The 41,305-nt window shown below is 72.3% G+C and carries 34 protein-coding genes and 1 pseudogene (1 of these 35 only partly in view); 9 read left to right on the top strand and 26 right to left on the bottom strand.

Annotation, left to right across the window (positions count from 1 at the left end):
- The 7 genes and pseudogenes from A6A08_RS27140 to A6A08_RS19170 form a co-directional block, all read right to left on the bottom strand.
- A pseudogene (locus A6A08_RS27140) lies at window positions 1–277 on the bottom strand (hypothetical protein); the annotation flags it as partial.
- Window positions 274–762 (bottom strand): Holliday junction resolvase RuvX, encoded by a 489-nt coding sequence (ruvX, locus tag A6A08_RS19195; RefSeq protein WP_073703982.1) that lies wholly within the window; start codon window positions 760–762, stop codon window positions 274–276. The pseudogene A6A08_RS27140 and the gene ruvX, both read right to left, overlap by 4 nt.
- A 634-nt stretch (window positions 763–1,396) precedes the next feature.
- Window positions 1,397–4,063: an alanine--tRNA ligase gene (gene alaS / locus A6A08_RS19190; RefSeq protein WP_073703981.1), complete on the bottom strand. Its 2,667-nt coding sequence runs from the start codon at window positions 4,061–4,063 to the stop codon at window positions 1,397–1,399.
- A gap of 224 nt (window positions 4,064–4,287) precedes the next feature.
- On the bottom strand, window positions 4,288–4,506 hold the full coding sequence (locus tag A6A08_RS19185; RefSeq protein WP_073703980.1) for a hypothetical protein: 219 nt from the start codon (window positions 4,504–4,506) through the stop codon (window positions 4,288–4,290).
- Between the two features lie 414 nt (window positions 4,507–4,920).
- Window positions 4,921–5,526 (bottom strand): hypothetical protein, encoded by a 606-nt coding sequence (locus A6A08_RS19180; RefSeq protein WP_073703979.1) that lies wholly within the window; start codon window positions 5,524–5,526, stop codon window positions 4,921–4,923.
- A gap of 165 nt (window positions 5,527–5,691) precedes the next feature.
- The gene (locus A6A08_RS19175) at window positions 5,692–5,970 is read right to left on the bottom strand and encodes a hypothetical protein (RefSeq protein ID WP_073703978.1); all 279 of its coding nucleotides are present in this window, start codon (window positions 5,968–5,970) and stop codon (window positions 5,692–5,694) included.
- A complete protein-coding gene (locus tag A6A08_RS19170) occupies window positions 5,967–6,359 on the bottom strand; it encodes a DUF948 domain-containing protein (RefSeq protein ID WP_073703977.1) in 393 nt (130 codons plus the stop codon). Before A6A08_RS19170 ends, A6A08_RS19175 begins: the two co-directional genes overlap by 4 nt.
- Window positions 6,360–6,700: 341 nt before the next feature.
- Between A6A08_RS19170 and A6A08_RS19165 the strand changes: the two genes are divergently transcribed.
- Entirely contained in the window at window positions 6,701–8,290 is a 1,590-nt protein-coding gene (locus A6A08_RS19165; RefSeq protein ID WP_073703976.1) for a serine/threonine-protein kinase, read from the top strand.
- Window positions 8,291–8,417: 127 nt separating this feature from the next.
- On the opposite strand, the gene A6A08_RS19160 is transcribed toward A6A08_RS19165, so the two are convergent.
- The 4 genes from A6A08_RS19160 to A6A08_RS19145 form a co-directional block, all read right to left on the bottom strand.
- Window positions 8,418–9,761: a replication-associated recombination protein A gene (locus tag A6A08_RS19160; protein WP_073703975.1), complete on the bottom strand. Its 1,344-nt coding sequence runs from the start codon at window positions 9,759–9,761 to the stop codon at window positions 8,418–8,420.
- A gap of 22 nt (window positions 9,762–9,783) precedes the next feature.
- Window positions 9,784–11,808, bottom strand: a complete 2,025-nt coding sequence (locus A6A08_RS19155) for a SpoIIE family protein phosphatase (RefSeq protein WP_073703974.1) — start codon at window positions 11,806–11,808, stop codon at window positions 9,784–9,786.
- Window positions 11,809–12,490: 682 nt separating this feature from the next.
- Window positions 12,491–14,239 (bottom strand): aspartate--tRNA ligase, encoded by a 1,749-nt coding sequence (aspS, locus tag A6A08_RS19150; protein ID WP_073703973.1) that lies wholly within the window; start codon window positions 14,237–14,239, stop codon window positions 12,491–12,493.
- Window positions 14,240–14,505: 266 nt separating this feature from the next.
- Window positions 14,506–15,183, bottom strand: a complete 678-nt coding sequence (locus A6A08_RS19145; RefSeq protein WP_073704014.1) for an MBL fold metallo-hydrolase — start codon at window positions 15,181–15,183, stop codon at window positions 14,506–14,508.
- Between the two features lie 452 nt (window positions 15,184–15,635).
- Between A6A08_RS19145 and A6A08_RS19140 the strand changes: the two genes are divergently transcribed.
- On the top strand, window positions 15,636–16,868 hold the full coding sequence (locus A6A08_RS19140; protein WP_073703972.1) for a DUF349 domain-containing protein: 1,233 nt from the start codon (window positions 15,636–15,638) through the stop codon (window positions 16,866–16,868).
- A 141-nt stretch (window positions 16,869–17,009) separates the two neighbouring features.
- Here the strand turns inward: A6A08_RS19140 and A6A08_RS19135 are convergent, their stop codons facing one another.
- From A6A08_RS19135 to pyrR, 14 genes are all read right to left on the bottom strand, one after another.
- Entirely contained in the window at window positions 17,010–17,810 is an 801-nt protein-coding gene (locus tag A6A08_RS19135) for a DUF11 domain-containing protein (protein WP_083609187.1), read from the bottom strand.
- A 180-nt stretch (window positions 17,811–17,990) separates the two neighbouring features.
- Window positions 17,991–19,184: a methionine adenosyltransferase gene (metK, locus tag A6A08_RS19130; RefSeq protein ID WP_073703971.1), complete on the bottom strand. Its 1,194-nt coding sequence runs from the start codon at window positions 19,182–19,184 to the stop codon at window positions 17,991–17,993.
- A 247-nt stretch (window positions 19,185–19,431) separates the two neighbouring features.
- Window positions 19,432–20,622 carry a bifunctional phosphopantothenoylcysteine decarboxylase/phosphopantothenate--cysteine ligase CoaBC gene (gene coaBC / locus A6A08_RS19125; protein WP_073703970.1) on the bottom strand — a complete coding sequence of 397 codons (1,191 nt, stop codon included), beginning with the start codon at window positions 20,620–20,622 and terminating at the stop codon, window positions 19,432–19,434.
- A 225-nt stretch (window positions 20,623–20,847) separates the two neighbouring features.
- Entirely contained in the window at window positions 20,848–21,114 is a 267-nt protein-coding gene (gene rpoZ, locus A6A08_RS19120; protein WP_073703969.1) for a DNA-directed RNA polymerase subunit omega, read from the bottom strand.
- A 138-nt stretch (window positions 21,115–21,252) separates the two neighbouring features.
- Entirely contained in the window at window positions 21,253–21,840 is a 588-nt protein-coding gene (gmk, locus tag A6A08_RS19115; RefSeq protein WP_073703968.1) for a guanylate kinase, read from the bottom strand.
- A gap of 355 nt (window positions 21,841–22,195) precedes the next feature.
- Window positions 22,196–22,519: an integration host factor, actinobacterial type gene (gene mihF / locus A6A08_RS19110; RefSeq protein ID WP_073703967.1), complete on the bottom strand. Its 324-nt coding sequence runs from the start codon at window positions 22,517–22,519 to the stop codon at window positions 22,196–22,198.
- A 409-nt stretch (window positions 22,520–22,928) separates the two neighbouring features.
- Window positions 22,929–23,636 (bottom strand): orotidine-5'-phosphate decarboxylase, encoded by a 708-nt coding sequence (gene pyrF / locus A6A08_RS19105; protein ID WP_073703966.1) that lies wholly within the window; start codon window positions 23,634–23,636, stop codon window positions 22,929–22,931.
- A gap of 317 nt (window positions 23,637–23,953) precedes the next feature.
- Window positions 23,954–24,895: a dihydroorotate dehydrogenase gene (locus A6A08_RS19100; RefSeq protein WP_073703965.1), complete on the bottom strand. Its 942-nt coding sequence runs from the start codon at window positions 24,893–24,895 to the stop codon at window positions 23,954–23,956.
- Between the two features lie 109 nt (window positions 24,896–25,004).
- Entirely contained in the window at window positions 25,005–25,904 is a 900-nt protein-coding gene (locus A6A08_RS19095) for a dihydroorotate dehydrogenase electron transfer subunit (protein WP_073703964.1), read from the bottom strand.
- Window positions 25,905–26,111: 207 nt separating this feature from the next.
- Window positions 26,112–29,414, bottom strand: coding sequence for a carbamoyl-phosphate synthase large subunit (gene carB, locus A6A08_RS19090; protein WP_073703963.1), 3,303 nt, complete (start codon window positions 29,412–29,414; stop codon window positions 26,112–26,114).
- A 16-nt stretch (window positions 29,415–29,430) separates the two neighbouring features.
- Complete coding sequence (gene carA, locus A6A08_RS19085; RefSeq protein ID WP_073703962.1) at window positions 29,431–30,573, bottom strand: glutamine-hydrolyzing carbamoyl-phosphate synthase small subunit; 1,143 nt, start codon at window positions 30,571–30,573, stop codon at window positions 29,431–29,433.
- 50 nt (window positions 30,574–30,623) lie between these two features.
- Window positions 30,624–31,925 carry a dihydroorotase gene (locus tag A6A08_RS19080; protein ID WP_073703961.1) on the bottom strand — a complete coding sequence of 434 codons (1,302 nt, stop codon included), beginning with the start codon at window positions 31,923–31,925 and terminating at the stop codon, window positions 30,624–30,626.
- Window positions 31,926–32,051: 126 nt separating this feature from the next.
- On the bottom strand, window positions 32,052–32,960 hold the full coding sequence (locus A6A08_RS19075; protein WP_073703960.1) for an aspartate carbamoyltransferase catalytic subunit: 909 nt from the start codon (window positions 32,958–32,960) through the stop codon (window positions 32,052–32,054).
- Complete coding sequence (gene pyrR / locus A6A08_RS19070) at window positions 32,960–33,625, bottom strand: bifunctional pyr operon transcriptional regulator/uracil phosphoribosyltransferase PyrR (RefSeq protein WP_073703959.1); 666 nt, start codon at window positions 33,623–33,625, stop codon at window positions 32,960–32,962. Before pyrR ends, A6A08_RS19075 begins: the two co-directional genes overlap by 1 nt.
- 500 nt (window positions 33,626–34,125) lie before the next feature.
- Between pyrR and A6A08_RS19065 the strand changes: the two genes are divergently transcribed.
- Both A6A08_RS19065 and A6A08_RS19060 read left to right on the top strand, forming a co-directional pair.
- Window positions 34,126–34,620 (top strand): transcriptional regulator, encoded by a 495-nt coding sequence (locus A6A08_RS19065; RefSeq protein ID WP_013154123.1) that lies wholly within the window; start codon window positions 34,126–34,128, stop codon window positions 34,618–34,620.
- Window positions 34,621–34,928: 308 nt separating this feature from the next.
- On the top strand, window positions 34,929–35,543 hold the full coding sequence (locus tag A6A08_RS19060; RefSeq protein ID WP_073703958.1) for a GNAT family N-acetyltransferase: 615 nt from the start codon (window positions 34,929–34,931) through the stop codon (window positions 35,541–35,543).
- Here the strand turns inward: A6A08_RS19060 and metF are convergent.
- Entirely contained in the window at window positions 35,455–36,384 is a 930-nt protein-coding gene (metF, locus tag A6A08_RS19055; RefSeq protein WP_073703957.1) for a methylenetetrahydrofolate reductase [NAD(P)H], read from the bottom strand. The genes A6A08_RS19060 and metF overlap by 89 nt on opposite strands.
- Window positions 36,385–36,527: 143 nt before the next feature.
- On the opposite strand from metF, the gene A6A08_RS19050 reads away from it, so the two are divergent.
- From A6A08_RS19050 to A6A08_RS19030, 5 genes are all read left to right on the top strand, one after another.
- On the top strand, window positions 36,528–37,367 hold the full coding sequence (locus A6A08_RS19050; protein ID WP_083609186.1) for a DUF817 domain-containing protein: 840 nt from the start codon (window positions 36,528–36,530) through the stop codon (window positions 37,365–37,367).
- A 10-nt stretch (window positions 37,368–37,377) separates the two neighbouring features.
- On the top strand, window positions 37,378–38,460 hold the full coding sequence (locus A6A08_RS19045) for a polyprenyl synthetase family protein (RefSeq protein WP_073704012.1): 1,083 nt from the start codon (window positions 37,378–37,380) through the stop codon (window positions 38,458–38,460).
- Window positions 38,461–38,600: 140 nt separating this feature from the next.
- Window positions 38,601–39,869, top strand: coding sequence for a DUF418 domain-containing protein (locus A6A08_RS19040; protein WP_073703956.1), 1,269 nt, complete (start codon window positions 38,601–38,603; stop codon window positions 39,867–39,869).
- A gap of 69 nt (window positions 39,870–39,938) precedes the next feature.
- Window positions 39,939–40,829 (top strand): SDR family oxidoreductase, encoded by an 891-nt coding sequence (locus A6A08_RS19035; RefSeq protein WP_073703955.1) that lies wholly within the window; start codon window positions 39,939–39,941, stop codon window positions 40,827–40,829.
- 178 nt (window positions 40,830–41,007) lie between these two features.
- Window positions 41,008–41,305, top strand: partial view of a zinc-binding dehydrogenase gene (locus tag A6A08_RS19030; RefSeq protein WP_073703954.1) — the 5' end (the start) only. It continues 710 nt past the right edge of the window; the window shows 298 of its 1,008 coding nt (coding positions 1–298); it begins with the start codon at window positions 41,008–41,010; its stop codon lies beyond the right edge, outside the window.

The raw sequence follows: 41,305 nt of genomic DNA, 5'->3' as shown, positions 1-41,305 counted from the left end.
GGCGTCCGGGCGGCGGAGCGGCGGAGCCCAGGGGGTCGTACTCCTCCCCGGCTCCGGGCGCGTGGCGAGGAGAACGGGACCCGCCGGAGTCCGGGGCGCCGCGGCGGAACTCGCCCGCGCCGGGGGCGTCGCTCCAGGCCCCCGGTTCGGGGCGCGCCCTGCGGCCGCGCGGAGGCGGCGGGGGCGAGGGGTCACTGAGCGGGTCGTAGTCGTAACCGCGCTCGTGGCCGGAGCGCCCACGATAGGGATTGTCGGGGTAGTCATCCCTGTCGTTCATTCTTCTCCCTGGCTGGAGTGGACGATCTCGCCCGGGGGGTGGCCTGTCGACCGTTCCTGGTCCAAGGCGCTCTGGAGGAGCACGGTGGCCGCGGCCTGGTCGATGACCGACCTGCGGGCCCTGCCGCCCCTGGCTCCCTTCTTGGCGAAGGAGGCTCCCGAGAGCAGCTGGCTCTGGGCGGTCACCGTGGTGAGGCGTTCGTCGACCAGACGTACGGGAACGGGATGCAGGAGTGCGGCGAGCGCGTTCGCGAACTCCCTGGCGGAGCGGGCCGCCGGTCCCTCCTGGCCTGACAGTGAGGCAGGGTAGCCCACAACGACCTCCCGCGCCTCCCGTTCCAGGACCAGCAGAGCGATCCGCTGCAGGTCGCCCCTGCCGCGCGGGATGGTCTCGACCGGGCTCGCGATCATACCGCCGGGGTCGCTGGCGGCGACCCCGATGCGGGCGTTGCCCGGATCGACGGCCAAGCGCACACCGTGTCTCAAGAGGACCTCTCCCGTGAACCGGGGATGGTACGGGGGCGGGCCGTACCGTTGCCGGTACAGCACCGCGGCTGGAGAATCCTCAACACGGTGGTCCTGTTCGTCAGCTGGATCGCGGGAGAGTCCGCGCAGACAGCCGTGTGATCGGCTGTGACGCGCCACAGTATGCCCGATTCGATGGCGGTGCGCAGCTTCGCCGACGACGGTCGCGGTACGGGGCCGCGCCCCGCGTCGGCCGCTTCCTCCGGGGCCGCCCCGGTGGGGGCCGGGTCGAACGCGTTCCGTCCGAGTGTAAGTCACTTCGACGCCGTTCCGACGCGAACGGGGATCCCCGCGGCCATGACGTACCGGTCGCCCGGCGCCACCGCCCCTGGTGGCGGCGGGTCCCGGTCCGGCGGGAGGCCCCGTACCCGGGCATGTCGGAATTCTCCACATCGTCACAGAGGGCGACACTACAGACTCCCCCTACGCCCGTGCGTCATTTCGCCGCCGTGTTCCGAACGCGGCCGGACCCGCGGACGCCGGCGCGAAGGAACCGAGCACGGCGAACGAGAGGAGCGCCACAGGGGCGGCGCACACGTCGGGCGTGCGCGAAACGCCGGAGCGGTTCCGCGCACGCCCGAGGGAGCGGGATGGCCTAGTCCCTGGCCACGCGCTCCTCGACGGCGCGCAGGGCCTCGTCGACCTTGCCGGCGTCGCTGCCGCCGCCCTGGGCGATGTCGGGCTTGCCGCCGCCACCGCCGCCGAGCGCGCGGGCCGCGATGCCCACCAGCTCACCCGCCTTGATCCCGCTCTTCTGCGCCGCCTTGTTCACCGCGATCACCACGACCGGGCGGTCCTTGGGCACGGCGGTCATCGCCACGACCACGGGCTCGTCCTCGCCGAGGCGGCCGCGCACGTCCAGCACCAGCTTGCGCAGGTCGTCGGCGCCGGCGCCCTCCGGCGCCGGAGCGGCCACGACCAGCGCGGAACCGTGGCGGCGGGCGCCCTCGGCGATCGGTCCGGCCGCCTGGAGCACCTGCGCGGCGCGCAGCTTCTCGATCTCCTTCTCCGCGGCGCGCAGCCGGGAGACCATGGTGTCGATCCGCTCGGGCAGCTCCTCGCGCGGGGTCTTGAGCTGCTCGGAGAGCTGACCGACCAGCGCCGACTCCTTGGAGAGCCGCTTGAACGCGTCCACGCCCACGGCCGCCTCCACGCGCCGCACGCCCGAGCCGATGGAGGACTCGCCGAGGAGCTTGACGATGCCCAGCCTGGCGGTGGAGGGCACGTGGGTGCCTCCGCACAGCTCGACTGAGTAGTCGCTCATCTCCACCACGCGAACGCGGTCGCCGTACTTCTCGCCGAACATGGCGAGGGCGCCCATCTTCAGCGCCTCGTCCAGGCTCTTCTCCTCGGTCTGGACCGGGATGTCACCCGCCAGGACGGTGTTGACCTCCTCCTCGACCTCGGCCAGGCGCTCGCCGCCCAGCGCGTTGTCGGCGGTGAAGTCGAACCGCAGCTGGCCGGGGCGGTTCTCCGAGCCGGCCTGGCCCGCCGACGGGCCCAGGGAGTTGCGCAGCGCCGAGTGGATGAGGTGGGTGGCCGAGTGCGAGCGCTCGATGGCGTTGCGGCGCCCGGTGTCGATGGTGGCGTGCACGGTGTCGTCCAGGACCACCTCGCCCGAGCGGACGGTGCCCCGGTGCACGAACAGTCCGGGCAGCGGCTTCTGCACGTCCTCCACGTCCACGACGCCGCGGCCGTCCACGGCCAGCGTGCCGGTGTCGGCGAGCTGGCCGCCGCTCTCCGCGTAGAACGGGGTGCGGTCCAGGACGATCTCGACCTTCTCCCCCGCGCGGGCCGCGGGCGCCGAGACACCGTCGACGACGATGCCCTTGACGTGCGACTCGCTCTCGGCGTCGGTGTAGCCGAGGAAGTCGGTCGCCCCGGCGCCCTCCAGCATCTGCGCGTACAGGGAGATGTCGGCGTTGCCGAGCTTCTTGGCCTTGGCGTCGGCCTTGGCGGTGTCCTTCTGGCGCTGCATGAGCTCGCGGAAGGCGCCCTCGTCCACGGACAGGCCCTGTTCGGCCGCCATCTCCAGGGTCAGGTCGATGGGGAAGCCGTAGGTGTCGTGCAGCTGGAAGGCGTCCGAGCCGGAGAAGACGGTGCCGCCCGCGGCACGGGTGCGCTCGGCCGCGCGGCCGAACAGCGTGGTGCCCGCGCGCAGGGTCTCGGCGAAGTTCCTCTCCTCGGTGTCGATCACACCGTGGACGACGTCGGCCTTGTCGAGCAGGTCGGGGTAGATGTCCTTCATCGCGTCGATGCTGACCTCGGTCAGCTCGTGCAGGAAGGCGGTGTCGGTGCCCGACAGCAGGCGCAGATTGCGGATGGAGCGGCGCAGGATGCGGCGCAGGACGTATCCGGCCTTCTCGTTGCCGGGCTTGACGCCGTCGCCGACGAGCATGACGGCGCTGCGCACGTGGTCGGCGACCACGCGGAGCATGACGTCCTGCTCGTCGCTGTCGCCGTAGCGGGTGCCGGTCAGCTCGGCGGCGCGGTGCAGGACGCGGCCGATGATGTCGGTCTCGTAGATGTTGTCGACGCCCTGCAGGACCGCCGCGAGGCGCTCCAGGCCCAGACCGGTGTCGATGTTCTTCTTGGGCAGGTCGCCGAGGATCGGGTAGTCCTTGCCGCTGCCCTCACCCCGTTCGTACTGCATGAAGACGAGGTTCCAGATCTCGATGTAGCGGTTCTCGTCCGCCTCGGGGCCGCCCTCGGCGCCGTACTCGGGGCCGCGGTCGTAGAAGATCTCCGAGCAGGGGCCGCAGGGACCGGGCACGCCCATGTCCCAGTAGTTCTCCTCCATGCCCATGCGCTGGATGCGCTCGGGCCGCACGCCCACCTTGTCGCGCCAGATCGTCTCGGCCTCGTCGTCGTCGAGGTAGACGGTCACCCACAGCCGGTCGGGGTCGATGCCGAAGCCGCCCTCCTCCACCGGTGTGGTGACCAGCTCCCACGCCAGCGGGATCGCCTGCTCCTTGAAGTAGGCGCCGAAGGAGAAGTTGCCGAGCATCTGGAAGAAGGTCGCGTGCCGGGAGGTCTTGCCGACCTCCTCGATGTCCTTGGTGCGGATGCACTTCTGGACGCTGGTCGCGGTGTCGTAGGAAGGCGTGCGCTGGCCCAGGAAGTACGGCTTGAACGGAACCATGCCCGCGGGCACCAGCAGCAGCGTGGGGTCCTCGGCGATGAGGCTTGCCGAGGGCACCACGGTGTGTCCGTTCTTCTCGAAGAAACTGAGGAAGCGGCGCGCGATCTCTGCCGTCTCCATTGATGCCCTCCTGTGCTTGCTCCGCCGCCCGGGGCGACGTGTCTGTCCCTGCGTGGGACCGTTGTCACGCGTGGTCGGTAGGGGCCCATCGTAGAGGGAGCCGCCACGTCGGCGCGCGTGGTTTGCGGGTGGCCGCCGGGGACCCGTCCTTGGGACAACGCCGGCGGCCCGGTTGTTCCAAGGCTATCGCCGCTGACCACCGCCGGGCCCCGGGCCGGGCGGGATCAGGACAGGTAGAACCCCCGGACCCTGGGTGTGCACATCAGACCGATCATCAGCGCGGCGAAGGCCAGCGGGACCAGGGCGAGGTAGTCGCCGAGAACGATCCAGACGAGCAGGAGCAGAGACGCGACACCGTGGAAGGCGGCGACGCCCCAGGACAGTCCCCGCCCGCCGCGGCCCATGAGCGCGGCCAGGGTCGTGGAGACGATGCCGCAGGCCAAGGGGACCAGGGCGACGGCTCCGGTGAGGGCCGCCAGGAGGCTGGAGGATCCCTCGTCGGCCCCGGGGCTGTGCTACCGCTGCCGGGGCGGGGCGGGCGGCTGCCGCGTGTACCGCCAGGGCGCTGCCGGGTGTTCGGGGCGGACCTGTCCCTGTGGGTAGCCGTGTGCCTGGGGCCGCGGCTGACCACCGTGCTGGTGGGGCGGCCCCTGCGGTTCCCCCGGATGGCCGTGGGGCTGCTGGGGGCGGGGGCTGGGGTTCACGTTTCGGCCTTTCCGTAACCCGGTGTGTCAGCGCCACGACACTACAGAGGGTTGACGGCAGGGCACGAAACGAGCAGGTGGGACACCGTCCCGACAGCGGCGCGGGGGACCGGTCGGCGCCGGTCCCCCGCGGTGTCGGCGGGTCGGGACGTGTCAGTGGGCGGCGGCCGGGCGCGAGTAGTAGTCGCGCGTGACCCCCAGCAGCATGAGCACGATCATGGCGATCGTGAAGAGCAGCGGGATCACCGCCGCGAAGCCGCCGCTGAACAGGTTGAACACCAGGATCAGCGCGGCCAGGCCCTGGAAGGCCACGACCGACCACAGGATGACCGGGCTGCGGCGTCCCATGAGCGAGGCCAGCACGATGGACACCACCCCGTAGACGAACGGGATCGCACCCATCAGCCCGAAGAACGTCACGGCCTCCGAGCCGGACAGCGACAGGCCCGTGTCCTGCAGTGCGCGCCGCATCTCCTCGCCGACCTGGCCACCGCTGGCCGCCAGCACGGCGGCGATCCACATCAGCCCGCCGAGCAGCAGGCCGCAGGCGCCGCCGACGAACATCAGCACCCGCACGGTGATCGCCGTGCCGGGCATCCTGGTCCCGTCGCCGGGGCCGGGCGGGGCCCCGGGGTGGCCTCCCTGGTGGGCCGCCGGGTCCTGCGGGTACCGGCCGGGAGGGTACTGGTCCCCGGGATACTGGCCGCCCTGGTACTGACCGCCCTGGTTCGGGTCGTTCGAGGGTTGCTGCGGGTACATGGGGGCCTCCCTGACACCTGGACGACGTTCCTACGACCGCCCCCTACCCAGGTGGGGCGAGAAGCACCGTCATGGAGCGGGAAGCACCCGACCCTCCGGGGGACCGCGGCGGCGCACGCCGCGGGCCGTTCGGGACGGCTCCGGCCACGGGGCCGGGTATCCGCGCTATCCGGAGCCGGGCAGTCCACGACGGTCGTCCCCGGGCAGGGGCCGGCGCCCCTTCCGCGGGGCGTACCGGCGCAGGAGTTCCTCCTCCTGCTCGCGCACGGCCTGTACCAGGTCCTCGTTGAGCTCGCGCAGGGCGCCCCGGTACTCGGTGACCTGGCCCTCCACGCGTTCGGCGATGCCTCCCGGGGACAGGGCGCGCCTGGCGCGGTTGACCCGGTGGACCGCGTAGCCGCCGAGGGCCGCACCCGCGGCGAGGTAGAACAGTCTGCCGATCACCGGTTCGCCTTCCTCCTGCGGGTGCGCACCAGGGCCAGGGCCCTGCGCTGGCCGAGCACGCGGCGCACGCCGTAGGACAGCGACGCCACCTTCACCAGCGGCCCGGTGAGCACCGACCGGGTCAGCGCGGTCACCGTGGAGACGTCCTCGGAGCTGGCCTGGACGTTGGCGGTGATCTCCTCGACGCGTTCGAGCGAGGTGTTGGTGCGCTCCACCGTGGACGCGACCTCGTCCAGGAGCGGCGGGGTGCGGTCCCCCAGTTCCGACACGACCTTGGTCGCCTCGTTGATGAGCTTGATCAGTTTGACGAGCGCCACGCACATGAACGTGGCCAGCACCGCCCAGACCACCGCGGCGACGAGCGCGGCGACCTCTCCTCCGGTCAGCATGCGGGCTCCGTTGGACAGATAGAGGGTTACTTCGAGGGTGTGGACGGCCCCCTCGCGCACGCGCCGGGCCTGGGGGACGACCGGGCTCCCCGTGGTACGCGGGTCGGGCCGGTTTCGGCTGACCCTATCGTGTCCCGGTGCCGGTGGGGCGGACACGCCACGGCGGAGGCGGAAGTGGCTCCGGTCACGGACGGCCGACCGCCCGCGCCCGGTGGCCGGTGGAGGACGCGGGGATCGACGGACGTCCCCTTCTGAAGGAGAATCACTACCTATCGGGATCTTCACTACGATGTCCGGACACTCAGCCGCCCACCGGCCCCTGAAGCACCGACAGGACACCCATGAGCCCTCGTTCTCCCCGAGAGATCTCCGTACTGGTACCGCCGGACCTGGCCCCCCTCTATCCGGACGACCCCTCACGGATCGGCCCCTACCTCGTCCTCGGACGCCTGGGGCAGGGAGCCGCCGGCACCGTCTACGCCGCCGTGGACGCCGCGTCCAGCAGCCCCGGCGACCGCCTGGTCGCCGTCAAGGTGCTCACCTCCCCCGAACTGGAGTCCCCCGACGTCTACCCCGCCCTGGAACAGCGTCTGCGGGCCCTGTCCAACGTCGACCCCCGGCGCGTGGTCGTCCCCCTGGCCTTCGACAGCGACGCCAACCCGCCCTGGCTGTCCATGCCCTACCTGGCGGGCGAGCGGTTGTCGCACTACGTCACCAAGCGCGGCGGACTGGGCAGCGGCAAGCTCATCGCCCTGGCCACCGGCCTGGCCGAGGGCCTGTCCGCGCTGCACGCGCGCGGGGTGGCGCACGGTTCGCTGCGCCCCAGCGAGATCCTGCTGGAGTCGCACGGTCCGCACATCATGGAGTGCGCGGTCGCGGCCTCGGCCGAGCGGATGCGCGGGTCGGGCGCCACCTGGCTGAGCCCCGAGCGCTTCCGGGGCGGCGTCCCCACACCCGCCGCCGACGTGTTCGCCTGGGGCGCCGTCGTCGCCTTCGCCGGGACCGGGCGCCTGCCCTTCGGCCCCGGCGAGCCCGAGGAGATCGCGGAGCGCGCGGCACAGGGGTCCTTCGACCTGGACGGGCTGGCCCGGGGGCTGCGGCCCGTGGTCGGGCGCGCCCTGGACCCCGACCCCGACCGCCGTCCCAGCCTGCGCGAGGTGATCGGCGCGGTCATCGCGATGTGGCAGGCCGAGAACGCGGAGAACCTCCGGGACGGCGCGGGCCCCGCCGCCGGGGACGGTTCCCCCGACCGCGACGACCTGGCGCTCATCCTGGAGCGCGAGTGGCACGCCGTGGAGCCGCCCGCGCGGGTGCCCCAGGTCGTCCGCCTGGAGGGGCGCATGTCCAACCGGCGCCCCACCCGTGTCATGTTCATGGCCGGGAGCGCGGCGCTCGCCCTCGGGTTCGTCGGCACCGGGATATGGGGGCTCTCACAGGTGTTGGGATCGGATGAGGACGACACCCTGGTCTCCGACACCGCGGGAGGCCCGGTCGAGGGGGAGCCCGTCGACGAGAGCCCCTCCGACGAGGACCCGCTGACCCTGGTGGTGCGGTTCGACCCCGCCGAGCAGGAGTCCCCCGTGTCGGGCCCGTGGGTGTACACCCCCGTCGACCGCGACGACGAGCCGGTCCGCGGCCGGGGGGTTCCCAGCCACAGCGCCTGGGCCGAGCAGTGGGAGGAGGTCGGCGAGCCCGCCGAGGCGGTCATCTCCCCCGACGCCGAGGTGCTCTGCGCGAAGTTCTGCGCCGCACCCGACCACGTCTTCCTCGACGAGGAGGGCCGCGGGACCTGGGAGCTGACCGGCAGCGACTTCATCGACTACCTGTCGTGGGGCCCGGTGATGATCGTGGAGGTGACCTTCGCCGAGGAGCCCGGAGAGGACGGGGAGCCCCGCGAGATCGTCGAGATCACCGAACTGTTCACCGACTAGGGCCTGTCCTTCGCTCCGGGTCCTCCGCCCATGGGGGTTGTCCGGGCGCCCGCGGGAACCTCCGGGCGCCCGGGCACGGACCGAGGCCAGCCCCCGGGGGACACCGGCCAGGGGAGTCCTTCGGGGCTCAGCCGCGCTGGTCGCCGCCCCGGAGGACGCCCTTGATGCGCTGGAGGACCTCGCTGAAGCGCCGCTCGGCGCCGTGCTGGGTGGGACGGTAGTACTCGCGGTCGGCGAGGCCCTCGGGGGCGTGCTGCTGGGGGGCGACCCCGCCGGGGAAGTCGTGGGCGTAGCGGTAGCCCTTCCCGTGGCCGAGGTCGGCGGCGCCCTTGTAGTGGCCGTCGCGCAGGTGGGCGGGGACGGGCCCGGCCCGCCCCGCGCGCACGTCCGCCATCGCGGCGTCGATGGCGCTGATCACGGCGTTGGACTTGGGGGCCAGGCTGATGTGGATGACGGCCTGGGCGAGGTTGATGCGGGCCTCGGGCATACCGATGAGCTCGACGGCCTGGGCGGCGGCCACGGCGGTCTGCAGTGCGGTGGGGTCGGCCATGCCCACGTCCTCGCTCGCGTGCACGACGACACGGCGGGCGATGAAGCGGGGGTCCTCCCCCGCCTCGATCATGCGGGCGAGGTAGTGCAGGGCGGCGTCGGGGTCGGACCCGCGCATGCTCTTGATGAAGGCGCTGACGACGTCGTAGTGCTGGTCCCCGGAGCGGTCGTAGCGGACGGCGTGCCTGTCGACGGCGCGCTCGACGTGCTCGGCGGTGATGGTGACCGGCTCCTCGGCCGGAGCGCCCGCGACGAGGGCGGCGGCCTCCAGGTAGGTCAGGGAGCGGCGGCCGTCGCCGCCCGCCAGGCGCACGAGGTGGTCGGCGCCCTCCTCCGAGAGCGTGTAGCGGCCGTCCAGCCCGCGCTCGTCGGTCAGGGCCCGGTCCACCAGGGCGCGGACGTCGTCCTCGTCCAGGGACTCCAGGGACAGCAGCAGCGAGCGGGACAGCAGCGGGCTGACCACGGAGAAGAAGGGGTTCTCGGTGGTGGCGCCGATGAAGCTGACCCAGCGGTTCTCCACCGCGGGCAGCAGAGCGTCCTGCTGGGTCTTGTTGAAGCGGTGCACCTCGTCGACGAAGAGCAGGGTGCGGGTGCCGTGCATGCCCATGCGCCGCCGGGCCTCGTCGACGACGGCGCGTACGTCCTTGACCCCGGCGTTGACCGCCGACAGCTCCACGAAGCGGCGCTGGGTGACGCGGCTGACCACCGTGGCCAGGGTGGTCTTGCCGGTGCCGGGCGGCCCCCACAGGAAGACGGACATGGGCGCGTCGTCCTCGACCAGGCGCCGCAGCGGACTGCCCTGGCCCAGGAGGTGGCGCTGGCCCATGACCTCGTCCAGGGTCCTGGGGCGCATGCGCACGGCGAGCGGTTCCTGCCCTCGGGCGGCCTCGGCTCCGGCGTCGTCGAACAGCGTTTCGGGCACGCCCCCAGGGTAACCGCAGCGGTCAGGTCCCCGACGCCACCGCGGGCCGGCTGCGCGCGGGCTCGGCGGAGGAGGCCATGCGGGTGACCAGCAGGGCGATGTCGTCACCGCGTCCTGCCGGGGCCATCTCGGCCAGGACGTGCGCGGCGTCCTCGGGCGACTCGTGGTGCTCGGCCAGGGCCGCGCCGACCTGGGCGAGCCCCTCGCCCATGGGCAGCTCGGAGCTCTCCACGAGCCCGTCGGAGCACAGCAGCAGGGAGGTCCCGGGCGAGAGCATGCGGGTGGTGACGGGGTACTCGGCGTCGGGGAGCACCCCCAGCGGCGGGCCGGTCTCGGGCTCCCAGACCTCGTAGCCGCCCTTGGAGGCCAGCACGGCCGGCGGCTGCCCGGCCCAGGCCGCCTGCATGACGCCGCTCTCACGGTCCACGACGAGGTAGCCGCAGGTGGCGAAGACGATCTCACCGGTCTCGGTGAGCAGGCGGTTGGTCTCGCCCAGGACCACGCCGGGGTCGGACTGGTTGGAGGCGTAGGCGCGGAAGGCCACACGGATCTGGCCCATCGCGGCGGCGGCCTCCACGCCGTGCCCCTGCACGTCGCCGACCAGGAGGCCGACCTTGTTCTCGGGCAGTTCGATGACGTCGTAGAAGTCGCCGCAGATACGCCAGTCCGCGCGGGAGGGCAGGTACTTGGTGGCGATGTCCATGTCGGGGAAGCTGGCCACCTGGCGGGGCAGCATGCGGCGCTGCACGGCGTCGGCCAGCTCCAGCTCGGCCTGCTGGGCCTTGATGCGCTGCAGGGCCTGCCCGGCGAGCCCGGCGAAGGTGAGCATCAGGGCGCGCTCGTCGCGGCTGGCGTGGTGGGGGCGGTCCCACACCATCTGCCAGACGCCGAGGGCGACCTTGCCGTCACCGAAGATCGGCACGGTGGCCCAGGCCTGGCCGCGCACCTGGCGCATGAGCTCGACGGCGGCGGGGAAGCGGCTGATGATCTCGGCCCGGCTCTCGAAGAAGCGCGGCTGGCGGTCCTGGATGACGGCGCCCATGGGGAAGTCGGTGTCGTCGGCGCGTCGGCCGTCGATGCTGCCGATGTTGCCGCCCCGGCCGTGGGCGTTGGGCGAGCTGCGCAGCACCCCGTCCTCCACGTAGAGGGCGGCGGCCTGCACGCCGCCGAAGATCGGCAGGAACTCCTCGCTGAGCAGGTCCATGACCTTGTCGACGGTGGTGGCCGAGACGAGTTTGGAGGACAGCTCGGTGACCAGGCGGCCGTGTTCGGCCTCGGTGCGGCGGCGGTCGGCGAGGCGCCGGACGAGCTGGACGTGCTCGGTGACGTCGTCGACGATGCCGACGAGGCGGTCGGGGTCACCTGGTACGTAGCGGGCGCGTACGTGCAGGGAGCGCTCGTCGCCGAGGCGGTCGAAGACGCGGAAGCGCTGCTCGTAGTCGCGTCCGGCGAAGGAGGCGGACATGGCGTCGCGCACGCGCGCGATGTCGTCGGGGTGGACCCGCTCCAGGATGCGTTCGAGCTCGCGGTCGTTCCCGGCCAGCAGGGCGCCGAGCGGTGTGGGGCCGAAGAGCTCGTGCAGGCGGCCGGTGGCCAGGTCCAGGCTCCACAGGACGGAGTCGGAGTTGTCGGTGCGCAGCTCGCCGACCACCCGCAGGTCGGTCTCCTCGGTGGAGAGGACGTGCAGCAGCGCGACCACGCGCGCGCCGTCGGCCTCATCCCCCGGGAGGACACGCAGTTCGGCCTCCACCAGGTGTGCGACCTTGTCGGCCACGTTCAGGCGCAGGCGCGCGCGGCGCCCCCAGCGCCCGGCGAGGGCCTCGTCGTGGGCGCGGGCGCCGCGCAGGGCGTCGTCACCGTCGAGGAGGTCGTACCAGGCCCGGCCGGCGAGGTCGGCCCCGTCCAGGCCGAAGAGCTCGGTGAAGGCCAGGTTGGCGTGCAGGATCGCGCCGTCGGCCAGGGCGAGCGCCATGGGCTCGGGGGCGTGGGAGAACGCCTCCGCGAGGGCGCTCTCGGAACCATCGCCTGCAGCGCGTTTTCCGTTCACGTATGACTCATCCTCATGTCGTCTCGGACGTCACACCCGCGCCCAGGCGCGGCCACCCCTGAAACGTTCCGACCGGATCATTCTAGTGTCCGGGATTGGGCCGGTTCCGGCATGCGGACCGGGAGGGGCACCGGCGTCCGTACCGCCCGACCACCGCGCGGCCCGGCCGGACACGGGGCCTGACGGTTCACCGGTGGGATGGGCTGGCGCCGAGTTCCACGCCTTCCGGCCGTATCCGGCCGGGCACGGGGTGTGAATCGTTACGCTCGTGTGACTCAATGGCGCAGAAGAACTCCGCCACCACTTCCGACCGCGCACGGGAAATCCCGTGAATGCAACGTGTTCACTCCAGGCACGTGCTCGTCGCGGTTCGAGAGGGGTGATTCGCCCTCAACGGTAGGGGATGACGGCTCTCCGCGCATCCGTACCGGGGCGGCGCGGCCGTGTTCGGCCATGTTCACCACTCCCACCGCCGCCCGATAACCGACAGTTTTCTCCGTGTGACCGAATACGGCAAGTCCAAAGCGGGACGAATCCCGGCACGCATCATTCGGCGCGAAATTCCTCCGTTTCCCGGGGACACGGCGGACGTCCGGCGCTCCCCCGCCTCACCTCCCCGGACACGCGGCGGGGGCGGTGCGCGGATCCGCGCACCGCCCCCGGGGAGGGCTCCCTCAGCGTCCTACTTGGACCGCTCCTCGGCCTCGGGGTCGACGTCCACCCCGGCCTCGGACCGCTGGGCCGCGGTGATCGGCGTGGGCGCCCCGGTCAGCGGGTCGCCGCCCGACGCGGTCTTGGGGAAGGCGATGACCTCGCGGATGGTCGGCTGTCCGGCCAGCAGCATGATGATCCGGTCCCAGCCCACGGCCAGGCCGCCGTGCGGCGGCGGGCCGAACTTGAACGCCTCCAGCAGGAAACCGAACTTGGACTCGGCCTCGGCCTTGCTGAGGCCGATGACGTCGAAGATCCGCTGCTGCATCTCGGCGCGGTGGATACGGATGGAGCCCGACACCAGCTCGTAGCCGTTGAGCACCAGGTCGAAGGCCCGGGAGTTGGTGGTGCCCGGGTGGTCCTGGAAGTCGGCCTCGTCCTCCACGGCCGGAGCGGTGAAGGGGTGGTGCACCGGCTTCCAGGTACCCTCCTCGTCGCCCTCCTCGAACAGGGGCATGTCGGTGATCCACAGGATCTCCCAGCGGGAGGTGTCGATCAGGTCGCAGCGCCTGCCGATCTCCAGGCGGGCCGCGCCCAGCAGCTCCTGGCTCTCGAAGCGCCTGCCCGCGGCGAAGAAGACCGCGTCGCCCGGCGCGGCGCCGACCTTGGCGGCCAGCCCCTCGCGCTCGGTGTCGGACAGGTTCTTGGCCACCGGGCCGCCCAGGGTGCCGTCCTCCTGGACGAGCACGTAGGCCAGGCCCTTGGCGCCGCGCGAGCGCGCCCACTCCTGCCAGGCGTCCAGCTCCTTGCGGGTCTGGGAGGCGCCGCCGGGCATGACCACCGCGCCCACGTAGGGAGCCCTGAAGACCCGGAAGGGGGTGTCGGCGAAGTAGTCGGTGACCTCGACCAGCTCCTGGCCGAAGCGCAGGTCCGGCTTGTCGGAGCCGAAGCGGTCCATGGCCTCGGCGAAGCGCATCCGCGGGAACTGCTCCGGCAGCTCGACGCCGCGCACCTCGCGCAGCAGGCGGGTGAACAGCTTCTCGCCGACGGCGAAGATGTCCTCCTCGTCGACGAAGCTCATCTCCAGGTCGATCTGGGTGAACTCCGGCTGGCGGTCGGCGCGCAGGTCCTCGTCACGGAAGCAGCGGGTGAGCTGGTAGTAGCGCTCCATTCCGCCGACCATGAGGAGCTGCTTGAACAGCTGCGGCGACTGCGGCAGGGCGTACCAGTGCCCAGGCTGGAGGCGGACCGGGACCAGGAAGTCGCGGGCGCCCTCCGGGGTGGACCGCGTCATGTACGGGGTCTCGACGTAGGTGAACCCCAGGTCGCGCATGACCTCGTGGGCGACGTAGGTCGCCTTGGAGCGCAGGCGCAGGTTCTCGGCCATCTCCTGGCGGCGGATGTCCAGGTAGCGGTAGCGCAGCCGGGTCTCCTCGGCCACGTCCGCGGCGCTGTCCAGCTGGAAGGGCAGCGGCGCGGCCTCGCTGAGCACCTCGATCTCGTCGGCGACGACCTCGACGGCGCCGGTGGGGATCTCGGGGTTCTCGTTGCCCTCGGGGCGGACCCGGACGGAGCCGGTGACCTTGATGCAGTACTCGGCGCGGAGGTCGTGGGCGAGGTCGTCCTCGCGGACGACGACCTGGGCCACTCCGGAGGCCTCGCGCAGGTCGAGGAAGACCACGCCGCCGTGGTCACGGCGGCGGGCCACCCATCCGGCGAGGACAACGGTGGCGCCGGCGTGCTCGGCGCGCAACGCACCTGCCTCATGCGTGCGTATCAACGGACTTCTCCTTCAGCGTCTTGTTCATGTCAAGTGTGCCCGACCTGCGCTTCGGTACGGGCCTGTTCTGCGCACACGGCCCGCGGACCCCCGGGAGAGGGGCCCGGGAGGGGGGCGGTGTGAAACCACCGGAACCCGCCCTCAGGCGGGGCCGGTGCGGATATCTCGTCCGTCGCGCGGTCGGAGGTCCGGGTGGTGGACGCCTCGGTGGTGCTGGGTGGTCATACGTCGTTCCTGCGGGACGGGAGGGCGGCCGGGTCTCTCGATCAGCCGGCGGTATCGCGCAGGTAGGGGTTGGTGGCGCGCTCGCGCCCGACTGTGGTGGCCGGGCCGTGGCCCGGCAGGACCTGGGTGTCGTCGCGGCGGTCCAGCACGGCGCTGGCGAGGCTGCGCAGCATGGCGGCGTGGTCGCCGCCGGGGAAGTCGGTGCGGCCGATGGACCCGGCGAAGACCAGGTCTCCGGCGAACATCACGGGGACGCCGTCCTCGGTGGCCACCGTGTAGACGACCGAGCCGGGCGTGTGTCCGGGGGTGTGCTCGACCTCGAACTCCAGCCCCGCCAGGGCGAGGGTGTCGCCGCCGGAGACCTCCACCAGGTCCTCGGGCTCGGTGTGCGGGCCCGGGCCCAGCAGGGCGGACAGCTGGGCGGCGAAGCCGGGATCGACGCCCGCGGCGGGCTCGGTGAGCAGGCCGCGGTCGGCGGGGTGCAGGTGGACGGGGACCCTGTGGCGCGCGCAGATCTCGGCGGCCGACCACACGTGGTCGAAGTGGCCGTGGGTGAGCAGTACCGCGACGGGGGTCAGGGAGTGCTCGGCCAGGGCCTTGTCGACCTGCTCGGTGGCCTCCTGGCCCGGGTCGACGATGACGCAGTCGCCGCCCGGGGCCGGTGCGAGCACGTAGCAGTTCGCGGCGAGGGGCCCGGTGGGAAGTGCGGCGATGAGCACGGCGGGTGTCGTCCTGTCCTCGGTCGGGTGCGCGGTCACGGGGCGGCGGGTCCGCGGGCCAAGCAGGCGAACCCCCGTCAGCAGAGCCTACCGAGACGCGGAAGGGGTGGCGACCCGGCGGCCGGACACCGGAAAGCGTTTGATCACCATTCGATCACCGCGCGCGGCCGGGCTCTTTGCCAAACCGCGTGGTAATGCCATATTGGTCACCGTCCTTGGTGTACACCGAGGCCCCGACCTGCGCCTCTGCTGGGCGGGAGGGCTACCGGTCGAACTCCCGAGGGCGCGCGGACACCCATGATCTGCGCAGACGTGAACCACGGCGCGGCGCCTACCGTCGAATCGTATGGATATCGTGCTGAGCACGGTGGTTCCCATCACGAACCGGCGAGGACACGACGCGACGACCCGAACCCGTCCCACGGCCGGGCTCATGACAGCAGGAGGACACGGTGACCACGGACCCTTGGGGCCGCGTAGACGACGACGGCACGGTCTACGTGCGCACGAGCGAAGGCGAGCGGGTCGTCGGATCGTGGCAGGCCGGGGCGCCGGAGGAGGCTCTGGCCTTCTTCCACCGCAAGTACGACGCCCTGCTCACCGAGGTGGAGCTGCTGGAGAAGCGGCTCCGCAGCACGGACCTGTCCGCCTCCGCCGCGATGTCGAGCATCGACAAGCTGCGCGACTCCGTCAGGGGAGCGAGCGCGGTCGGTGACCTGGACGCGCTGATGAAGCGGCTGGACGCCCTGGCGGACCGCGCCGAGGAGCGCAAGGTCGAGCAGAAGCAGGCCCAGGAGCAGGCGCGCGGCCAGGCCCGGGAGATCAAGGAGCGCATCGTCGCCGAGGCCGAGCGGGTCGCGGTGGAGACGACGCACTGGAAGTCCGGCGGCGAGCGGATGCTGCAGCTCATCGAGGAGTGGAAGAAGGCCCCGCGGGCCGACCGCCCCACCGAGCAGGCCCTGTGGAAGCGCATGTCGGCGGCGCGCAACTCCTTCTCCAAGCGGCGCAAGGCCTACTTCGCCAACCTGGACCAGGAGCGCGAGGCGGTGCGCGTGGAGAAGGAGCGCATCGTGGAGGAGGCCGAGTCCCTGGCCCACTCCACCGACTGGGGCCCCACGGCCCGCGCCTACCGCGACCTGATGCAGCGGTGGAAGAGGAGCGGCCGGGCGGACAGAGCCAGCGAGGACAAGCTGTGGGCGCGCTTCAAGGCCGCGCAGGACACCTTCTTCGACGCGCGCAACGCCACCTTCGCCGAGCGCGACGCCGAGCTGCGTGTCAACGCCGACGCCAAGGAGCGCATCCTGGCCGAGGCCAGGGCGGAGATCCCGGGCATCACCGACCCGCGCCGGGCGCGTGCCCGGCTGCGCGACTTCCAGGAGGCCTGGGAGGAGGCCGGTGAGCTGCCGCGCGACGTGCGCGACCAGTTGGAGGGCGCCTTCCGGCAGATCGAGGACGGCGTGCGCCGGGCCGAGGCGGCCGAGTGGGAGCGCACCAGCCCCGAGGCGCGGGCCCGCGCCGAGGACACGGTCGCCCAGCTGGCGTCGGCCATCAGCGACCTGGAGGCCAAGCTGGACAAGGCCCGGGCCAACGGTGACAGCCGCCGCGTCAAGGAGCACGAGGACGCACTGGAGGCCCGCCGCTCGTGGCTGGCCGAGGCGGAGAAGGCGCTCGACGAGCTGAGCTGAGCCGGGCAGCGGACGGGCCGCCTCCCCCGCGAGGGGAGGCGGCCCGTCCGCGTGTGCGCCCGCCTCAGGGCGTGTGTGGCGAACACCCACCCTGCCGCGCGGCGCCCTCCAAGGGACGGGGCGGCATCCACCGCACACGTCCTAGGGTCGGCCGTCGAGCTCGACCACCCTCTCGGGGGGCGCGTCCACGCGTGCCCCGGGCACCGGTCCGGTTCCGGGCAGCGGTTCGGGCACCGGTTCGCGGACACGCCCGGGCTCCGGCGCGGGCCGCGGCCCCGGCTTCGGTGCCGCTCCCGTCCCGGACTCCGCCTCGGGCGCGGGTCCGCTCCCGCGCGCGGCCACCGCCTCGGGAGCACCGGCCACCGGGCCCTGTGCGCTGCGGTGGCGCACCAGGCCGCCGACGCACAGTGCCACGGAGGCGGCGAACGCCAGGGCCGTGACCACCCACACCAGCGGCAGTGCCGCGTGGACCCGGTGCAGGGCGGCGTCGCAGGAGACCAGTACCGCCCCCGGCTCGGGGCGCGCGCACACCGTGGTGACCGGGTGCGCGCCCCCGTCGCGGACCCCGGTGATCTCGCCGGTGACCCTCATGCTGGTCCGCTCGCCCGGTTCCAGGGACCGCGACCACGTCACCCGCCCCTCCTCCGCACGGGCCCCGCCCGTTCCCGAGACGTAGCGCATCGTCGGCGGCAGGAACTGTACGACCTGGGCTTCGGACAGGGCTCTGCTCCCGGAGTTGCGCACACTGACCGTGTACCGGACCCGGTCTCCCGGGCCCAGCCGCTCCTCGTCGGTACGGGCCTCCAGGTCCACCTGCAGGCTGCCCTCGCCGGGCACGGCCTCCTCGACCGCCCTCCCCGGCTGGCCGGATGCGGGGTGAGCCCCGGGCAGGGCGATCAGGGCCGCCAGCCCCAGTGCCGACACCGCCGTTGCTGCGGCCATGGTCTCCTCCGCGTACGCGCGCCGAAAATTACCTTGCGTATGTACGGGATAACACGCTGTGGCCATTTTGTTCGTGTGCCATGCGGAGGGGTCCCGGAACACGGCTCGGGGGCGGGCGGCCGATCGGCCGCCCGCCCCCGGGGGTTCGCGTCGGAGACGGACGCGGGAGAGGATGCGGGCTCAGGCGCCCACGAAGGACCGCAGCGCGGCGGCCCGCTCGGTGCTCTCCCAGGTGAACTCCGGCAGCTCGCGGCCGAAGTGACCGTAGGCGGCCGTCTTGGAGTAGATCGGGCGCAGCAGGTCCAGGTCGCGCACGATCGCGGCCGGACGCAGGTCGAAGACCTCCTTGACGGCCTTCTCGATCAGCTCCGGGGCGACCTTCTCGGTGCCGAAGGTTTCGATGAACACACCGACCGGGTGGGCCTTGCCGATGGCGTAGGCGACCTGCACCTCGGCGCGCTCGGCGAGCTCGGCGGCGACGATGTTCTTGGCGACCCAGCGGGTGGCGTAGGCGGCCGAGCGGTCCACCTTCGACGGGTCCTTGCCGGAGAAGGCGCCGCCGCCGTGGCGGGCGTAGCCGCCGTAGGTGTCCACGATGATCTTGCGGCCGGTCAGGCCGGCGTCGCCCATGGGGCCGCCGATCTCGAAGCGGCCGGTCGGGTTGACCAGGAGCCGGTAGTTGTCGGCCTCCAGGCCGTAGGCGGCCACGACCGGCTCGATGACGTGCTCGCGGATGTCGGGGGCGAGCATCTCGTCGAGGTTGATGTCGGCCGAGTGCTGGCTGGAGACCACGACGGTGTCCAGGCGGACCGGGGTGTGGCCGTCGTACTCGACGGTGACCTGGGTCTTGCCGTCCGGGCGCAGGTAGGGCACCGTGCCGTTGCGGCGGACCCCGGCGAGGCGCTCGGAGAGGGAGTGCGCCAGCTTGATCGGCAGCGGCATCAACTCGGGGGTCTCGCGGTTGGCGTAGCCGAACATCAGGCCCTGGTCGCCGGCGCCCTGCTTGTTGAGGTCGTCGTCCTCGTTGCCCACACGCGCCTCGTAGGCGGTGTCGACGCCCTGGGCGATGTCCGGGGACTGGGCGTCGATGGAGACGTTGACCCCGCAGGAGTCACCGTCGAACCCCTTGGCGGAGGAGTCGTAGCCGATCTCGAGGATCTTCTCGCGCACGATGGCGGGGATGTCGACGTAGGTCTGGGTGGTGACCTCACCCGCGATGTGGACCTGACCGGTGGTGATCAGCGTCTCGACCGCGACGCGGCTGCGCGGGTCCTGGGTGAGCATCGCATCGAGGATCGCGTCACTGATCTGGTCGGCCATCTTGTCGGGATGGCCTTCGGTGACCGACTCGGAGGTGAAAAGGCGGCGGGACACGTTGCGTGACTCCTTGCAGCGGCTGCTGGCTGACATGTGTCGGCGGCGGTCCCCGGCTGCGTGCCGGGGCGAATACCGACCGACGGGGTTGGTTATTGGTCCACTGTAACGGGACTGGTGGAGGCGGGCACCCGCGGCTGACCGCGCCGGTCGCCGTGGGCACCGTTCGCAGTGTGGCGTACTCGGCGGTAGGAATCCAGTCCCGGGGCGCGGGTCCCCGGACGCGGGCCCGCTCCGGGCGGGCCGCTCAGTCCAGGCGCCGGCGGACCAGGTCCCAGATCCGGTCGGCGAGGTCCTCCTTGGGTCCGGTGGGCACGTCCACCGCGGTGCCGTCCGCGCCGAGGATGACGGCCTGGTTGTCCTCGGTGCCGAACGCGCGCCCGCCGCCGACCTGGTTGACCACGAGCAGGTCGCAGCCCTTGCGCGCCAGCTTGGCGCGGCCGTTGGCGACCACGTCGTCGGTCTCGGCGGCGAACCCCACGATGGTCTGCTCCAGCCGCTCGGCCTCGCGCGAGGCGACCAACCCGGCGAGGATGTCGGGGTTCTCCACGAGTTCGATGGGCGCGGGCGCCGCACCGGACTTCTTGATCTTGGAGGCGGCGCTGGTGACCGGCCGGAAGTCCGCGACGGCGGCGCTCATCACGACCGCGTCGGCTCCGGCGCGCTCGGCCTCCATCGCCTCGGACAGTTCCACGGCCGAGCCCACGCGCACGATGCGCGCACCGGCCGGGTCGGGCAGGGAGACGTTGGCGGAGACCAGGGTCACGTCCGCGCCGCGCGCGGCGGCGGTGCGCGCCAGGGCGTACCCCTGCTTGCCGGAGGAGTGGTTGCCCAGGAAGCGGACCGGGTCGATGGCCTCGCGGGTGCCGCCCGCGGAGATCACCACGCGCCGGCCGGCCAGGTCGGGGGCGGCGGTGCCGCGGCGCAGCGCCAGGCGGGCGGCCTCGAACAGCTCCGAGGGCTCGGGCAGGCGCCCGCGCCCGGTGTCGGCCCCGGTCAGGCGACCCACGGCCGGGTCGAGGACGACGGCCCCGCGTGCACGGAGGGTGGCCACGTTGTCCTGGGTGGCGGGGTGCTCCCACATCTCGGTGTGCATCGCGGGCGCGAACACCACCGGACAGCGCGCGGTGAGCAGGGTGTTGGTGAGCAGGTCGTCGGCCAGGCCCGCGGCCGCCCGGGCCAGGATGTTGGCGGTGGCCGGGGCCACGAGGACCAGGTCGGCCTCCTGGCCGATACGCACGTGTGGGACCTCGTGCACGTGGTCCCACACACCGGTGGCGACGGGCTGGCCGGACAGGGCGGCCCAGGTGGGCTCACCGACGAAGCGCAGGGCCTCGGCGGTGGGCACGACCCGGACCCGGTGGCCGGACTCGGTCAGTCGGCGCAGCAGCTCGCACGCCTTGTAGGCGGCGATGCCCCCGCCGACGCCGAGGACCACCTGGGGAACAGTTCGTGTGTCACTCACAGACAGGGTTCTACCAGGCCCCGGACGCCTCGCCTGCGCGAGCCCCTGCGGAGCACACGACACGCGAGGGGCGTACCGGGTTCTGCAAGACGAGCCAAGCCGCCAGCGGGGAACGAGCCGGGCGTGGGCGAGGATGAAGAACTCGGTTCCCCGGGCCCCGAGCCCCGTGCGAGCTTGCGAGCACGCGAAGAGCAGGACTCAGGAGCCCTCGTAGGGCTCGGCGCTGAGCAGGCCCGACTTGACCTCGCGCAGGGCGATGGACAGGGACTTCTCCTGGACCTGGGTCTCCACCAGCGGACCGACGTACTCCAGCAGGCCCTCGCCGAGCTGGGCGTAGTAGGCGTTGATCTGACGGGCCCGCTTGGAGGCCATGGTGACCAGGCTGTACTTGCTGTCCACCAGCTCCAGCAGATCGTCGATCGGCGGGTTGGTGATGCCTTCGGCGACGGGCTCGGTACCAGCCACTTCGAATTACCCCCAGGGATGGTCCGCGGCTCGACACGGGAGCCGCGGCGTGATGGTCGGGTCTGTGGCGCCGCCGGGACGGTTCCCGGTGCGGGCGCGGGCGGCGCGGGCGGCGCGGGCCGCGGGGCCCGGCCGCTATCACACCTCGGGCGCGGTGATCAACGCTAGCAGCTCCTCGCACACTTCCTGTACGGACGTGTTGACGAGCGTGGTGTCGAACTCCTTCTCGGCGGCCAGTTCGACCCTGGCCACCTCCAGGCGCCGCTGGATGACCTCCTCGGACTCGGTGCCGCGCCCGGTGAGGCGGCGCACCAGCTCCTCCCAGGAGGGCGGGGCGAGGAAGACGTGCAGGGCGTCGGGCATCGACTCGCGGACCTGGCGGGCGCCCTGGAGCTCGATCTCCAGCAGGACCGGGAGTCCGGCACGGAGGCGCTCCTCGACGGGGCCGCGGGGGGTGCCGTAGCGGTTGCCCGCGAACTGGGCCCACTCCAGGAGCTGGTCGTCGGCGACGAGGCGGTCGAACTCCTCGTCGGTGACGAAGTGGTACTGAACGCCGTCCTGCTCGCCCGGTCGGGGCCTGCGGGTGGTGACCGAGACCGAGAGCCACACCTCGGGGTTCTCACGGCGCAGGTGGGCGACCACCGTGCTCTTTCCCACACCCGACGGTCCGGAGAGGACGGTCAGCCGCTTCCGGGCCGGGCGGGACTGGGATCCGGGATCGGGCATGTGTGTTCCAGGCTTCCCTTCGGGCCTGTCCGCCACGGGGCGGGGCCTGGGCCCTCGCGTCGCGCACCGGGGCCGGATCGGCCCGGGCGCCGTCGCCGTGCGGGCGGCTGGTGTACGGGGTGTCCGCGTACGGTCGCGGGAAGTTCCCTTTATACCACCGGGCCGCGGCGCGGCGGACGGTCGTGACCTGGGGCCACCCGTCCGCCGGCCGCGGGCCGGTCGAAGCTCACCGGGGTCGGCCGCCGATGCGGCTCGGTATCCGCCGCGACTGTGGGGGACGCGACAGACCGGTGTACTGCGTCCAGGCGCTCCTGGTGCCGCCTGGTACCGCGGTACTGCGTGGTGCTACCTGGTGCTACTTGGTGAGGTCGCCGAACTCGGCCTCGAGGGCGGCGCGCTGGTTGGTGCCCAGGCCGCGGACACGGCGCGACTCAGCGATGTTGAGCCGCTCCATGATCTGCTTGGCACGGACCTTGCCAACGCCGGGAAGGGATTCGAGCAGAGCCGAAACCTTCATCTTTCCGATGACGTCGTCCTTGAGGCCCTCGGAGAGGACCTCGGACAGCGAGACGCCGCCGTTCTTCAGCTTGTTCTTGACCTCCGCGCGCTCTTTTCTGGCCTTAGCGGCCTTCTCCAGAGCCGCAGTGCGCTGTTCAGGTGTCAGGGGAGGAAGGGCCACGCCGGGTCACCTCGGATTTCTACTCGTTTGTAGAGGGCGGACGCCTGCGCAAGTTAGTAGGTCTGACCCCTGTTAGGCAACGTAAAGTGCCCTTTCAGCGGCTATTTCATCGAAGTAACTACCCTGCGTGATTATCCAATTGCTATCAGACACGAAAATCAGGACCTTGGTCCCGATTGGGGAGAGTGTTAGGCGTGCCACCAGCACAGGTCACACAGGGGTGACCCGGGTCACTCTCGGCAGTGTGTTCCGGATTTCGGACATGCCTAATTAGTGACCGCTTGTGACCCATAACAGGGCGTGTCGGGTCCGGTGCGATGGTTCGTCTCCCGGATCCGTCGATCCCCTCGCACAGAGCCCGCCGGCGCCGTCGAAGGGTGCTCCCAAGCCCCTCTCCCCCTTCGCTTGTCTAGACGCGGGCCCCGGCCCGGCGCACGGCCGCCGCGAGGGAGGCCGCCGCCGAACCGGGGTCCGGCGCCCGGGTGATGGGGCGGCCGATGACCAGCAGGTCCGCCCCCGCCTCGATGGCCTCCTCCGGGGTCGCCACCCGCGACTGGTCACCCCTGTCCGCCCCGGCCGGGCGCACGCCCGGCGTGATGAGGGTGACGTCCGGGCCCACCTCGGAACGCAGCAGGGCCACCTCGTGCGGCGAGCACACCAGGGCACGGGCCCCGGCCTCCACCGCCAGCACCGCCAGGCGCCGCGCCGCGTCGCGGGCCGGACCGAGCAGCCCCACCTGCTCCAGGTCCGCCTCGCTCAGCGAGGTGAGCACCGTCACGGCGGCGATCCTGGTGTCCGGGGCGGCCTCCACCGCCGCACGGACCATGTCCGCCCCTCCCCCGGCGTGCACGGTGAGGATCGAGGGCCTCAGGCCCGCGACGCTGCGCGTGGCACCGGCCACCGTGGCCGGGATGTCGTGCAGCTTCAGGTCGAGGAAGACCCCCACCCGGCTGGCGCCGCGCACCGCGCTGACCACGTCGGGCCCGTAGCGCAGGTACAGCTCCAGCCCCACCTTGACCGTGCTCACGTGCGGTGCGACCGCCGAGGCCCAGGTGGCCGCGGTTTCGAGGTCCTTGGCGTCGAGAGCGACGGCGATGGGCGCGGAAGGCGCGGTCATGTCGGTATCTCCAATCGTGTGCGGCCGAGCGGATCGGCGCATGCAACGCACGGATGTACTTACGGACGTGCTTACCGAAGCACCGGACGATGCACGTTCACTGTCATGTGCACACCATCAGGGTGTGCGGTTCCCCGGATGAGCCGCTTCATGCGCCTCATCCGTGTCACTTCCCCGTAACGGCGCCCAGGCGGCCGTGTGCGCGAGGCCCCCGCCCGGACACTGGGGAAGGACCACATGCACGCGTTTGGTCGCACAGCGCCATTTCAGGGCCGTTCAGGCCGGTCAGAGACCATGTGCACCATGTGCCCGGACTGTCACGCCCCCGGTCCCGTCCGGTGGGCCGCGCCCACGACGTCGGCGGCCCTGGCCACGCCCCGCGCGTCCAGCAGCTCGGTGAGCTCACGGAGCACGCGCGCGCACGCCGAGGGGTCGGAGAAGTTGGTCGTGCCGACCGCCACCGCGCGGGCCCCCGCCGCCATGAACTCCAGCGCGTCGGCGCCCGTGCGGACACCGCCCATCCCGATGAGGGGCACGTCCGGCAGCGCCTCGTGCACGCGGTAGACGCACCCCACCGCGAGCGGGCGGATGGCCGGGCCGGACAGCCCGCCCATGCCGCCGGCCACCGCCGGGCGCAGGGTGCGGGTGTCCACGGCCATGCCGCGCACCGTGTTGACCATGGACAGCCCGTCCGCGCGCGCCTCCACGCACGCGGCCGCCAGCTCCACCACGTCGGGGACGTCGGCGGCCAGCTTGGCCAGTACCGGCAGTCCGGAGCGGGTGTGGGAGCGCACCGTGCGCACCACGGCCGCGGCCCGGACGGGATCGTCGGCGAAGCGGCGCCCCGCGGGGTCGGAGGGGTCCGGACAGGAGAGGTTGACCTCGACCGCGCTGACCCCGTCCGCGGCCGAGACGCGCCTGGCCAGCTCACCGAACTCGCCCGCCCCCGTGCCGGCGATGGACACGATGGCGCGGCCGCCCCGGGAGAGCAGCCAGGGCAGGTCCCGCTGGAGGAACACGTCCACCCCCGGGCCCTGCATGCCCGTCGTACTGAGCATCCCGCTGGGCGTCTCGGCCATGCGCGGGGCGGGCCGCCCCGCGTGGGGTTCCAGCATCACCGACTTGGTGGTGACGGCGCCGATCGAGGCGATGTCGAGGAACTGGGCCAGCTCGCGGCCCGCGCCGGCGCAGCCGGCCGCGGTCACCACCGGGTTGGGCAGTTCACAGCCGCCCAGCCGGGTCCTGAGGTCTGCGTTCACTTTTCCTACTGCTCTCGGGTGCTGACGGTGTCCGGGCGGCGGGGCGCGGCCGGGCCGGGCCCCGGCACACCCCCCGGCCGCGCGTCCGGGCCCGCGGGGCCCGGCCTCCTCAGGCGATGTCGCGTGCCGACTCGGCGGCGCGGACCGCGCTGGAGCCCTTCCATCCGGGGGCGCCCAGGGCGTCGAAGGGGATGGTGCCCACGTCGTCGAAGCGCACCTGCTCCCCCCGGAAGACCGGGCCGTCCACGCACGAGCGCACCATGCGGGTGATCCCGTCCTCCCCCACCACCGGGATGACGCAGGTCATGCAGATCCCGGTGCCGCAGGCCATGGTCTCCTCCACCGCCACCTGGACGGGTACGCCGTGGGCGTCCGCCACGGCGGTGACCGTGCGCAGCATGGGCATGGGACCGCACGCGTAGACGGCGTCGGAGCGGCAGTCCTCGATCACCCGGCCCAGGACGTCGGTGACCCGGCCGCGGGTGCCGAAGGAGCCGTCGTCGGTGGTGAAGACGGCCGTCTCGGCGATACGGCGGGCGGTGATGGCGCTGAACACCCGGTCGGCGGAGGCCGCACCCAGTACGAAGTCCACCCGGCAGCCGCGCCTGCGCAGCGACTGGGCGAGCGGGAACAGCGGGGCGCTGCCCGATCCGCCGCCCACCAGCACGCAGTTGACCGGGTCCCGCGGCAGCGGGAAGGGGCGGCCCAGGGGGCCGACCACGTCCAGCAGGTCGCGTGACCTTCGCTCCGACAGCCAGGCGGTGCCGGTGCCGCGCACCGAGAACAGGAACTCGACGGTGCCGCCGTAGTCGGGTTTGACGTCGTGGATGGCGAAGGGGCGGCGCAGCAGGGTGCTGGAGTGGTCGCCGCCGACCGCCACCGACACGAACTGCCCGGAGCGGAAGCGTTCCGCTATGCCCGGGGCGACCACGGTGATGGCGTAGTAGGCGTCCACCCTGCGCACGTTCAGCACGGGGCACCTGGCCTGCACCGGTCCGTTGTCGCTCATCAGGTCGTGGCGTCCCCGCCCCGGTGCCCTCGGACCGGGGCGTCGGCGGGACGCCGCCCTCCCCCCTTTTGGATTCCTGAGTTGCCCTGTGCGCCAACCGTATCGGCGGGGGCGCCGTGGAACACACCGTTCACGACGCCCCCGCCCACGGTCTCGGGCCCCGCTCGGCCCCGGCCGGCGGGCGAAACGGTCCCGGGAGGGCCCTTCTCAGCTCCGGTTGGCGGTGAGGGTCCGCGCGTGCTCCTGGAGGGAGCGCACGCCGACGTCGCCGCGCACCCGCGCCTCGATCGCCTGCACCGCGGCGGCCAGGCCCTGCACGGTGGTCACGCTGGGCACGCCGCGCACCACGGCCGCGGTGCGGATCTCGTACCCGTCCAGGCGCGGACCGGCCTGCCCGGCGCTGCCGAAGGGCGTGTTGACGATGAGGTCGACGCCCCCGGAGTGGATGAGCTGCACGATGGTCGGCTCACCGGCGGGACCGCTGCCCTCGCTGTGCTTGCGCACCACGGTGGCGTGCACGCCGTTGCGGCGCAGCACCACCGCGGTGCCCTCGGTGGCCAGGATCTCGAAGCCCAGGTCGGCCAGGCGCTTGACCGGGAAGATCATCGAGCGCTTGTCGCGGTTGGCCACCGAGACGAACACCCGGCCCCGGGCGGGCAGGGAGCCGTTGACGGCCAGCTGCGACTTGGCGTAGGCGGAGCCGAACTCGGTGTCCAGGCCCATGACCTCGCCGGTGGAGCGCATCTCGGGGCCCAGGATGGTGTCGACTCCCTCACCCTCCTTGTTGATGAACCGGTTGAAGGGCAGCACGGCCTCCTTGACCGACACCGGGGCGTCGACGGGCAGGTCGCCGCCGTCGCCGTGGGCGGGCAGCATGCCCTCCTCCCGCAGTTCGGCGATGGTGGACCCGGCCATGACGCGGGCGGCGGCCTTGGCCAGCGGCACCGCGGTGGCCTTGGACACGAACGGCACGGTGCGCGAGGCGCGCGGGTTGGCCTCCAGCACGTTGAGCACGCCGGAGGCGAGCGCGTACTGGACGTTGATCAGTCCGCGCACCCCGGTGCCCCGGGCGATGGCCTCGGTGGAGTAGCGGATGCGCTCGATGTCCTCGCGGCCCAGGGTGATGGAGGGCAGGGTGCACGCCGAGTCGCCGGAGTGGATCCCGGCCTCCTCGATGTGCTCCATGACGCCGCCCAGGTACAGGTCGCGGCCGTCGTAGATGGCGTCGACGTCGATCTCGATGGCGTCGTCGAGGAAGCGGTCGATCAGCACCGGGTGCTCGGGGCTGACCTCGGCGTTGCGCTCGATGTAGTCGGCGAGCATCGTCTCGCTGTAGACGATCTCCATGCCCCGGCCGCCCAGCACGTAGGAGGGGCGGACCATGACGGGGTAGCCGATCTCGTCGGCGACGACCCTGGCCTCGGCGAAGGAGTGGGCGGTGCCGTACTTGGGCGCGGGCAGTCCGGCGTCGTCCAGGACCTTGCCGAACGCGCCGCGGTCCTCGGCCAGGTCGATGGCCTCGGGGCTGGTGCCGATGATGGGCACCCCGGCCTCCTTGAGGCGGCGGGCCAGGCCCAGCGGGGTCTGGCCGCCCAGCTGGACGATGACCCCGGCGACCGGTCCGGCGGCCTGCTCGGCCCGCACGACCTCCAGCACGTCCTCCAGGGTGAGCGGCTCGAAGTAGAGCCGGTCGCTGGTGTCGTAGTCGGTGGAGACGGTCTCGGGGTTGCAGTTGACCATCACGGTCTCGTACCCGGCGTCGGAGAGCGCGAAGGAGGCGTGGACGCAGGAGTAGTCGAACTCCACGCCTTGGCCGATGCGGTTGGGCCCCGACCCCAGGATGATGATCTTGGTCCGGTCCCCCTCGGGGACCTCGGTCTCCTCGTCGTAGCTGGAGTACAGGTAGGGCGTGCGCGCCTCGAACTCGGCGGCGCAGGTGTCCACGGTCAGGTAGACGGGGTGGATGCCCAGGGCGTGGCGCAGCTCGCGGACCACGTCCTCGCTCTTGCCGGTGATCTGGCCGATCTGGACGTCGGAGAAGCCCAGTCCCTTGGCCTCGCGCAGCAGGTCGGCGCCGAGTTTGGGCGCGTCGGCCAGGACGCGGGCCATCTCCTCCAGGCGCAGCATCTGGTCCAGGAACCAGGGGTCGATCCGGGTGGCCTCGTGGATCTCCCCGACGGTGGCCCCGGCGCGCAGGGCCTGCTGGACCTGGCGCAGGCGGCGCTCGGTGGGGACGGCGGCCCGGCGCAGCAGCTCGTCCTTGTCGCCGGGCTCGCCCTCCCAGGTCAGGCCGACGCCCGCCTTCTCCAGGGAGCGCATGGCCTTCTGGAGGGCCTCGGGGAAGGAGCGGCCGATGGCCATGGCCTCGCCCACCGACTTCATGGTGGTGGTCAGGGCGGGGTCGGCGCCGGGGAACTTCTCGAAGGCGAAGCGGGGCACCTTGACGACCACGTAGTCGAGCGTGGGCTCGAAGCTGGCCGGGGTCTCCCTGGTGATGTCGTTGGGGATCTCGTCCAGGGTGTAGCCGACGGCGAGCTTGGCGGCGATCTTGGCGATCGGGAACCCGGTGGCCTTGGAGGCCAGCGCCGAGGAGCGGGACACGCGCGGGTTCATCTCGATGACGATGATCCGGCCGGTGGTGGGGTGGACGGCGAACTGGATGTTGCAGCCGCCGGTGTCCACGCCGACCTCGCGGATGACCGCGATGCCGATGTCGCGCAGCTTCTGGTACTCGCGGTCGGTGAGGGTCATGGCGGGGGCGACGGTGATGGAGTCGCCGGTGTGCACGCCCATGGGGTCGAGGTTCTCGATGGAGCACACGACCACGACGTTGTCGTTGACGTCGCGCATCAGCTCCAGCTCGTACTCCTTCCAGCCGAGGATGGACTCCTCCAGGAGCACCTCGGTGGTCGGGGAGAGCGCCAGCCCCTGTCCGGCCATGCGCCGCAGCTCGCTCTCGTTGTTCGCGAAGCCCGAGCCCGCGCCGCCCATGGTGAAGGACGGGCGCACGACGACGGGGTAGTCGAGCTCCTCGGCGGCGGCCAGGCACTCGTCGAGGGTGTGGCAGATGCGCGAGCGGGCGGACTCGCCGCCGATGCGCTCCACGATGCCCTTGAAGCTCTCGCGGTCCTCGCCGGACTGGATGGCCTCGACGTTGGCGCCGATGAGCTCGACGCCGTACTTGTCGAGGATGCCCGACTCGTGCAGGTCGATGGCGGCGTTGAGCGCGGTCTGCCCGCCCAGGGTGGGCAGGAGCGCGTCGGGGCGCTCCTTGGCGATGATCTTCTCGATCATCTCGGTGGTGATCGGCTCGACGTAGGTGGCGTCGGCGATCTCCGGGTCGGTCATGATCGTGGCCGGATTGGAGTTGACCAGGATGACCCGGAGGCCCTCGGCCCGCAGGACGCGGCAGGCCTGGGTGCCCGAGTAGTCGAACTCGGCCGCCTGCCCGATCACGATCGGGCCGGAGCCGATCACGAGGACGGATGAAAGGTCACTACGGCGCGGCATGCTTTGTTCCCTCTTGCTACTTGGCAGCCGGAGCGGGCTGGGCGGACATCAGGTCGACGAACGCGTCGAAGAGCTCGGCGGCGTCGTGGGGGCCGGCGGCGGCCTCGGGGTGGAACTGGACGCTGAACGCGGGTCGGTCCAGCAGCCGCAGGCCCTCGACGACCTGGTCGTTGAGGCCGATGTGGCTCACCTCGGCCCGGCCGTAGGGGGTGTCGAAGGGCTTGTCACGGGGGGCCTCGACGGCGAAGCCGTGGTTCTGGCTGGTGATGGCGACCCGGCCTGAGCGGGTGTCGATCACCGGCTGGTTGACGCCCCGGTGCCCGAAGGGCAGCTTGTAGGTGCCCAGATCCAGGGCCCGGCCCAGGATCTGGTTGCCGAAGCAGATGCCGAAGAGCGGCCTGCCCGCGTCCAGGACCCCGCGCATGGCGGCGACGGGGCCGTCGGCGGTGGCGGGGTCGCCGGGGCCGTTGCTGAAGAAGACCCCGTCCGGGTCCAGGGCGAGGATGTCCTCGGTGGTGGCCGTGGCGGGCAGCACGGTGACCCTGCAGCCGCGCTCGGCCAGGCGCTGGGGGGTCATGGACTTGATGCCGAGGTCGACCGCGGCGACGTGGAAGCGGGTCCGCACACCCTCGGGCGGCAGGACCTCGTAGGGCTCCCGGGTGCTGACCTCGGCGGCCAGCTCGGATCCGGCCATGGGCGGCTGCTCGCGCACGCGGGCCAGCAGGGCCTGCGGGTCGGTCTCGGTGGTGCTGATGGCCGCGCGCATGGCGCCCTTGTCGCGCAGGTGGCGGGTCAGGGCGCGGGTGCCGGTGAGGGCGATGCCGACCACGCCCTGGCGGCGCAGCTCCTCGTCCAGGGTGCGCTGGGCGCGCCAGTTGGAGGTGATGCGGGCGGGCTCGCGCACGACGTATCCGGCGACCCAGATGCGGCCGGACTCGGGGTCGTCGTCGTTGACGCCGGTGTTGCCGATGTGCGGGGCGGTCATCGCCACGATCTGGCGGTGGTAGGAGGGGTCGGTGAGGGTCTCCTGGTAGCCGGTCATACCGGTGTTGAAGACCGCCTCGCCGAAGGTCTCGCCGGTGGCGCCGAAGGAGCGGCCGTGGAAGAACCTGCCGTCCTCGAGTACCAGAATCGCCGGTCCGCCGGTTGTCTCGGACACGTTCGCCCCCTCCTCCGCGCCAGGGCTGGCCTGGTCTTTCGCTTCTGTGCTCACTGAATCTTCCCCTCCAGGACGGTCGGGGCGCCGCGCAGGAACGTGGCGCGCACCCGGCCGGGCAGGGTCATGCCCCGGAAGGGGGTGTTGCTGCTCTTGGTGACCATGGCCGCCCCGTCGGCCTCCACGGGCGCGGCCGGGTCGTACAGGACCACGTTGGCGGGCTCACCGACGGCGAGGCCGCGGCCGTGCCCCTGGACGCGGCCGATACGGGCCGGGGCCGCGGACATGCGTTCGGCGACGTCGGCCCAGGTGAGCAGACCGGTGTCGACCATGGTGCGCTGCACGACGGCCAACGCGGTCTCCAACCCGACCATTCCCATGGCGGCGGTGGACCACTCGGTCTCCTTGGCCTCCACCGGGTGGGGCGCGTGGTCGGTGGCGACGATGTCGATCGTGCCGTCGGCCAGGCCCTCGCGCAGCGCCTGGACGTCCTCGGCGGTGCGCAGGGGCGGGTTGACCTTGTAGACGGGGTCGTAGCTCTCCACCAGCTCCTCGGTCAGGAGCAGGTGGTGGGGGGTGACCTCGGCGGTGACGTCGCAGCCGCGGTCCTTGGCCCAGCGGATGATGTCGACCGACCCCTTGGTGGACACGTGGCACACGTGCAGGCGCGAGCCCACGTGCTGGGCGAGCAGGCAGTCGCGGGCGATGATCGCCTCCTCCGCGACCGCGGGCCAGCCGGGCAGGCCGAGGCGGTCGGAGACACAGCCCTCGTTCATCTGGGCGCCCTGGGTCAGGCGGGGCTCCTGGGCGTGCTGGGCGACGACGCCGTCGAAGGCCTTGACGTACTCCAGGGCGCGGCGCATGAGCAGGGCGTCGGAGACGCAGATGCCGTCGTCGGAGAAGACGCGGACCCCCGCGGCGGAGTCGGCCATGGCGCCGATCTCGGACAGCTGCCGTCCGGCCAGGCCGACGGTGACGGCGCCGACGGGGCGCACGTCGCAGTACCCGGCCTCGCGGCCCAGGCGCCAGACCTGTTCGACGACCCCCGCGGTGTCGGCGACGGGATCGGTGTTGGCCATGGCGTGGACGGCGGTGTAGCCGCCCATGGCGGCGGAGCGGGATCCGGTGGCGACGGTCTCGGCGTCCTCGCGGCCGGGCTCGCGCAGGTGGGTGTGCAGGTCCACCAGGCCCGGCAGGGCGACCAGGCCGGAGGCCTCGACGGTCTCGGCTCCGGCGGGGGCGTCGAGGCCCGGGCCGATCTCGGCGATCCTGCCGTCGGCCAGGAGCAGGTCGACGGGGTCGCCGCCGAGGGGGCTGGCGCCGCGGATCAGGTGCGGTCCGTTGGTGTCGGGCATCGCGGTGTTGGCTTCCTCGTGTTCTCGAAGGGAAAGAGTTCGTGGGCGCCGGGGCGCGGCCGGCCGGTTCGGGCGCCGGGGCCGCCGGAGGGCCCGCGGGCGCGGTGGGGACCGGGGCGGACGCCCTCAGGAGCCGCCGAGCAACAGGTAGAGCACGGCCATGCGCAGGCTGACACCGTTGGCGACCTGCTCGGTGACGGTGCACCGGGGCGAGTCGGCGACCTCGGCGGAGATCTCCATGCCGCGGACCATGGGCCCGGGGTGCATGACGATGGCTTCCTCGGGCATGCGGGACAGGCGTTCGCCGTCCAACCCGTAGTTGCGGCTGTACTCGCGCGTGGAGGGGAAGAAGGACTCGTGCATGCGCTCGGCCTGCACGCGCAGCATCATGACCACGTCGGACTTGGGCAGGACGGCGTCGAGGTCGTAGGAGACCTCGCACGTCCAGGTGTGCACCGAGACCGGCAGCAGGGTGGGCGGCGCGACCAGGGTGACGTGCGCGCCCAGGGTGGTGAGCAGCAGCACGTTGGAGCGGGCGACGCGGCTGTGCAGGATGTCGCCGACGACGGCCACGCGCAGACCGTCCAGGCGGCCCAGACGCGAACGCATGGTGAAGGCGTCCAGCAGGGCCTGGGTGGGGTGCTCGTGGGTGCCGTCGCCCGCGTTGAGCACGGAGCCGTCGACCCAGTTCGCGAGGCGGTGCGCGGCGCCCGAGGCGCTGTGCCGGATGACGACGCCGTCGGCGCCCATGGCCTGCAGGGTCAGCGCCGTGTCCTTGAGGCTCTCGCCCTTGGAGACGCTGGAGCCCTTGGCGGAGAAGTTGATGACGTCCGCGGACAGGCGCTTGGCCGCCAGCTCGAAGGAGGTGCGGGTGCGGGTGGAGTCCTCGTAGAAGAGGTTGACCACGGTGCGTCCGCGCAGGGTGGGGAGCTTCTTGACGGAGCGGTCGCCGACCTGGGCGAGTTCGGCGGCGGTGTCCAGGATGAGGGTGGCCTCGTCGCGGGACAGGTCGCCGGTGGAGAGCAGGTGGCGCATCAGTCGTTCCCCTCGGTGGTGCCGGGGCGCTGGAGGGACCCGGGCCGTGGGCCTGCGCCGGGGGCGGTGGAGGTGCGGGCGGGACCGAGCAGCACCGCGTCGTGCCCGTCGGTCTCCTCCAGGCGCACGGTGACGCTCTCGCGCAGGGAGGTGGGCAGGTTCTTGCCCACGTAGTCGGCGCGGATGGGCAGTTCGCGGTGGCCCCGGTCGACGAGGACGGCGAGCTGGACGGCGCGGGGGCGCCCCAGGTCGCCGAGCGCGTCCAGGGCGGCGCGGACGGTGCGCCCGGAGAAGAGGACGTCGTCGACCAGGACGACGACGCGGTCGTCGAGTCCGCCCGCGGGGAGCTCGGTCCTGCCCAGGGCCCGGACCGGGGCGGAGCGCAGGTCGTCGCGGTACATGGTGATGTCGAGCGAGCCCGCGGGGACGGTGCGGTCCTCCACGCGTTCGATGAGCCGCGCCAGGCGCCGGGCGAGCGGGACCCCGCGCGAGGGGATGCCCAGGAGGGTGACGTCCTGTCCGCCCTTGGTACGTTCGAGCACCTCGTGGGCGATGCGGGTCAGCGCCCGGTTGACCTCGTTGCCGTCGAGGACGGCGCGGGTGCCCTCGGGCACCTGGGAAGCACCGCCACCGGACTCACCCGGGGTCGGTTTCTGCGCACGCAAAGTAGTGACTCCCTTCCCTGCCTCACTGAACAGGTCGTTAAAGGATGTCGATCGGAGCCACGCTACCAGCGGCGGCCGGAGCGCCCGGAGCCCGATTGGCGACCCCGGGTCACCAATGTGACTCTGGTCACACTCTGGGGCTTCGCACTCCCATCCGAATGTAGTCATGTCGTCACACATGGGATTTGCCCATGAACGGGGCCAAACCTGAAATTCCCAGGAGGAGCGGGCTTTTCGGGGCGTCGGAGCATGCAACTCGTCCCGTTCGGTCCACACATGAGAGGTGTCTCACTTACGCACGGTTTGGCCACTGATTAGTCGCGTTTCACACCAACGGCTTGACCTGGGAGGCAGACCCCCCTACCGTCACTGTCTGTAACCACTGCCGGGTGGGGTTGCATCCCGTGACCATCCGCTGGACCGCACAGGCGGCCCGCCGAGTACGAGCGGACGTCTCCCCCACCACGCCAGCCACCGTCACGGCCGGGAGCGACAAGAAGATGCCATCCGAATACGCCAAGTCCCTCGGTGCGCGGCTGCGTGCCATCCGCACCCAGCAGGGCCTGTCCCTGCACGGGGTGGAAGAGAAGTCCCACGGACGCTGGAAGGCCGTCGTCGTCGGCTCCTACGAGCGCGGCGACCGTGCCGTCACCGTCCAGAAGCTCGCCGAACTGGCCGACTTCTACGGTGTGCCGATGTCGGAGCTGCTCCCCGGCGGCGCGGCTCCCACCCCGCTGGGCCCCACACCCAAGCTGGTCATCGACCTGGAGCGCATGCAGCAGCTGCCGCAGGAGAAGGCCGGGCCGCTCTCGCGCTACGTCGCCACGATCCAGAGCCAGCGCGGCGACTACAACGGGCGGGTGCTCTCCATCCGCCAGGAGGACCTGCGTTCACTCGCGGTCATCTACGACAAGTCGCCCGGTGACCTGACCGAGGAGCTCATCAACTGGGGTGTGCTCGACCCCGAGGCGCGCCGCGCGGTCGACGCCTTCTAGGACCCAGGACGACCGAAGGACCCTACCCGCTCGACGAGAGCCGGCGCCCGGGCGCCGGCTCTCGTCGTGTCCGGGCATGTGGGCCCTGAACAAGGAGGCGGCGCGAGCCGGGCGTGGGGCTTCCCCTCCCCAACCCGGCCGCGCCGCCCCTTCCGCCGAGCGGGGGACCCGGCGGAGTCTGTTCGAACTCCTGTTCGACACCATCCAGTTAACCCCAGCCCGCCGGGCCCGTCAAGGACCCCGCGGGCAGCACGCGCCGTCCTCGCCGGAACCGGGCGGACCGCGTGGCCGGGGGCTAGTGTTGGAGCGTGGACGCCGATACCGAGCTGCGTGAACTGGCCCCACCCGCCTTCACGCACGCCGTCCCCGCGCTGCTCCAGGTGTACGAGGCGGCCATGCGGCCGCCCCCCGAACAACTGCCGGGACGGGCGTCCGTCATGAACGGCCACGCCGGCAACCCGGGCTTTCGCGCGGTGGTGGCCGTGCGGGAGGGCCACCCGGTCGGCTTCGCCTACGCCTTCCACGGGTGCTCGGGACAGTGGTGGCACGACACCGTCGTGCGGGGACTGCACGCGAACGGGCGGGCCGGCCAGGCGCGCCGCTACCTGTCCGACCCGCTGGAGATCGCCGAGGTGCACGTGCACCCCCGGGCGCAGAACCGGGGCGTGGGCCGGTCCCTGCTCCACGCCCTGTGCCGGGGGCGCCCGGAGGCCACCGCGGTGCTGTCCACCCGCTCGGGGCCCTCCGCGGCGCGCCACCTGTACCGCTCGTGCGGCTTCAGCGAACTGCTGGAGGACTTCTCCTTCCCCGGCAGTCCCGATCAGCCCTTCTCGATCATGGCCGCCCGGCTGCCTCTGACCGGCTCCGGTGACCGGCGATCTCCTGGTAGATCTGCCTGGTGGCCGTGGACTGGTTCGAGGTGATGAAGTGGATGCCCGGCGCACCCTCGGCCAGCAGCCGCTCGCACATGCGCTGGGCGTACTCGATGCCGAAGGCCCGCACGGCCTCGGCGTCGTCGCCGAAGGACTCGAAGCGCTCGGCCAGGTGGCGCGGGAAGGGCGCCCCGGAGAGCTGTTCCGAACGCGGGATGAACGAGGTGCGCACCACCGGGAACACCTCGGGGATGATGGGCACCTCGCAGCCGCGCGCGGCCACCCGGTCGCGCAGGCGCAGGTAGTCCTCGGGGTCAAAGAACATCTGCGTGATGGCGTAGTCGGCGCCCGCCTCGCACTTGCGCACGAAGTAGTCGGTGTCGGTCTCGACGTCGGCCGAGCGCGGGTGCTTGAACGGGAAGGCCGCCACGCCCACGCAGAAGTCGCCGCTGTCCTTGATGAGGCGGACCAGTTCCTCGGCGTAGGTCAGCCCCTGGGGGTGGGTGACCCACTCGCCGCTGGGGTCCCCGGGCGGATCGCCGCGCACGGCGAGCATGTTGGACACGCCCGCGTCGGCGAGGCGGCCCACGAGGTGGCGCAGCTCGGCGACGGAGTGGTCGACCAGGGTCATGTGCGCGACGGGCAGCAGGGTGGTGTCGGTCGCGATGCGCTCGGTGGTCTCCACCGTCATCCCGCGTGTACTGCCGCCGGCTCCGTAGGTGACCGAGACGAAGGAGGGGCCCAGGGCCTCGATCTCCCGGATGGCGCGCCACAGGCGCTCCTGCGCCTGGGGCGTGCGCGGGGGGAAGAACTCGAAGGAGAACATCGGCTCGCCCGCGTCGAGGAGCTCGCGGATATGACGCGGCCTGGGGGCCGGGCTTCGGGGCGCCACGGGGCGTGTCGGTGCTGACAGCATGGACACCACCTTAGGCGAGGTGCCCCCGGCCGGTGGGAGCGACGTCCCACTCCGTGAGATCAGTGGCGGAGGCCACTGCCGGACACGGCGCGCGGACACGGGCCGTGCAAGGATGCGCCATGGCCTCTCCCCCGTCCTCCCTTCCCCTCGCACGTCCGTCCTCGCGGGCCCGCCCGCTCTTCTGGGCCGCGCAGCTGCTGCGCTTCGCCTGGCTGCAGGCGCAGGCCTGCGCGTTCGCGGTGTGCATGTTCGCCGGGTTCGCGCTCTCGGCGGTGGTGCCGCTGCCCCTGCCCCGTTACGACGCCCTGCTCGTCTACGCGGTGGCGCTGACCGCCCTGTTCTGGGGCCTGCGCCTGGAGAGCGGGCGGGAGATCGCCGCGATCGCGGGCTTCCACGTCGTGGGACTGGCCTTCGAGCTGTTCAAGGTGCGGATGGGCTCGTGGTCCTACCCCGAGCCGGCGTGGACGGTGGTGTGGGGCGTGCCCCTCTACAGCGGGTTCATGTACGCGGCGGTGGGCTCCTACATCGTGCGCGCCTGGCGGCTGCTGGACCTGGAGCTGGTGCGCTACCGCGCCGCGGCGACCACGGCGGTGGCGGTCGCGGTCTACCTCAACTTCCTCACCCACCACTGGCTGCCGGACCTGCGAGTGCCGTTGGCGGTGCTGCTGATCGCGGTGACGTGGGGCACCTGGGTGCGCTACACCGTGGGCGGGCAGCGCCTGCGGATACCGCTGTCGCTGTCGTTCCTGCTCATCGGGGTGTTCCTGTGGATCGCCGAGAACGTCTCCACCCTGCTCGACGCCTGGCGCTACCCGCACCAGGCGCAGGTGTGGGCGCTGGTGCACCCGGCCAAGCTCGGCGCGTGGGCGCTGCTGGTGACGGTGTCGTTCGTGCTGGTGGCCAGCTGGAAGAGGCCCGGTCGAACGAAGGAGGACCAGCCCGTACCGAACAGCCGATAATGTGCGGGTCATGGTGCCTTCCTCTTCCCCGTCAGCCTCACCCGTCTCTGTGATCCGCTCCGACGTGGACCGCGAGCTGTCCGGGTTCAGTGCCGCCCACCGCGCCCAGGTCCTGGAGATCGGCGAGGAACTGGCCCCGGCGATGGACGCGCTGGAGGCGATGCTCTCCGGCGGCAAGCGCCTGCGGCCGACCTTCTGCTACTGGGGGTGGCGGGGAGCGGGCGGCGCGGCCGGCGACGAGCGGGTCGTCCGGGCGGCGGCCTCCCTGGAGTTCCTCCAGGCGTGCGCGCTCGTCCACGACGACGTGATCGACAACAGCGACACCCGGCGCGGGATGCCCGCCACCCACAAGCGGCTGGCCAAGCTGCACGCCGACCACGGGTGGAGCGGCGACAGCGAGGGCTTCGGCATGGGTGCGGCGATCCTCATCGGCGACCTGTGCCTGGTCTGGTCCGACGAGATGTACCAGGCCAGCGGCTTCCCCGCGGAGGTGCTGCGGGACGGGCGGCCCCCGTTCGACGCGATGCGCACCGAGGTGATGGCCGGGCAGTACCTGGACACCCTGGAGCAGGTGCGGGGCACCGCCACCCGCGAGGCCGCGCTGCGCGTGATGCGCTACAAGTCCGCCAAGTACACGGTGGAGCGCCCGCTGCACCTGGGCGCCGCCCTGGCGGGCCGCCATGAGGAGCTGGCCGGGGTGTACACCGCCTACGGCGTCCCGCTGGGGATCGCCTTCCAGCTGCGCGACGACGTCCTGGGCGTGTTCGGCGACCCCTCCACCACGGGCAAGCCCGCGGGCGACGACCTGCGCGAGGGCAAGCGGACGCTGGTGGTCGCCGAGACCCTGGCGCGCGCGGGCGCGGCCGACTCCGCGCGGTTCCTCTCGCTGCTGGGCGCGCCGGACCTGTCGGTGGAGTCGGTGGAGTGGATGCGCTCCCTGATCGAGGGCTCGGGCGCCCTGGCGGTGTGCGAGGAGATGATCACCGAGTACGCCGACGAGGCCGTCGCGGCCCTGGAGAGCCCGGAGCTGGACCCCGACGCGCGCGAGCCGCTGCGCCGGCTGGTGGTGGCGGCCACCTCCCGCTCCCACTGACCCCGTCCCGTCGGCTCCGGTCCCACCGGGGGTCCTCCCTAGGGGATTTTGAAGGGTTCCTCCCCCGCGGAGGCGTATTGTGCCCAACCACCGCCTCCGGTTGAATCAAAAGAAGACATATCGCGACCGGAAGGCCTTCCATGCCTGGGCACACCGTTGTACGCGGACCGGCTGGCGCGGGTGAGCGGGCACTCGCCCCCGACCTGGCACGCGGGTTCATGCTCCTGTTCATCGCGATCGCGAACACGGCCTGGTACCTGTGGGCGGTTCCCATGAACGGGATGAGCGCCCACCCGGAACCCGCGGGCACGCTGGACGCCGTCGCGCAGTTCTTCACCGTCGCGGCGGTGGACTCGCGCAGCTATCCGATGTTCGCCTTCCTCTTCGGCTACGGCATGGTGCAGCTGGCCCGGCGCCAGGAGGCCGCGGGCACCAGTGCGCGGGACGTGGACGCGCTGCTGCGCCGCCGCAACCTGTGGCTGCTCGTGTTCGGCTTCGTGCACGCCCTGCTGCTGTGGATGGGCGACGTCCTGGGCGCCTACGGCCTGGCCGGTCTGGTGCTGGGCTGGCTGTTCCTCCGGCGCGCGGACAGGACGCTGCTGGTGTGGGCCGGCGCACTCACCGGGCTGATGCTGCTGCTGTCGGCGTTCAGCCTGGTGGGCCTGGCGTTCACCCCCGCCGACGGCGCCGCCGCCCCGGCGCCCGGCCTCGAACAGCTGGCCGCCAACATCGGCGAACCCTCGTTGTGGGGCGCCGCGCTGGGCCGTCTGACGGCGTGGCCGATCGTCGTCCTGGGCCAGGGCCTGCTGGGCCTGGCCGTGCCCACGGCGATCCTGCTCGGCTACTGGGCGGCGCGCCACCGGATCCTGGAGGAGCCGGGGAACAACCTGGTGCTCCTGCGCCGGACCGCGGTCGTCGGCATCACCGTCGGCTGGCTGGGCGGACTGCCCTCGGCCCTGGCCCAGGTCGGGGTCTGGGGCCTGTCCCCCACGCAGATGAGCATGCTGAGCATGCCGCACATGGTGACCGGTCTGGCCTGCGGGCTCGGGTACGTGTCGCTGATCGCCCTGGTGGCGCGCCGGCTCCAGGAGCGCGGGCGCGGGCCCGGGCCGGTGGTGGAGGCGCTGAGCGCGACGGGGAAGCGCTCGCTGTCGGCCTACCTGGCCCAGTCGGTGCTGTGCGCGCCCGTCCTGGCGGCCTGGGGCCTGGGTGCGGGCGCCGACCTGACGTCGTGGTCGATGTTCCTGTTCGCGGTCGGGGTGTGGCTGGTGACGGTGGTGTCGGCCTACGCACTGGAGCGCGCGGGCAGGCGCGGGCCGGCCGAGGTGCTGCTGCGCCGCATGGCCTACCGCCGACCGACCGCCGAAGGCGCGCGGGAGCCGGAGGAGGGCCCGGTCGGCGGCCCCTGACCCGGACGCGCGAAAAAGGGGCGTGCCGGTGAGTGCCCGGCACGCCCTCGTGGCGCAGGATGGGGTGTCATGGGCGACGATCACATGACAAACCACACCATAGGGGTGACCGGGGCGACCGGGGCGCTGGGCGGACGGGTCGCCGCACGGATCGCGAGGCTGGGGGTGTCCCAGCGGCTCATCGTACGCGACATCAACCGCGCCCCGGAGTATCCCGGCAGCAGCGCGGCGATGGCGGCCTACGAGGACACGGAGGCCTTCGCGCGGGCGTGCCGGGGGGTGGACACGCTGTTCCTGGTCTCGGCGACCGAGTCCGAGGACCGGATCGACGTCCACCTGAGCGCGGTGGACGGCGCGGTCAAGGCCGGGGTCTCCCGGATCGTCTACCTGTCCTTCCTGCGGGCGGGCCCGGCGGCGACGTTCACGTTCGCGCGCACGCACTTCTTCACCGAGGCGCACATCAGGTCGACCGGCGTGCGGTACACGTTCCTGAGACCCGCTCTGTACCTGGACCTGCTGCCCGACTGGGTGGGCCACGACGGCGTCGTGCGCGGCCCGGCCGGCGAGGGCAGGGTCGCGTGGGTCTCGCGTGACGATGTGGCGGACGTGGCCACGGCGGTGCTGACGGACCCGGTGACCGCGCTCAGATCCGACAACGCCACCTACGACGTCACCGGCCCGGAGGCCCTCTCCCTGGGCGCGACGGTGGACAGGCTGAGCACGCTCACCGGCCGTCCGGTCCGGTACGTCCCCGAGACCCGTGAGGAGGCGCTGGAGTCGCGCCGCGGCGGCGCCCCCGACTGGGCGGTCGAGGGGTGGGTCTCGTCGTACGAGGCGATCGCCTCCGGAGAACTGGACGTGGTCGCGCCCACCGTCCCGGAACTGACCGGCCACCCGGCCCAGTCCATCGAGGGCTTCCTCCGGCGCCATCCCAGCGCCCTGTCACACGTCGCGGTCTGACCTCGGGCCGGTTCCCGCCACCGCCGGGCCCCGCGCGCGGCGGTTCCACCGTCTCCGGGCCCGCACGCTGCGGACCGCTCCGCTGTGTCCGTCCTCTCCGCGGCGGCATTGACCTCAACCATTGTTGAGGCAGAAGGCTGTGCGGTGTCGGAGGAGAACAGACACCGAGGAGACCGGAATGCGCGCGGTAGTGGTGGACGGGTTCGGCGGACCGGAGGTCCTGGCGGCCCGGGAGGTGCCCGAGCCCGAGGCGGGTCCCGGGCGGGTGCTGGTGGAGGTCGAGGCGTCCAACGTCATGTACCTGGACACCCTGGTCCGGAGCGGCTGGGGGCGGGAGTACTTCCCCGTGGCTCCCCCCTACGTCCCCGGCGCGGGCGTGGCCGGTCGGGTGAGCGCGCTCGGCTCGGGCGTGGACCCGGACTGGGCGGACGCCGTGGTGGTCACCGACACCGGGCACACGGACACGGCGGAGGGGC

The sequence above is a fragment of the Nocardiopsis sp. TSRI0078 genome, assembly GCF_001905145.1.
Lineage (GTDB): Bacteria > Actinomycetota > Actinomycetes > Streptosporangiales > Streptosporangiaceae > Nocardiopsis.
This window is presented reverse-complemented; position numbering and strand designations above follow the sequence as displayed.

What these genes read in the sequence shown, in the direction of transcription:
- alaS (WP_073703981.1), bottom strand. Translation starts at nt 4,063, where the DNA reads ATGGAGACGGCAGAGATCGCGCGCCGCTTCCTCAGTTTCTTCGAGAAG.
- A6A08_RS19180 (WP_073703979.1), bottom strand. Translation starts at nt 5,526, where the DNA reads ATGTACCCGCAGCAACCCTCGAACGACCCGAACCAGGGCGGTCAGTAC.
- A6A08_RS19170 (WP_073703977.1), bottom strand. Translation starts at nt 6,359, where the DNA reads ATGCTGACCGGAGGAGAGGTCGCCGCGCTCGTCGCCGCGGTGGTCTGG.
- A6A08_RS19165 (WP_073703976.1), top strand. Translation starts at nt 6,701, where the DNA reads ATGAGCCCTCGTTCTCCCCGAGAGATCTCCGTACTGGTACCGCCGGAC.
- A6A08_RS19135 (WP_083609187.1), bottom strand. Translation starts at nt 17,810, where the DNA reads ATGGCCGCAGCAACGGCGGTGTCGGCACTGGGGCTGGCGGCCCTGATC.
- gmk (WP_073703968.1), bottom strand. Translation starts at nt 21,840, where the DNA reads ATGCCCGATCCCGGATCCCAGTCCCGCCCGGCCCGGAAGCGGCTGACC.
- pyrF (WP_073703966.1), bottom strand. Translation starts at nt 23,636, where the DNA reads ATGACCGCGCCTTCCGCGCCCATCGCCGTCGCTCTCGACGCCAAGGAC.
- A6A08_RS19095 (WP_073703964.1), bottom strand. Translation starts at nt 25,904, where the DNA reads ATGAGCGACAACGGACCGGTGCAGGCCAGGTGCCCCGTGCTGAACGTG.
- carB (WP_073703963.1), bottom strand. Translation starts at nt 29,414, where the DNA reads ATGCCGCGCCGTAGTGACCTTTCATCCGTCCTCGTGATCGGCTCCGGC.
- A6A08_RS19080 (WP_073703961.1), bottom strand. Translation starts at nt 31,925, where the DNA reads ATGCCCGACACCAACGGACCGCACCTGATCCGCGGCGCCAGCCCCCTC.
- A6A08_RS19075 (WP_073703960.1), bottom strand. Translation starts at nt 32,960, where the DNA reads ATGCGCCACCTGCTCTCCACCGGCGACCTGTCCCGCGACGAGGCCACC.
- A6A08_RS19065 (WP_013154123.1), top strand. Translation starts at nt 34,126, where the DNA reads ATGCCATCCGAATACGCCAAGTCCCTCGGTGCGCGGCTGCGTGCCATC.
- A6A08_RS19050 (WP_083609186.1), top strand. Translation starts at nt 36,528, where the DNA reads ATGGCCTCTCCCCCGTCCTCCCTTCCCCTCGCACGTCCGTCCTCGCGG.
- A6A08_RS19045 (WP_073704012.1), top strand. Translation starts at nt 37,378, where the DNA reads ATGGTGCCTTCCTCTTCCCCGTCAGCCTCACCCGTCTCTGTGATCCGC.
- A6A08_RS19040 (WP_073703956.1), top strand. Translation starts at nt 38,601, where the DNA reads ATGCCTGGGCACACCGTTGTACGCGGACCGGCTGGCGCGGGTGAGCGG.
- A6A08_RS19035 (WP_073703955.1), top strand. Translation starts at nt 39,939, where the DNA reads ATGGGCGACGATCACATGACAAACCACACCATAGGGGTGACCGGGGCG.